Here is a 47503-nt window from a genome sequence, read left to right as displayed (position 1 = left end):
CTTAGACCTGAGCAACCTGACACAACCGGGCGTGACGGTGGAGATCACCGAAGATGCGAACAACGACGGCTTTATTAACAAAGCGGAGTTGGACGGCACGGTTGGCGTGAAAGTAGGATTACCGACAGCGGCGGTTGCCGGCGACCTGTTGGTGGTTACTGCCACAGGCAATGCGCAACAAAGTATCGAGCTGACCCAAGCCATGATCGATGCCAAGTCGGTAACCGTAGAGTTCAACCCGTTGCCGGACGGCAGCAAAATGGACGTGACTGCGAAAGTGACCGACAAAGCGGGTAATGCGTCTAACGTCGCAACCGACAGTGCGACCTTTGCATTGAGCGAACCGGGTGCGCCAGGCGTCACCATCAAACTGGATACAGACAATGACGGCTTTATCAACGCCAAAGAAAAAGGCAGTGCAACCACCACCGATGTGGAGATTAAAATCTCAGCGGATGCGAAAGACGGGGATGTGATCACTGTTACTGACCAGGCGGGCAACGTGTTGGCGACCTACACCGTAGGTCAAAACGGGGTGACCGCGGGCAGCACACAAACCACGCAAGCGAGCTTACCGGCAGACGGTGAAACCTTGAAAGTGACTGCTTCGGTTAAAGATGCGGCGGGCAATCCGGGGGCATCGGGCAGCGACAGTGCGAAGATGGACACCACCGTGTTTGAAGGCTTAGCGGTTGAAATCACCGAAGATGCCAACAACGACGGCTACATCAGTGCAGCGGAACTGCAAGGTGCGGTCGATGTGCGGGTGACCCTACCGAAAGGGGCGGCCGTGGGTGATGTGCTGACGGTGACCGGCTCAGGCAACGTGGATCAAAACTTCACGTTGACCCAAGCGCAACTGGATCAAGGCTATATTGACGTGGCGTTTGGTACGGCGCCGGTGAACAACACCGACTTCAAAGCGACAGCGACGATTAAAGACACGGCGGGCAACACGGCCGGTCCGGTAGAAGATAAGGCGAAAGTGTTGCTGCAAGCCAGTGGCGCACCGACGGTCACGATCACCGAAGATGCGAACAATGACGGCTTAATCAGCAAAGCGGAGCTGGAAGGTGAGATTGGGGTGTCAATCACCCTACCGGCGGGAGCCAAAGCAGGGGATACGTTGTTGGTGAGTGCCAATGGCACTGTATTAACCCCAATCATGTTAACGGCGGCAGACATCAGCAAAGGCAGCGTGTCTGTACCGGGTATTGTGAGCCCAGGAGAAGGCAACACCTTAACTGTTACGGCACAAGTGAAAGATGCGGCGGGCAACCTGAGTCCGGAAGGTAAAGACAGTGCGGTTATTGATACGACGGCACCGAATGCACCAGCTGTGAAGATTCTCGATGGTGGGGATGAATTACTTAACAGTAGTGAAGTAGCTGCGGGTGTTAAAGCAGAGATCAGCTTGGCTGATACGGGCGCTGTCAAAGGTGATGTGTTGAACGTTGACACGAATGGCGATGGTGTGATCGATCGAACAATTACACTGACAGAGGAACAGATCACTGCAGGTAAAGTTATCGTTGACGTGCCAGCGGCGCAAGTGCCTGCTAACGGTATCTTAACGGTTAAAGCGAGTATCACTGATATAGCTGGCAATCCTGGTCAGACTGGTAGTGATACCAGTGTGGTAGATACCACAGCACCGACGATTGATATCCAAGCCATTGCGGGCGAAAGCCAAAATCCGTTGGGTACCGATGCGGATAGCTATGCGACCATCAACATCAAAGATAAGTCAGATGGTTTTGCGGTTAGCGGCGTGACCAATGCTGAAGACGGTCAAGTGGTGACAGTCAAAGTGTATGATGGCACAACAGAAGTGTCCAGCATCACGACAACGGTTACCAATGGTACATGGAGTGCGAACGTTCCAGCGGGTGCGACGTGGATTGCGGACACCAAAGTGTATAAATTCGAAGCGACGGTTGCCGACAAAGCGGGCAATACGAATAGCGATGAAGACCTAACCAAAGCGACGGATTTGGTGGCGCCGGATAACAGCACCACGACGTTAAAAATTGACAGCATCACTACAGACAACATTCTGAATGCAGCGGAAGCCAAAACCAATATTAATGTGACCGGTACGGTTAGTGGAGATGAGTTCAAAGCTGGTGATACGGTGACCTTGACGGTGAACGGTAAAGACTTTAGCGGAGAAGTCGATAAAGACGGAAAATTCACGATTGCGGTTCCGGGCAGTGATTTAGCTGCAGATGACGATACAACGGTAGCGGGTAAAGTTGAAGTTACCGATGCTGCAGGTAATACGGGTACAGCAACGGCAACCCAAAAATATGGGGTTGATATCACGGCACCGACGATTGATATCCAAACGATTGCGGGTGAAAGCCAATCACCGTTGACGACGGATGCGGATAACTATGCGACCATCAATCTGAAAGACAAAACGGACGGCTTTAAAGTCTCAGGTACTACTGATGCGGAAGACGGACAAGTTGTCACGATTAAAGTCAATAACGGTACAGCGGATGTAGCCAGCTTTACGGCGACGGTAACGGGCGGTATCTGGAGTGCAGATGTTCCGGCCAATGAGAGCTGGGTGACTGACGGTACAGTTTACAGCTTCACAGCATCAGTAGCGGACAAAGCGGGCAATACGGCGACAGATACCGATAAGACAGCAGCGACGGATATCACCCCGCCGAACAAGGATACGACGACCCTGACCATCACCAGCGTGGCTGGTGATGATGTGGTTAACAAGACGGAATCGACAGCGGCAGAAGTGCCGGTGGTGGGTAAAGTCACGGGTGAATTTAAGGTGGATGATATTGTCACCTTGAAAGTGAATAATGTTGAGTATACTGGCAAGGTTACTGCTGACGGTAGTTTCACCATTAATGTGAAGGGGGCTGACCTATTGGCGGATGGCGATAAAGTGGTGGATGCGAGTATCACCACTACTGACGCAGCGGGCAATAGCGGTACGATTGAAACAACGCATCAATATAAAGTGGATACCAGCGTTGCCATTGACATCAACCAAATTGCCGGTGAAAACCAAGTGACTGAAGGAACAGATGGTTATGCGACCATCAATCTGAAAGACAAAACGGACAGCTTTAAAGTCTCAGGTACGACGGATGCGGAAGACGGACAAGTTGTCACGATTAAAGTCAATAACGGTACAGCGGATGTAGCCAGCTTTACGGCGACGGTAACGGGCGGTACCTGGAGTGCAGATGTTCCAGCCAATGAGAGTTGGGTGACTGACGGTACAGTTTACAGCTTCACAGCATCAGTAGCGGACAAAGCGGGCAATACGGCGACAGACACTGATAAGACAGCAGCGACGGATATCACCCCACCGAACAAGGACACGACGACTTTGACCATCACCAGCGTGGCCGGTGATGATGTGGTCAACAAAACGGAGTCCACATCGACAGAAGTGCCGGTAGTGGGTAAAGTTACGGGTGAGTTTAAGGTGGATGATATCGTCACCTTGAAAGTGAATAATGTTGACTATACTGGCAAGGTTGCTGCTGACGGTAGCTTCACCATTAATGTGAAGGGGGCTGACTTATTGGCGGATGGGGATAAAATGGTGGATGCGAGTATCACCACTACTGACGCAGCGGGCAATAGCGGTACGATTGAAACAACGCATCAATATAAAGTGGATACCAGCGTTGCCATTGACATCAACCAAATTGCCGGTGAAAACCAAGTGGCTGAAGGAACAGATGGTTATGCGACCATCAACCAGAAAGACAAAACGGACGGCTTTAAAGTCTCGGGTACGACGGATGCGGAAGACGGTCAGATAGTCACGGTGACGGTTACCGCAGAAGGTAGCACCACTGTATTGGGAAGCTTTACTGCAACGGTTGCAACGGGAGCTTGGAGCGTCGATGTACCGAAGGCTGCAGCTTGGATTACTGACGGTACGGTTTACAGCTTCACAGCATCGGTTAGTGATAAAGCCGGTAATACTGCTACTGATATCGATAAGACAGTAGCAACTGATTTGACGGCACCGACGATTGATATCCAAACCATTGCTAACGAAAGCCAAGCGCCGTTGGCGACGGATGCGGATGGTTATGCGACCATCAACATCAAAGATAAGGCGGATGGTTTTGCGGTCAGTGGCGTGACGACTGCGGAAGTTGGTCAGACAGTGACGGTAACGGTGTTGAAAGACGGCGTTGCTGTTGATGGTGTGAACTTGACTGCAACGGTAACAGCGACAGGTTCTTGGAGCGCAGCGGTGCCGGCCAATGCGGACTGGATTGTTGATAAAGCGGTTTACAGCTTTGTGGCGACGGTAGCGGATAAAGCGGGTAATACGGCGTCTGATACTGACGTAACCAAAGCGACGGATTTGGTGGCGCCGGATAACAGCACTACGACGTTAACGATAGACAGCATCACTGCAGACAACGTTCTGAATGCAGCGGAAGCCAAAACCAGCATCAACGTTACCGGTACGGTTAGTGGAAATGAGTTCAAAGCGGGCGACAAAGTGACCTTGACGGTGAACGGCAAAGACTTTACCGGCACCGTGGATGCCAACGGTAAATTCAGTATTGCAGTTCCGGGCAGTGATTTAGCTGCAGATAACGATACAACGGTAGCTGGTAAAGTTGAAGTTACCGATGCTGCAGGTAATGTGGGTACAGCAACGGCAAACCGAGAATATGGGATTGATATTACAGCACCGACGATTGATATTAATCATATTGCCGGTGAAAGCCAAGTAACTGAAGGTACAGATAACTATGCCGTGATTACTAAAGCTGATGCACAGGCAGGCTTTGTGATTTCAGGCGTGACTACCGGTGTTGAAGATGGTCAGAAAGTCAGTATCTACATTCTGGATGCTAATGGTTCAGTTGCGCTACAAAGCTACGTTGGGGTAGCAACGGTTACTGGCAACAAATGGAGCTATTCTGTGGGGGCTAATCAAATTCCTGGTGGTGCAGCTTACACCATTAAGGCTGAAGTCTCCGATGTGGCTGGTAACTTGGACTCGGATACGGATAAAACGGCAGTTCCGCCACCGACACTGGCTGCATCAGCAGTGGCCGTTTCAGAAGAAGGTCTGACTAATGTGAGTGCATTGCCTGATAATCTGGGACTTGCCGGTGCTGATACCACTAATTTTGCCAAAGCATCCGGTACGATGGCGGTTACTGATGCAACTTCTGTGGTATTCTCCGCGACGGGGCAACCAACAACTTTGGGTGGAACAGCAGTAACTTGGACAGGTACAGGTACGCAAACTTTAACGGCGAAAGACAGTAGCGGTGCAACGGTGTTGACAGCGACCATTGATAACCATGGTGACTATGTCGTAACCCTGAACAGTGCAATTAAACATCCGGTTAATGGCACAACACCAGCGACCTCCGAAGATGCCGTCAATGTGGTGCTGAAAGCAACTGCAACGGGTGCCGGTGGTAGTACTACAGCAGACTTGACCGTGTCGATTGAAGACGATAGTCCGACATCCGGTAAAACGATTAACTTGTCTTCTGGGTTGCCACAACAGGACACTAACTTGATCTTTGTGGTTGACTTAACAACAACCATGGATGAACGTGATGTGAACACACCAGACACAAGAATAGAAATGGCCAAGACAGCTTTATCGGCTTTATTGGATGTTTATGCTGGTATGGGTAACGTTAAGGTAACATTAATTGGTTATCGTGATAAGTACGCTGAAACCTTGCAAACATGGACAGATGCGTCAACCATGAAAACCAAGTGGATGACAGTAGGTAGTGCTGGCTTGGATACCTTTGATGTTAGTACAAGTACAGGTTTAACGGGTTATACAGCGATTCCTGCTGAAACCAGTACAGCGTGGAGTAAGGCGGGTAAAATCACGAGCAGTACTAATCCGATTAAGAATGTGGCTTATGTCTTTACCGATGGGGATGTGACGGGTGATTCGTTGACAAGTACACAGGTCAATACTTGGGTCAACTTCTTGAAGACAAATTCTATTACGTCAAATGCCTATGCGGTAGGTACAGAGACGGCAAGCATAAATCTTACAGAGATGGGCAAGCTCGCCTACGATGGTGCTACATCAACCGATACAAATGCGGTTCGGGTACCGAACATGAATGACTTGAAAGGTGTCTTATTGGCCTCAGCAACACCACCGATTTCTGGCAGCTTATTAGATCCAACGCCGGATGTAGATGGTAATGCGATGATTTCTGCAGGGGCTGATGGCTTTGGTTCTGTGACCAGCATTGTGGTGGATGGTAAAACCTATACTTATAATAAGGATACGGATACGCCTTCGGCTAATACGTCGTCGATAGCAAGCTTTAATAATATCACCAAGGCTTGGACCATCACCTACACCACAGGTGCGGTGCTAACGGTTGATATGGATGATGCGACCTACAGCTATAAGATAGGGACTAATACGCCAGCAGCTGGCGATAAGTTTAGCTTTACTATGGCAGATAAAGACGGTGATAAAGGAACTAACACCTTCTCCTTCTTTAAAAACAAGATTGATATCAACTCGATTGCGGGTGAAGATCAAGGCACGACGGATAAAGATCTGTATGCCACCATTTCAGCAGCGGATATTGCGGCTGGCGTGGCTGTGAAAGGCATAACGTATGATATTCCATCAGGTAAAGCGGTTACCATCACAGTGAAAGATGCGTCCGAGGCAACGGTTGGTACACTCAGTGCAACGGTGGCCAGCGATGGTACATGGTCAGCAACAGCTCCGGCTAATGCGACATGGCTGAAAGCAAATACCTACTACTCCTTCACCGCATCGGTGACGGATTCTAGTGGTACTGCATACACAGATAAGGATGTGGTCAACTATGCTGCTCAGGTTAAATCTGTTGACTCAGTAACAGTAACTGAAGGTGCTTATCTGGAACATTTAGTTACCCTATCGGCAGGCAGTATGCCTACAACAGCAACGGTTAAGTTGACAGCAGGATCGGCTACATTAGATGCTGATTTATTGCAAGGTGCCAGCTCAGGTACGGTTCAAGTGCAGTACAGCTTGGATGGCGGTATCAAATGGACGACGCAGTCTGTTGCTGTTACCTCTGGAGTGGCTCAATTTGATGTGGCTGTACCGGCGTATGCTTCAAGCTTCTTGGTTAGTACGAAGAGCGTAGCAGATACCTTGAATGAAGGCGCAGAGACCTATACGGTGAGTGTCACCACGGGATCTGCGACTCAGTCAGGCACAGGTACGATTAATAATCTACCAGCTACTCAAACTTTGGAAGGCAATGCGGTTACTGAAGGTGGGTTGCTTGATCTGCGCCGGGCTGATAATGGTATGGATAATACTACTGGTACCAAGTCAGACACAGATGGAAAAACCAATAACTGGTTGAACGAGTTTGTTGTGACAACGGATATAGCAAATAGCGGTGGGGTAACGATTAGAACTGAACCGGGCTTAGGCTTTACTGAAACTAATTCACCATTAACCGGAGGATTATTTACCGGTACTAATCCGACCGGTATGTTGGCCGTCTTTTCTGACTATGAAAACCCAGCATTGGGCATCACTAGCACGCAGTATCAGCAAAATGCTGCAGAAGGTGGACAATTGCGCAAGCTGATGCTGGTAAAAGAGGAGGCAGTTCGTGTTGTACAAGGTGAAACATTAGAACTGAACTTTGATGCCAAAACCATTAATGCTGATAAGGCTAATGCGATCAATGTCCAATTTGTGCTGTTAGACTCTACCGGCAAGACTGTTAGTCAAACTGGCTGGTATAGCACCGATGGACAGTCTGTTAGTTACTATGATGGTATGGGTACGGTTAGTAAAGTATTAGGCAAAGAAGATGGTGCAACAGTGATTGGCACCGATTGGGGTATGCAATCAGCTAAGTTTGATACCAGCACTTTGGCAACTGGAGACTATCAGTTGGGCATTAATTACTCAACTAACCAGGTCGCTCTTCAAGTTTCAACAGCGGATAGACCGAGTGATCCAGCTGCACGGGATTTGTTAATTGATCGTATCGCTTTGTCTGATGCAACTATTACAGGTACTGATAATGCAGAAATGCTGATCGGTTTTGATAATAGTGGTGCTACCAAGCTGGCGACGAAGATCTATGCTCAAGGAGGGGATGACTTTATCAGTATCAGCAACACCATGATTGAAAAAATTGATGGTGGTGCGGGTAAAGATACCTTACAGTTATCGGCTCCTGGTTTAACCCTTGATCTGACTCAACAACCACAAGATGTGATTAAAAATATTGAAGTGGTTGATTTGAGCGCCAGTGGCAATCAGACCTTGAAATTGACCTATCAAGATCTGTTGGATATGTCAGGCAACGGATCTTTGCAAGTGGATGGTAAAGCGGGCGATGGAGTACAAATATCGAATGGTGCAGTAGCGGTGACCGCCACTACCCAAGAGATTCACGGTATTACCTACAATGCTTATAACTTGGGTGGTAGCAGTGAAGCGGACTTGTTGGTGCAACAAGGTGTCACAGTCAGCTTTGTGTTATAATCCATAAAACTGAGTAATATCAAAGGGTGTTTAATTTCGGTTAAACACCCTTTTGTTTTCTCTGTTTTTTCGACTGCCTACTGGCTTAAACATAAAAAACCGCAGTGTGTTTCCCCACTGCGGTTTTGTTTTTTGACGTTATAGTGCTTAAAGTGCGGTTGGATTAGACAATTTCACCCCACAAATCATATTCATCTGCATTATGGATCACCGCTTGCACAATATCACCGACCTTGACCGCACTTTGGTTTGGATTGTCTAAATAGACTACGCCGTCGATCTCTGGCGCATCTGCCATTGAGCGACCGATGATGCCGTCATCATCAATTTCATCAATAATGACTGCCAATGTTTTGCCGATTTTTTGTTGCAGCCGTTGCGCGGAGATCTGTTGTTGCAGCTGCATAAAGCGGTGGAAACGTTGTTCTTTAACCTCTTCCGGCACTTGATTGTCCATTTCGGTAGCAACCGCACCATCAACCGGGCTGAATTTGAAGCAACCGACACGATCCAGCTGTGCCTCTTGTAGGAAATCCAATAACAGTTGAAAATCCTGTTCTGTTTCGCCCGGAAAGCCGACAATAAAGGTGGAGCGTAGGGTTAATTCCGGGCAAATTTGTCGCCATTGTTTAATCCGTTCCAAAGTGCGGTCAATCGCACCGGGGCGTTTCATTGCTTTCAGAATTTTCGGGCTGGCATGTTGCAACGGAATATCCAAATACGGCAAAATTTTACCTTCTGCCATTAAGGGAATCAGTTTATCCACATGCGGATAAGGATACACATAGTGCAGTCGCACCCAAATATTCAATTTTGCCAGCTGTTCGCAGAGTGACAGTAAGTCGTTGCGAATTGGCATGCCGTTCCAAAAGGCGGTTTTGCTTTTGTCAGCTTTGGTTTTATCAAGGGTGTAAGCAGAAGTATCTTGCGACACCACCAACAACTCTTTCACTCCTGCATCTGCCAACCGTTTTGCCTCGTCCAGCACATTGCCGATCGGGCGGCTGTCTAAATCGCCGCGCATCGACGGAATGATACAGAAGGTGCAGCGGTGGTCGCAGCCTTCGGAAATTTTGAGGTAGGCGTAGTGTTTTGGGGTCAGTTTTATCCCTTGTTTCGGCACCAAGTTGATATATGGGTTGTATTCGGGTTTGGGTACATATTGATGCACTTGTTTCAACACGGTTTCATAACTGTGCGGGCCGCTCACTTCCAGTACTTTCGGGTGCACTTGGCGGATCTGATCTTCTTTGGCGCCTAAGCAGCCGGTGACGATCACTTTACCGTTTTCAGCCAGCGCTTCGCCAATGGCTTCCAGTGATTCTTGCACAGCGCTGTCGATGAAACCGCAAGTGTTGACGATCACCAGATCGGCATTTTCATAACTCGGCACAATGTTGTAACCGTCGGTGCGCAGTTCGGTGAGGATTCGTTCGGAATCGACCAGATTTTTGGGGCAGCCTAAGCTTAAAAAGCCGATATTGGGTGTGGTACTCATATCATTTCTCAACATTTCAATAATAAATAACAGGAATAAAATCGGGGCGATTGTATAGAATTTGAGGTAAAAAGGCTAGGAACTGTTGATCTTTGCAGCGCTTTTTGATCACAAAGTGCGGTTTTGGGGAAAAAGAGGTCTCAAAATATAAACAAATATCAACAGCCGCGACTAGCCATATATGAAAAAATTAACATTTTTATAAAAAAAGTTGAGTGATTAGCAGATATTTTGCACTTAAGGATTAATATTTGGTGCGTTTTAGGCTATATTAGACAGGATAATTTTAGCATTTTTATTACAAATTGTTAAAAATGCAAATGGTGTTTTAAAATGCTTTTCTTTTTAATTACTTATTATAAATTCTGGGGAATTCGGTGATTTAGCGCCGATTTCAAGTGTTTTTTAATCAACAAAAGGGAATTACCATGTCCGATATGGTTAAAAATGACGTGGATACAGTGGAAACCAACGATTGGTTGTTGGCGATTGACTCCGTTATCCGTGAAGAGGGCGCAGAGCGTGCTCAATTTATTATCGAACAATTAATGCAGCGTGCCAGAGCAAACAGTGTCGCTCTGCCAACCGGTATCAGCACCGACTACGTTAATACCATTCCAACCAGCGAAGAACCGAATTACCCTGGCAATTTGGATTTAGAACGTAGAATCCGTGGCGCTATTCGCTGGAATGCGATGATGATGGTGTTGCGTGCCTCGAAAAAAGATTTGGAATTGGGCGGCCATATGGCGTCGTTCCAATCTTCCGCTACGATTTATGAAGTGTGCTTTAATCACTTTTTCAAAGCCGCGACAGAGAAAAACGGTGGCGATTTGGTGTTCTTCCAAGGGCATATTTCGCCGGGAATTTACTCCCGTGCCTTCCTTGAAGGCCGCTTAACGGCAGAGCAGTTGGATAATTTCCGCCAAGAAGTGCATGGCAAAGGCATCTCCTCTTATCCGCACCCGAAATTGATGCCTGAATTCTGGCAGTTCCCGACGGTGTCGATGGGATTGGGTCCGATCAACTCGATTTATCAAGCGCGCTTCCTGAAATATCTACACAATCGTGGTCTGAAAGATACCGCCGATCAAACGGTTTATGCCTTCTTGGGTGACGGCGAAATGGATGAAGTGGAATCGCGTGGTGCGCTTTCATTTGCAGCGCGTGAGAAGCTGGATAATCTGGTGTTTGTGATCAACTGTAACTTACAGCGGCTTGATGGTCCGGTGACCGGCAACGGCAAAATTATCCAAGAGTTGGAAAGTCTGTTTATCGGCGCCGGCTGGGAAGTGATCAAAGTGATTTGGGGTCGCCGTTGGGATCGCTTATTGCAACGTGACACCACCGGCAAATTGTTGCAATTGATGATGGAAGTGGTTGACGGCGATTATCAAACCTTTAAATCTAAAGACGGGGCTTACGTGCGTAAACACTTCTTTGGTCGCTATCCTGAAACGGAAGCGTTGGTTGCGGATATGACCGATGATGAAATCTGGGCGTTGAATCGTGGTGGTCATGACCCGATCAAAGTCTTTGCGGCATTTAACAAAGCCAAACAGGTGCAAGGCAAACCAGTGGTGCTGTTGGTTAAAACCATCAAGGGCTACGGCATGGGCGATGCGGCAGAAGGCAAAAATATTGCCCACCAAGTCAAGAAAATGGATATGTCCGGCGTGCGTCATGTGCGTGACCAATTCTCGATTGATCTCAGTGACGAAGAAGTAGAAAAACTGCCGTATATTACCTTCGAAAAAGATTCCGAAGAGTATAAATATCTGCACGAGCACCGTAAAGCGTTGCAAGGCTATGTACCGACACGCTCACCACGTTTCACTACCGAGCTGGAAGTGCCGGAATTGGAAGAGTTTGCGCAACTGTTTGAAGCGCAATCCCGTCCGATTTCTACTACCATGGCGTTTGTCCGTTCCTTAAATGTATTGTTGAAAAACAAATCAGTCGGTAAACACATTGTGCCGATTTTAGCCGATGAAGCCCGCACTTTCGGGATGGAAGGGTTGTTCCGTCAAATCGGAATCTACAATCCACACGGTCAAAACTATACCCCACAAGACAGAGAGCAAGTGGCTTACTACCGTGAAGCGATTGACGGTCAAGTCTTGCAGGAAGGGATTAATGAATTGGGGGCTACTTCTTCTTGGTTGGCGGCAGCAACGTCTTACAGCACCAACAATGTGCCGATGATTCCGTTCTTTGTTTACTACTCAATGTTTGGTTTCCAACGGGTTGGTGATCTGATGTGGGCAGCAGGCGATCAACAAGCGCGCGGTTTTATGATCGGCGGAACTTCCGGTCGTACCACCTTGAACGGTGAAGGTTTGCAGCATGAAGACGGCCACAGCCATATTCAGTCGCTGACCATTCCGAACTGTATTTCTTACGATCCGGCATTTGCCTATGAAGTTGCTGTGATTATGCAAGATGGCGTACGTCGTATGTATGGTCCTGAGCAAGAAAATATTTACTACTACATCACTACCTTAAACGAAACTTACGATCAACCGGCAATGCCGAAAGGGGCAGAAGAAGGCATTCGTAAGGGCTTGTATAAGTTTGAAACCGTTACCGGTCAAGGCAAAGGCAAAGTGCAGTTGTTGGGGTCCGGCGCAATTTTACGTTATGTTCGTGAAGCGGCGAAACTGTTGGCAGATGAATATGGCGTGACTTCCGATGTTTACAGCGTGACCTCATTCACCGAAGTTGCGCGTGAAGGCGCAGATGCCGATCGTTGGAATCTGTTGCACCCGACACAAACCGCTCGTGTGCCTTATATCGCACAGGTGATGAACGATGCGCCTGCAATTGCAGCAACTGATTACATGAAACTGTTTGCAGAACAAGTGCGTCCGTTTATTCCGGCGCAAAGCTACCGTGTATTGGGTACCGACGGTTTCGGGCGTTCCGATAGCCGTGAAAACTTGCGTGAACATTTCGAAGTGAATGCACAATATATTGTTGTGGCGGCATTGACCGAATTAGCAAAACAAGGTGTGGTTGATAACCAAGCGGTAGCCGATGCCATTAACAAATACGGCATTGATGCAGACAAAATCAATCCACTGTATGCTTAATTGTCATTAGAGAAAGGAAATAGCATGTCTAAACAAATTCAAGTGCCGGATATCGGCAGCGATGAAGTGACAGTTACCGAAATTATGGTAAAAGTAGGCGATAGCGTTGAAGTTGAGCAGAGCTTGATCAATGTGGAAGGCGACAAGGCCTCCATGGAAGTGCCTTCACCGGAAAGCGGGGTCGTCAAAGAAATTTTAGTTAAAGTGGGCGACAAAGTATCGACCGGTTCAGCGATGATGGTGTTTGAAAGTGCGGTTGCAACTGCGGAAGCTAAAGTTGAAGCTAAACCTGAAACTGTACCAAGCGCTCCTGCGGGGCAAAGTGCGGTTGTTGATGTCAGCGTGCCGGATATCGGTGGCGATGAAGTCAATGTCACCGAAATCATGGTGAAAGTCGGCGACAGCGTCAGTGAAGAGCAATCACTGTTGACAGTTGAAGGTGACAAAGCTTCGATGGAAGTGCCAGCACCGTTTGCCGGTGTAGTGAAAGAAATTTTAGTGGTTGCCGGGGACAAAGTTTCTACCGGGTCACTGATTATGCGCTTTGAAACGGCAGCCGCCGCTTCTGCTGCTGCACCAGCACAGGCTGAAGCCGCTGCACCGACTGCCAGTGCAGCACCATCAATCGTTGATGTGAATGTGCCGGATATCGGTGGCGACGAAGTCAACGTCACTGAAATTATGGTCAATGTTGGTGACAGCATCAGCGAAGAGCAATCGTTAATCACCGTCGAAGGGGACAAAGCCTCGATGGAAGTGCCTGCGCCGTTTGCTGGCGTGTTGAAAGAGATCTTGATCAAGGTTGGGGACAAAGTCTCTACCGGCAGTTTGATTATGCGTTTTGAAGTCGCGGGCGCGGCACCGGCTCAAGCGGCAGCACCACAAGCTGCCACAACAGCTAAAGCAGAATCAGCACCATCGACTAGCGCAGCAGCGCCACAAACAGTAAGTACACAGCAAGAGGTGACAGCAAGTGCGGTCTTTGCCCATGCAACCCCGGTGGTGCGCCGTTTAGCACGTGAGTTCGGTGTTAATCTGGATAAGGTTAAAGGCACCGGTCGCAAAGGACGCATTCTGAAAGAAGACGTGCAAGCCTATGTTAAAAATGCCATCAAATTGGTGGAATCCGGTGCAGTTGCGGCGACAGCAGGTGCTGCACCGTCCGGAGCCGGTTTGGGCTTGTTGCCTTGGCCAAAAGTAGATTTCAGCAAATTTGGCGAAGTGGAAGAAGTGGAACTGGGTCGTATCCAGAAGATTTCCGGCGCTAATCTGCATCGTAACTGGGTGATGATTCCGCATGTCACTCAATGGGACAAAGCCGACATCACCGATTTGGAAGCGTTCCGTAAAGAACAAAACGTGCTGGCAGAGAAACAGAAACTGGATGTGAAAATCACGCCGTTGGTATTCATCATGAAAGCCGTTGCCAAAGCGTTGGAAGCTTATCCACGTTTCAATAGCTCAATTTCAGAAGATGCACAACGTCTGACCTTGAAAAAATACATCAATATCGGTGTGGCGGTGGATACACCGAACGGTTTAGTGGTGCCGGTGTTCCGTGATGTAAACAAAAAAGGTATTATTGAACTGTCGCGTGAATTGGCCGAGATCTCGAAAAAAGCTCGCGCAGGCAAGCTGACGGCATCGGATATGCAAGGTGGCTGTTTCACCATTTCCAGCCTTGGCGGCATTGGTGGTACACACTTTACGCCGATCGTGAATGCACCTGAAGTAGCAATTCTGGGTGTGTCTAAATCGGAAATGACGCCGGTTTGGAACGGCAAAGAGTTTAGCCCACGTTTGATGTTGCCACTGTCGCTTTCTTATGATCACCGTGTGATTGACGGAGCGGACGGCGCCAGATTTGTGACCTTCATCAATGGGGTACTGTCGGATCTACGCCGCTTGGTCATGTAATGACGTAATGCCTCTCCGTTAATGCGGAGAGGCTCGGAACAGAAATTGAAAGTGCGGTTTCGCATAAAGCCAAATTTAAGAGGTTATTATGAGTAAAGAGATTAAAACACAGGTTGTGGTTTTGGGTGCGGGTCCGGCGGGTTACTCCGCAGCGTTTCGTTGCGCCGATTTGGGATTGGAAACCGTAATTGTTGAGCGTTTTTCAACCTTGGGTGGCGTTTGTCTGAACGTAGGGTGCATTCCGTCGAAAGCCTTGCTGCACGTAGCAAAAGTGATTGAAGAGGCCAAAGCGTTGGCACAACACGGTATCGTGTTTGGTGAGCCAAGCACTGATGTGGATAAAATTCGTGGTTGGAAAGAGAAAGTCATCAACCAATTGACCGGCGGTTTGGCTGGCATGGCCAAGATGCGCAAGGTGCAAGTGGTGAACGGCTACGGCAAATTTTCCGGCGCCAACTCCTTGATCGTGGCTGGAGAAGATGGTGATGTCACGATTAAATTCGACAATGCGATTATTGCGGCGGGTTCACGTCCGATTCAATTGCCGTTTATTCCGCATGAAGATCCACGCATTTGGGACTCAACCGATGCGCTGAAATTAACCTCAGTACCGGAAAATCTATTGATTATGGGCGGTGGTATCATCGGTTTGGAAATGGGTACGGTATATCACGCATTGGGTTCAAAAATTGATGTGGTTGAAATGTTTGACCAGGTGATCCCGGCGGCAGACAAAGACATCGTCAAAATTTATACCAAACGCATTGAGAAAAAATTCAATCTGCTGCTGGAAACCAAAGTGACCGCAGTGGAAGCCAAAGCCGATGGCATTTATGTGTCGATGGAAGGCAAAGCAGCCAATGAAACCCGCCGTTATGATGCGGTGTTGGTGGCAATCGGGCGTACCCCGAACGGTAAATTGATCGATGCCGGTGTTGCCGGAGTGGAAGTGGATGAACGTGGTTTTATCCGCACCGACAAGCAAATGCGTACCAACGTGGATCATATTTTTGCGATTGGTGACGTGGTCGGTCAACCGATGTTGGCGCACAAAGGCGTGCATGAAGGTCATGTTGCGGCAGAAGTCATCGCCGGTAAAAAACACTATTTCGATCCGAAAGTGATCCCATCTATTGCTTACACTGAGCCGGAAGTCGCATGGGTCGGCAAAACCGAGAAAGAGTGTAAGGCGGAAGGCATCAACTACGAAACCGCACTTTTCCCTTGGGCAGCTTCTGGACGTGCGATCGCTTCCGACTGTGCAGACGGTATGACTAAACTGATTTTCGACAAAGATTCGCACCGTGTGATCGGCGGTGCAATCGTCGGTACTAACGGTGGTGAGCTATTAGGCGAAATTGGTTTAGCAATCGAAATGGGTTGTGATGCGGAAGATTTGGCACTGACCATCCATGCGCACCCGACCTTGCACGAATCTGTCGGTTTGGCGGCAGAAGTGTTCGAAGGAACCATCACCGATTTACCGAATGCGAAAGCGAAGAAGAAAAAATAGTTCTCAAATGAACTGAATCAAGCCGTAGCGAATTTCTCTACGGCTTTTTTATGCTCAGCAATACACCGGCAAGAATGGCGAGCGCAACCCAAAGGGTTAAATAACGTTCAAATAGTACCATGAGCGTGTTCCTCGTTAGCGCGGATAAATTGCTTCACCGTCTTCTTTGTAGAAAACAGCTGGCAAGGCAACAGGCAGAATATCTAACACCGCTTCGGACGGACGGCACAGTTTACAGCCTTTTTCGGTGATCACAATCGGCCGGTTAATCAAAATCGGTTGTTGCAGCATAGCCGCAATAATCTGCTCATCGCTGATATTATCGTTATCTAACCCCAAGTCGTGATATGGCGCAACGTTACGACGCAACAATTGCTGCGGGCCGATGGCCATTTTTGCCAGTAAATCGCGCAGGGTGGTTTCATCGGGCGGATTTTCCAAGTAGTGAATCACTGTCGGTTCAATACCGCAGTGGCGGATCAAGGCTAATACATTGCGTGAAGTACCACATTGCGGGTTGTGATAGATGGTTATAGCGGACATAGTCATTTCCTATTATTTCAATATTTATTGAAATGTTAATGCAAAAAAGTGCGGTTAGCGTATCGCTAAACCGCACTTTTCAGATTATTGACAAAGATATTTGCTGAGGCAAAGTAGGGGCGGATTGCATCCGCCCGTTTGCGAAGTGCGGCATAAGTACTTAATTAATAAATGAAAAATTTAAAGTGCGTTCGGGCGGATATATAATCCGCACCTACTTTTACAATATTAATTGTGTATTTTAACCTTTGTCAGCAGTCTAAAAAGTGCGGTTAGCGTATCGCTAAACCGCACTTTTGTATTTATTAAAGCCCCTATTTCTGACCTTTCCAAGCGTTACGATCAATATCCAGTTCTGGGAACTGATCTGGGTTAAACACTGGATCTTCGATGCCTTGTTTCAATTGATTACGGTAATCGGTGAGCAGGCGCATCACTTGTGGGAACAACATAATTAATGCCAATAGATTGAACAGTGCCAACACCCCCATCAGTGGATCGGAGAAGAAGAATACTGCGGTGGCTCCCGGAGCAGTTGCGCCTAAGAACAGAATGACAATAACGGCTAAACGGAGCAACAGAATCGGTAACTTCTCTTTTTTGCCGTAGAACAAGAAGCTCATGGCATTCTCACCGAGGTAGTAGTTATAGATTACTGAGCTGAATGAGAACAGCAAAATAGAGAAGGTGAGCAGGTATTGCGACCAGTTGCCTAAGTGGTGTACTAATGACTGTTGGGTCAGTACCACACCGTCAATTTCTGCACCCGGTACATAGACATCACCCAATAAAATAATGAAGGCAGTACAGCTACAGATAATAATCGTGTCAATAAACACTGATAATGACTGCGCAATCCCTTGTGTGACCGGGTGTTTAACATCAGCGGTTGCCGCGACGTTCGGGGCAGACCCCAAACCGGCTTCATTGGAGAACAGACCACGACGCATTCCTTGAGCTATGGCGACCCCCATACCACCGCCGACCACAGAATCTAATCCGAAAGCACTTTTAACAATAGTGGTGATCACGGCTGGCAACTCAGTGATATTCATTACGATAACAATGATTGCCATCGCCATATATAACAGTGCCATTACCGGGATGATGACATCAGATGCTTGTGAAATACGTTTGATACCGCCAAAGATAATCAAGCCGCCAAGTAATGCAAGCAAAATACCGGTATAGATTCGCTCGATTCCAAGGCTATCCAGCATGGCACCGGCAACGGTGTTACCTTGGAAGGCATTAAAGCCGATTGAGAATGAAACAATCAGACAGATTGAGTATACGATCGCCATCCAACGGTATTTTTCGCCTAATCCGTGTACGATAAAGCGCGCAGAGCCGCCACGGAAATGGCCATCGTGGGTTTTGTGTTTATATAGTTGTGCGAGGGTACATTCGACGATACTGGTGACCATGCCGATTAAAGCAACTACCCACATCCAAAACACGGCTCCCGGCCCACCTAAAGAAATGGCAACAGCGACGCCGGCGATATTACCACCACCGACACGTCCGCCAATCGACACCAACAGTGCTTGACGTCCGGTAATACTTGTACTGTTAGCATTGGTTTTGTCTTGGCGCAGTGATTTAAACATCCGTCCGAAATAGCGAAACTGTGCCCAGCCGCTGATGATACTGAAGAGCAAGCCGAAAATGATTAACATTGGAATCAGCGCCCAGCCCCAAGTGAGGTTGCCGATCAAATCAAAAAATGCTTGAATGTATTCCATTGAATACCTCCGAATAAGATAATTAATTATTTATTATGATTTAACAGAAAATCCGCTGTAGTATATCGGTAAAAAACAATTTTGCTTAGTGAATATTCTGTTTTTTGTGATATTTGTTTGATAAATTTCAATCGAAAAAGCAAAGTGCGGTCTCACAGCGAGACTTCGCCGCGTAGATCGGTTGTCATTTTCTGCCGTACTTGCTCAATTGTTAACGTTTGGCTTAACAGAAAATGTAGCTTTGCCAATGCCGCTTCGACCGTCATATCATGCCCGCTGATCACACCGACTTGCTCCAACGCATTGCCGGTGGCGTAGCCCCCCATATTGACTTTACCGGCAAAACACTGGGTCAGATTCAATACGATAATACCTTTCTGATAAGCACTGTGCAGCAAATCCAGAATTTCTGGGTTATCTGGTGCGTTGCCGATACCAAAGGTTAATAAAATCAGCGCATTGACCGGCTGCTGCAAAATATTGCGGATAACATCAGGGGAAATCCCCGGATACAGCATCACAATCCCAATCGGCTGCGGCGTAATATTGTGCAGTTTAAATTCCCCTCTGGCACTGACATTTAGCGCTGCATAATTGATAGCAATATTGATCCCCGCCTCGACCAACACCGGATAGTTGGGGGAGGAGAATGCATCAAACCCATCTGCATGGCTTTTGGTCGAACGGTTGCCACGAAACAGCTTATTGTTAAAAAATAAGCAAACTTCACGAATAGGGTAGTGGGCGACCAGATACAGTGCATTCAACAAATTGGTTAAGCCGTCGGAACGCAGCCCGGAAATCGGAATTTGCGAGCCGGTGACGATCACCGGTTTGCTTAGATTCTCCAGCATGAATGACAGTGCAGAGGCGGTGTAAGCCATGGTGTCGGTGCCGTGTAGAATAATAAAGGCATCATAATGGTGATAATGTTTTTTGATATCATCGGCAATTTGCTGCCAATGCTGCGGTGTCATATTGGCGGAATCTATCAGTTCATCGTATTCGTGTACGATAAAGTGCGGTATTTCGGCGCGTTGCAGCTCAGGCAGGCTGTTTAAATAAGAAGACATAAATCCCGGTTGTGGCACATAACCGCACTTTGACGGTTTCATACCGATTGTGCCGCCGGTGTAGGCAATGTAAACAGATTTTTTTTGCATAATAATCGCTGGATAAGTAGGGTCTGTTGATGTTTGTCTAAAATATAAATAAATATCAACAGCCCCTAGTGAACAATAGGCGAATTATAACGTTTTTATATGCTAAAAAGTAGCTTCGCGATTGCTCGGAATCAGATTTATCTTTGCTGATTTTGACGGCGATAGTTCAATTTATGATAAAGATCTCATTTTTTAACGATTTCACTTGTTATGATTGAAATGAAGTATTACTCTATGCGTATTGAAGTCAATCTTCTTTAAATTTGTGGTATATGGAGTTGAAATGTCAAAACTAAATAAAGAAAAAATATTGGCTATGCTTGAACAGGGGTTAATTGCCTCTTGCCAGCCGGTAGACGATGGTCCGATGGACTCACCGGAGATTGTGGCAGCGATGGCTCAGGCATCAGTAATAGGGGGGGCCGCGGGATTGCGTATTGAGGGGATCGACAACTTAAAAGCGACTCGTGCAAAAGTTGATGTGCCGATTATCGGTATTGTAAAGCGTGATCTGGACGATAGCCCGGTTCGTATTAGCCCGTTTTTACAGGATATTGATGATTTGGCAGCGGCTGGCGCGGATATTATTGCTTTTGACGGCACGGATCGTATTCGTCCGGTGGCGCGTGATGTGATTATTGCTCGGATTAAAGCATTGGGCTGCCTTTCAATGGCGGATTGCTCCAATTTTGAAGAAGGTATGTACTGTCAAAATCTTGGTGTAGATTTGATCGGTAGTACCATGTCCGGTTATACCGGTGGGGAAATTCCGTCAGAACCGGACGTCAAACTGGTGCGGGATTTGAAAGCTGCCGGCTGTCGCGTGATGGCAGAAGGGCGTTATAACTCGCCGGAAATGGCGGCAATGGCAATTGAAAACGGTGCTTATTCGGTCACGGTCGGCTCGGCGCTAACTCGTTTGGAGCATATTGTTGGTTGGTTTGTTGATAAAATTAATGCCGTTAAAAATAAATAGGAATCTGTTAACATGAAGTGTTGTTTAGCGATTGATATTGGTGGAACCAAAATAGCCAGTGCGTTGATTACCGGCAAAATTATCGAACAACGCCAACAAATTAGAACGCCACAGGATGAAGCCGCAAGTGGTATGAGGCAGGCACTGGCCGATATTATACAGCAACAGCAAGGCATGTTTGACTCGGTTGCGGTTGCCTCAACAGGCATCATCAATAAAGGTATCTTGACCGCACTTAACCCGAAAAATCTAGGCGGCTTGGCGGAATTCCCATTGCTGGATACGATTGCTGAGTATACGGCTGCGCCGATCGGTTTGTTGAATGACGTGCAGGCAGCAGCCTATGCGGAATATCACTTATTGACGAAAAAAGTTGAGAATTTTGTTTTTATCACCGTTTCAACCGGTGTTGGCGGTGGCATTATTCTGAATGGAAAGTTGCAAATAGGTCCGAACGGCATTGCCGGTCATATCGGGCATACGCTGGCGGATCCAAACGGCCCTATTTGTGGCTGCGGACGACAAGGTTGTGTCGAAGCGATTGCAGCCGGGCGGGCAATTGAAGCTGCCGCAGCGAAGTGGGATGATCCTTGTGAACCGGCAGAAGTATTCGCCCGTTTTCGTCAAGGCGTACCACAAGCGGTTGAAGTGGTGCAACGCTCAGCGAGAGCGATTGCCAATTTGATCGCCGATTTAGTGATCGCGAATGATATTCAGCGAGTAGTGTTGGGTGGCAGTGTCGGTTTAGCGGAAGGCTATTTGCCGTTGGTGAACCGTTATTTGCAGCAGCTACCGCACTTTTATCAAACCGCAGTGGTGCCAGCGGCTTGCGGATCAGATGCCGGCTTACTGGGAGCGGCACTTTGGTGGCAGAATGAATTAGCTATAAAACAAAAAAATCGTAAAAATTTCAATAAAAGATAAGGGATTGCGCATATGATTTTAGGAGATTTGAATAAAGATAACGGCACATTGGGCTTGTCACCGGTGATCGCTGAAGTTTGCGAATATTTAAAAGGCTTAGACTTACAAGCACTAACCTTGGGCAGACACGAGATTAATGATGATATTTTCATGAATGTGATGGAGTTTGAAACCGCAGCGGCAGACAGCAAAAAATCGGAATTGCATCATCGTTATTTAGATGTGCAGTTATTGATTTCCGGAGCGGAGCTGATTGAATTTGGTGTCGGAAACCCTGATTTGAGCGACTACGAAGCCTATCAGGACGAAGATGATTACCAATTAACGGCACAACCAATCGCATATAAAAATAGCGTATTGCTTGCGCCGAACATGTTTGCGATTTTCTTTCCGTATGAAGCGCACAAACCGGGTTGTCATTTGGGCGGGCAGAGTGTTAAAGTGAAGAAATTGGTCGTTAAGATCCCATATTCACTACTATAAATTATCGAGGAACACATTATGAATCAAGGTGGAAAAATTTTAGATACGATCGGTGCTTTACAAAGCAGCCTAACTAAAACGGAAAAGCGGATTGCAGCAGCCATTTTGACCTCTCCCGATTTGCTCAACCAATGTTCATTATCGGAAGTTGCTGCGAAATTGGATGTCGGCGAAGCGACATTCATCCGTTTTTGCCGTACTTTAGGGTTCAAAGGCTATACCGATTTCAAACTGGATCTCGCCATTGAATTGGCAACGCAGAATAAAGAAAATGGTTCACTGTTGGACACCGATATTGCCGGAGAAGACGGGCCGGCAGAGATTGCGCTAAAACTGCAAAGCGTGTTGTCGAATGTAATTTCAGAAACCATTAATCTATTGGATTTTGATGAATTAGAAAGAGTGGTGGACAGCATTCGTCAATCCAGACGGATTTTCGTATTTGGTGTGGGCTCGTCCGGTTTAACGGCGGAAGATGCCAAACATAAATTCTTGCGAATCGGGTTGCAGGTGGATGCCTTAACCAATAACCACTTTATGTATATGCAGGCTTCATTGCTGAATAGCAACGATATTGTTATTGGTATTAGTCATTCGGGTTATTCGGTTGAAACAACCCAAGCCCTGAAAATTGCCAGATCCAACGGGGCAAAAACCGTAGCGATCACCCACAATTTACGCTCGCCGATTACTGAAGTTGCCGATTATGTGTTGATCAACGGTAATCGCCAAGGACAGCTGCAAGGGGATTCGATCGGTACCAAAATTTCTCAATTATTCGTGATGGATTTGATCTACGCGCTGCTAGTGCAGGCAGAACCGGATAATTCCATGAGTAAAAAGCAAAAAACGCTTAACGTTATTCTCGAACAACGTATCAAATAATTTTATTAATCCTTCAGGAGATTTCATGAAAAGTTTAAAAGGTATTTTTAGTGCATTATTGGTGTCTTTCAATGCGGACGGCACAATTAATGAAAAAGGCTTGCGCCAAATCGTTCGTCACAATATTGATAAAATGAAAGTGGACGGGCTATATGTTGGTGGCAGCACCGGTGAGAATTTTATGCTCTCAACCGACGAGAAAAAAGAGATTTTCCGCATTGCCAAAGACGAAGCCAAAGATCAAATTGCACTGATCGCTCAAGTGGGCAGTGTGAACTTGAAAGAAGCTGTGGAATTGGGTCAATACGCCACCGAATTAGGTTATGACTGTTTGTCTGCGGTGACACCGTTCTACTACAAATTCAGCTTCCCGGAAATCAAACACTTCTATAACACCATCATTGAAGCCACCGGCAACCGTATGATTGTGTATTCAATTCCGTTCTTGACCGGGGTAAACATCGGTGTGGCGCAATTCGGTGAACTGTATGAAAATGAGAAAATCATTGGCGTGAAATTCACCGCAGGCGATTTCTATCTGTTGGAACGCTTGAAAAAAGCTTATCCGAACCACTTGATCTGGGCGGGCTTCGACGAAATGATGTTGCCGGCGGCGGTATTGGGCATCGACGGCGCAATCGGCAGTACCTTCAACGTCAACGGTATTCGCGCACGTCAAATTTATGAAAAAGCGCAAGCCGGACAAATTCAGGAAGCATTGGAAATCCAACATGTTACTAACGATTTGATCGAAGGAATTTTAGGCAACGGTTTATATTTGACCATCAAAGAGTTGTTGAAACTTGAAGGGGTGGATGCAGGTTATTGCCGCGAGCCGATGACCAAAGAATTAACTGAAGCACAAATTGCCGTTGCAAAAGAGTTGAAAGCGAAATATCTTTAATACCGTACTTTTATTCAGCCCAATAGAGGTTGCTGAATATTGGATAGGAAAAGATGAACCCAGTGCGGTTCATCTTTTTGTTTTTTACTTGAACCTTTTTTAAACCTTAGGAGTTGCTATGTTTAAAACACTACAAAAGATCGGCAAAGCCTTTATGCTGCCGATTGCGATTTTGCCTGCTGCCGGTCTGTTGTTGGGGATTGGTGGTGCACTCTCCAATCAAACCACCATATTAGCTTACCCGGTTCTGGATAATGCGTTGCTGCAAAGCATTTTTCAGGTGATGGCAGCGGCAGGTACGGTAGTATTTGCCAATTTAGCACTGTTGTTATGTATCGGATTGGCAATTGGATTGGCTAACCGTGATAAAGGCACGGCGGCGCTGGCAGCGGTGGTCGGCTATCTGATTATGGTTGGAACAATCAGTGCGTTGCTGAAAATTTTCACGCCGGATGCCACGGGTATTGATACCGGCGTGATCGGGGCATTATTGATGGGATTGGCGGTAGTTTGGCTACACAACCGCTACCATAATATTCAATTGCCACAAATGCTCGGCTTCTTTGGTGGCTCGCGCTTCGTACCGATCGTGACGGCTTTTGTTGCGATTTTTGTCGGATTATTCTTCTTTTTAGTTTGGCCGACATTTCAAGGCTGGTTGGTCAGTGCCGGAGAAAGTATTGCCAAGATGGGCGCCATCGGCACCTTCTTCTACGGTTTCTTAATGCGCTTGTCCGGTGCAATCGGCTTGCACCATATGATCTATCCGCTGTTTTGGTACACTGAACTGGGTGGTGTGGAGCAAGTGGCAGGAAGTGCGGTTGCCGGCGCGCAAAAAATCTTCTTCGCTCAATTGGCCGATCCGAATCATCAGGGCTTGTTTACTGAGGGAACACGCTTCTTTGCCGGACGTTTTGATACTATGATGTTTGGTTTGCCGGCGGCTTGTCTGGCCATGTATCACTGTGTACCGAAAGCCCGACGTAAACTATTCGGCGGGTTATTCTTAGGTGTTGCTTTAACCTCATTTTTGACCGGTATCACTGAACCGATTGAATTTATGTTCTTATTCGTCGCACCTTGGCTCTATGTGATCCACGCTTTCTTTGACGGCGTATCATTCTATATTGCCGATATTCTCAATATTTCGATTGGTAATACTTTCTCCGGCGGTTTTATCGACTTCTTACTGTTTGGTATTTTGCAAGGTGATGCCAAAACCAACTGGATCCGAGTGGTGTTAGTCGGTGTGCCTTGGGCGATGTTGTACTATTTCACGTTCCGTTTCTTGATTATGAAATTTAACGTGATGACACCGGGGCGTGATGACGACAGCCAAACGGAAGAGAACCAAAGTGCGGTTTCTGCCAATAGTAATCTGCATACCAACGCCGTGAAAATCATTACCGCCCTTGGTGAAAAAGAGAATATCGAACATGTCGATGCTTGCATCACCCGTTTACGCGTGGCATTGAAAGATGTGAAAAAAGTCGATAAATCAACCCTGAAAAAAATTGGCGCGATTGATGTATTGGAAGTCGGCGGCGGTATTCAAGCGATTTTTGGCGCCAAAGCGGTATTGTATAAAAGCGAAGTCAATCAGATCTTAGGGTTGGAAGATTAAGTTTCCAAAACATACTCTAGTCTGCGATCATAAAAAAACCTTGTGCTTGAAAACACAAGGTTTTTCTCAATATGAAATCAGGTTAAGCAAATGGATCGCGCAGGATCATGGTTTCAACGCGATCCGGACCGGTGGAAAGAATATCAACCGGTACGCCGGTCACTTCTTCAATGCGTTTGATATAATCGCGTGCAGTTTGCGGCAGCTGGTTGACATCGGTGACACCGAAAGTGTTTTCTGACCAACCCGGTAAGGTTTCGTAGATTGGCTCGACATTTTCCCAGTTTTCAGCTGCTGTCGGGGCATATTCGACAATTGAGCCGTCCGGCATTTTGTAGGCTACACAAATTTTCAGTTCATCAAAACCGTCCAACACATCCAGTTTAGTCATGCAGAAACCGGAAATCGAGTTGAGTTGAATCGCACGGCGCACCGCAACCGCATCGAACCAACCGCAACGACGCGGGCGACCGGTAACTGCGCCAAACTCATTGCCTTTTTTAGCAATTTCCGCACCGATTTCATCAAATAATTCAGTAGTGAATGGGCCGCCACCGACACGGGTACAGTAAGCTTTGATGATGCCCAATACATAATCCAAATGACGCGGCCCATAACCGGCACCGGTGGCAACGCCGCCAGCAGTCGTGTTGGAGCTGGTGACATATGGATAGGTGCCGTGGTCGATGTCCAGCATGGTGCCTTGTGCACCTTCGAACAAGATATTGTCGCCGTTTAAGCGGGCTTTATCTAAAATGGTCGGAATGTCGGCAACCATCGCAGTGATAATATCGGCAACTGCAAAAATCTCGGCTAAGGTTTTATCGTAATCAACGGCGTCAACCTTATAATAATTCACCAATTGGAAGTTGTAGTATTCCAGAATATTTTTCAGTTTCTCGGCAAAGGCTTCACGATTGAATAGATCACCGACCCGCAAGCCACGACGTGCTACTTTGTCTTCATAAGCCGGTCCGATGCCGCGTCCGGTGGTGCCGATGGCTTTTTTGCCCAACGCCGCTTCACGCGCATGATCCATGGCAACGTGGTAAGGCAGAATCAGCGGACACGCTTCGGAAATCAGCAAACGTTCACGCACATTGACGCCACGGCTTTCCAATTCACCCATCTCTTGCATCAAGGCCGCAGGGGAAAGCACTACGCCGTTGCCAATCAAACAAGTGACGTTATCGCGTAAAATACCCGACGGAATCAAACGTAACACCGTTTTTTCTCCGTTGATAATCAAGGTGTGACCGGCATTGTGACCGCCTTGATAACGCACCACATATTTTACCCGATCCGTCAATAAATCAACGATTTTGCCTTTTCCTTCATCGCCCCATTGAGCGCCAAGGATAACAACACTTTTCCCCATAATAGTTTACCTTTTAAGATTTGAAGATGGATATTCGCAACAGTTTACTTTACTCTTTTCCAAGCCTCACTACAATCCACAATCAAAGTGCGGTGTTATAGGGCTTTGGAAACATTGCGGGCGGATAGTGAGTCCGCCCGCTGGCTTTCGTTATTAATTTTCCGGTGTTTGCATATAACGGAAGAAATCGCTGCCCGGTTTGAGAATCATCATATTACCTGAATTTTTGAAGCTTTTTTCGTAGGCTTTCAAGCTACGTACAAAGCTGAAAAATTCCGGTTCATTGCGAAACGCATCAGCATACACTTTGGCTGCGGTGGCATCGCCGCTACCGCGTAGCTCTTGGGCGGTTTTGCTGGCGGTTGCCAAGATTACCGTGACTTTGCGATCGACATCAGCTTGGATAAACGCTGATTTTTCGCGACCCTGTGAACGATGTTCCCGCGCAACGGCGTCCCGTTCGGCACGCATCCGTTGGTAAATCGAAGAAGAAACCTCTTGTGGCAGGTTGATTTGTTTAACCCGCACGTCAACTACCTGAATACCTAAATCCGACGAGCTGTCGGCACCGGTGTTCAACGCGTTTAATGCACCGGTCATCAACTCGCCACGCGTGCCGGAAACAATGTCTTTAATGGTTCTTGAACCGATTTCGGAACGCAAGCGGTCATTGACTTTACGACGCAGTAAGTTGTCGGCATAGGTGTAATCGCCACCGCCGGTACTGGTATAAAAACGACCAAAATCGCTGATCCGCCATTTCACATAAGAATCCACCAGCAAGTCTTTTTTCTCCACCGTGACGAAGCGATCAGCTTGTCCGTCTAAGGTTTGGATTCTGGCATCTAAAATTTTCACATTATCAATAAACGGAATTTTAAAATGAATGCCTGGTGCATAGATTGAGACTTTGTTGTCGCTGTCACGCAAGACTTTGCTGAAACGCAACATGATACCGCGCGAGCCTTCGTTAATCACTACCACGCTGGAATATACAATCGCTGCCACCAGAATAATGACAGGAACTAAAAACTTACGCATTATTCAAATCTCCCTTGACGAGTGCTGTTTTGGTTGCGTTCTTGTTGTTGTGAACCGTTATAGCTGTTGTCATTGCTGCTTGAGGTCGTCGGTGCAGGTGTGAGAGCGGCTGCTCGGTTTGCTGCGTTACCCAACGTGGTATTGCTATTCGCCCCTTTTGCTTGTGGTGCATCAGTTTTCTCGACCGCACTTTCAGCGGCTTTCTTTTGATTTAGCATTTGTTCTAACGGTAACACGGTCAGGTTGCTGCCGTTGTTAGAATCCAACATCATTTTCGGGGTTTCAGCCATAATATTTTCCATGGCTTGAATATATAACCGCTCTTTCAACAAATCCGGTGAGGCTTTGTATTCCGGCAGCAATTGCTGGAAGCGTTCCACTTCCCCTTGTGCGTCCAATACAACCTGTTCTTTGTAGGCGGTTGCTTGTTCGATAATCCGTTGTGCGTCCCCGCGCGCAATCGGTTCGGCTTCACGGGCATAGGCTTCTGCCTGACGGATAAAACGCTGTTCGTCTTCTTGTGCTTTGATCGCATCGTCAAATGCGTCTTTGACTTGCTCCGGCGGACGTGCGGACTGGAAGTTGACGTCGATCACCTCTAAGCCCATATCATAAGGCTTGATGATGTTTTCCAAATAACGCCAAGTGTCTTCACGCACCACAGAACGACCGGTGGTTAAGATGTCATCCATGCTCATGTGACCGATCACATAGCGCAGCGCACTGTCGGTGGCTTGTGACAAACTGTTGTTGGCATTGGTAACACTGAACAGGTATTTTTCCGGATTATTGACCCGATATTGTACCGTCATTTCCACCACAACCATATTTTCATCTTGGGTCAGCATGCTGCCTTGGGTTTTCAGTTCACTGATTCGCTCGACATTGACCGGCACGACTTGATCGATAAACGTCGGCTTCCAGTTCAAGCCGGGCTGCACAATCGAGTTGAATTCGCCGAAACGCAATACTACACCGCGTTCCGCCTCTTTGATGGTATAAAAACCACTGACCCCCCAAACAATAGTGCCAATTACTGCGGCGATCGGTAATAATTTGCTTAGCCCGTTAAATGGTGTGCCGTTATTGCCGGATTTGCGCCCATTGCCGCCACCCATTTTTTTCAATAAATTACCAAATAGTTCTTCTAAATCAGGCGGTCCTTGTTGTTTATTGCGCTGCTGGCTTTGTTGTTTGTCCGGTTCAGGTGTGCCGGAATCAGGATTGTTTTGCCAGCCTTGATCTTGCTCAGGTTTTTTTGAGCCTGATTGCCCTGGTTTACCCCAAGGGTCTTGCTCCGAATTATGGTTGTTATCAGAACCATTCCACGACATAGTATCAATATCTCCGTCCAGCTAACATCAAACCGTAAAGCAAGCGGTGCGGCAACACGCTTGTAAAAGCTTATTTGTCACTGGATTTTGTTATAAATAGAATATAAAGGTATTAACTACCGCATTAATTAAGCGTTGTTCGGCACAGTCGCAATTTTAACAAACTGCTAACCAAACAGCTTTGATTGTATCTATTTAACCTCTGGATTACCAGCCTTTTTCCGTGATTTTAGCTGAGCGCAGCTTGATGACTAAGCTTGGTTTAGCGTATTCGGTCGAATGGTTTTGGCACTGTTGAAAAGTGCGGTTCAGTCGCGCCAGCACAGATGGGCGGGAATAATTTGGTTGGCGATCGGTTTCTGCTCGAGCAGACTGAGAATGGCTTGAAAGAGCGCATTGGCGATTTTTTCATGATCTTGGCGAATAGAGTGAATTTTAAACGGCAAGCAGTTTAATAATTCATAATCATCAAAGGTTGCCAGGTGCAGCTGTTGTGAGCTGAGTTGATCCAACAGTTGATGCTCGTTTAAAAAACGGAGTACGCCGACCAGCAAACCGTAGGAAGCAACAAAAATTGCCTGCGGCAAGCGCCCTAAGCGCTGTAATAACTGCTGCATCATGATATAGCCCGATTCGGAGTGGTAATCCCGATGGCTGATCCAGTCGTTTTGCAGGGCTAACCCTGCCTGTTGCAGACCGCACTTGAAGCCTTGCAAACGGGCTTCACTCGGGGTGAGTTGCAGCAGTCCGCCAAGGTAATAAAACTCTTTGAGCTGGTATTTATTGATCATTTGCGCCACCATGGCGGCAACCGCACTTTTATCATCCGTGATGATATAGGGGATTTGTGGTGCATCGGCAATAAAGCGATCCAGTTGAATTGTTGGAATGGTGTTCAAATAGGGGTAGTGCTTACGTTTTTGACAAACCGGGGTGGTGATCAAAATATCAATTTGACGTTCCAGCAGGTTTTCAATTGCTTTCGCTTCTAAGTGCGGTTCTTCATCGGAGCAACTAATAAGCAACTGTAAACCGTGGTTACGACACAAACGTTCTAACATCTGACTGGTTTGTGCAAAGCCAAAATTCGAAAAATCGGGAATCACCAAGCCGATAGTATTGGTGCGTTGCGCTTGCAGCGCTTTGGCATAGATGTTGGCACGATAGTGGTTTTTCTCCGCAATTTGTAGAATCTTTTGCCGTGTTTCCTCTTTAATCCGAAACTCATCGGCGCGTCCGTTTAAGACCATACTAACGGTGGTTTTGGAGACGCCGCTCAGCTCGGCAATATCATTTAGCGTACAACGTTTTGTTTTAGCGATCATGGTTAATTATTGGAATAAGATACGGTTTTGTAGGGGCAGATTGAATCTGCCCAAGGTTATAAAAGCGCAGTTTGGGCGTATGCCCTTACGCAGTTTATTCAGTGCGATATTCAATCGGCGCTAACACCGCACTTTCAATTTCCAATCGGCATGAACTTTGTAACATATTTTGTCGATTTTTAATAAAAAAGCGCGATGTTAGGGCTTTTTCACCATCGTTTAAGAATATTTCAATCACTGAGCGATCAATAAAAATCTCTACCTGTTGTAAATCTGCAATGACACAGTAACGCTGTTCGCCCAAGCTCAACATACTTTCGGTTTGCTCACTGGCGCTGCGATCAAGACAGAACTCGCCGTTTTCATAGCTTATGGTTAAATGTTGTCCTTGTGGATTATCAAACAGTCGTAGGCTGAAATCAGCATTGTGTGGATTAAATTTCAGATAACGGCGATCCAAATCCGCCAGCGTCGTCGTGTGTTGCAACGAAAGTGCGGTCAGATTTTGCGGGTAATACTGTGCGAGCGGCGTTTGATAAATTCGGTTATTTTTCAAGCTTAAACGGCGCGGCATGGTCAAAGCGGAATGCCAAGCATATTCGTCGCTCGGATATTGTAGATCCGGCAGCCCGATCCAGCCAATCATCACTGCACTTTCGCTGTTGTCCAGGCCGGCAAAGGTTTGTGGTGCATAAAAATCGAAGCCGTAATCCAGTTCACCAAATTGTTCCACTTCAAATTGTAAATCGTTCAACTTACCGACTACATAAGTGGAGTGATAGTTGTTTTGAAATTGCTGCGTTTCCCGTTTTTTACCTTGCGGCGACCAGATAAACAGATCTTTGTTGCCGATTTTTAGCAAATCGGGACATTCCCACATAAAAATATCCTGATTGTCGAAATCGGATAACTGTAGTTCGCCCAGCAGTTGTGGCGGGGTGTTGATGTTTTCCATTTCAAACACAATTGCTGTACCACTCAAATTGTCGCGTTGCGCACCGCAAATAAACCGCACTTTGCCGTCTTGTGTGAAATACGGCTTCGGATCGCGCACATGTTCACTGTAACCGGCGGGGGAGCAGGTGACGAGGGGATATTTATCCAACAGCTTACCGTCGTTGCTGAACACGGCGATATTTTGATACGGAATTCGAGTGTTATCGCTGCTGCGACGGGTATTGCCGGTGTAAAACGCCGCAATACAATCGCCCAATGGCAGGGCGCCGCCGGAGTAACAACCGTGTGATTCAAACATTTCCGTCGGAATTAAGGTATCGGCGAGGGTAAACTGTTGGAAATCCGGCGTGGTATAATGCAACCAGTGTTTCATGCCGTGCATGGCGCCGTAGGGATACCATTGGTAGAAAATATGGTATTTTTCACCGTCGAATACCAACCCGTTTGGATCATTGATTAAGCCGAACGGTGCGACCAAATGGTAATCAGGACGGAAATCCTGATCCGTCGCAACCTGCGCCGCCACCGCATCGAGTTCACCCGCTTTGGCGGCAAGCAGACTTTTGTATTTTCCCTGATTGAAGATCAACATTGGATTCCCCCGTTTTGTTAACTAAGCGGACTGCGCCAAATAATCTGCTAATTGTTGTTGATTCGGCAGCGCCGCCATTGCGCCTTTGGCGGTGGTTGCCAGTGCGCCGCAGGCATTGGCTTGGTGGATAATCGGCACCAGATTTTCCCACGCTTGCCAGTTTGCGGTTTGTGATAACCCGGCAAGCAGTCCACCGACAAAGGCATCACCGGCACCGGTGGTGTCTACGGCTTGCACCGCTTTGCCACTGATTAGTTGCTGTTCGCCGTTCAGATGTACCAAAGCGCCTTTTTTGCCCATGGTGACGATAATCAATTTTTGCGGGTAGTAGTCGGTGATGGTTTTTAAGGCTTGCTCTAAGGTATCAGTTTCGGTGAGCAGGGTCAGCTCTTCTTCCGAGAATTTTAATACATCCGCCAATTCGACCGCCTGCATCACAGTCATACGCATAATGTCTTGGTTTTGCCACAGCGATTCGCGCAAATTTGGGTCGAACGACACCATGCCGCCGATCTGCTTGATTTGCTGCATGGCGGTCAAGGTTGCTTGTTGTGAAGGATTGTTCAACAGCGCAATCGAGCAGCAATGCAGCCACTCGCCACGATTGAATTGCGGCAGGTCATCAGTTTGCAGAAACTGATCGGCACTAGGATTGACCATAAAAGTGAAACTGCGCTCGCCGTCGTCATCAAGATCGACCACCACGGTCGAAGTGCGGTTTTGTGGGTCAAGCAACATGAAATCGGTGTTTACATTTTCTTGATTTAACACGTTTTTCATAAAAATCCCGAGCGGATCTTGACCGACACGTCCGATAAATGCGGTTCTGCCGCCCAAACGAGCAATGGCAACAGCAACATTCGCAGGGGCGCCACCAGCGGCTTTTAAATAATGTTGTTCACCGTCAGGAATCAAATCCACAACAGCATCGCCTAATACCCAAACTTTTTGTTTCATGCCAACCACCTTTATTTCTATTGTTACGCAAGAAAATACCATGCTCAAAATTTTAGCTAAAACGGTTTAGTCTGGCAATCAAAGTGCGGTTTTTCTTGAGAATAGGGTCGGGAAATGTGATCTGGATCTAAAAAATGCGGTTAAGTTGGTGATAACCGCACTTGTGCTGCTTCAATTAAAACGTCTTTTCAAAAATCAGATTGACATTCTTCTGTGTATAGGAATACATCGACGGCAGGTTGCTGTCTTGTTTTTTCCAGTTGAAATGCAGTTTCGGCGTGATGCCCCAAATGTGCCAATCGCGTTTCCACAGGGTTAAATTGACGCTGTAAATCTTATCATTGCGCACTTTACCGAGCGGAATCATCTCGCCCAATTTGGCTTGATCTTTGTAGTTGCGCTGGGCATAAGAAAAGCCCAAACGTGAGGAAACGCCCCCTTGCCACTCTTGCCCCCAACCGAGCCGCAGGGTGCGGGTGTTGTTGCTGTATTGCAACAAGCGTGTTTTTTCACGGTTATAATCGCCACCAAAATAGAAAAATTGGCGTGGGCTGCGCAGCCACAGCAGGGTGGCGGAAGCCAGTTGCGTATGTCCATTGAGATTTTGGCTGTCGTAATAGCGCTGTTCGGCGTGTTCCAGTGCGGTTGAAATCTGCCAATTGGCGTTCAGCCAGCGACGATATTCGCCGCGCACGCCGTTCGCCCATTTATACGACTGGTTGCCGTACCAACGTTTTTCATAAAATGGCAAAATAGACACACTTTGCACCGCACTTTTGTGGGTATAACCGAGATAAGTGCGGTTATAAATATCATCGTAGTCATGGTTATCCCAAAAATTCTTGCCGAATAGCTCTGTGCCGACATGCAAATAGTGTGCGCCAGTCAGGTTGAAATCACGCTCTAGACTGAACGAGTAGGCAATGCCGTGTGCAGACTGCGGCAACATGTTGTCGCCTTTGACAAAACCAGTGTTCTCGATTTCTCGAGTAGCGGCGGTGTTATTAACATTGCTGTCACGCAAGTAATAAGCACTGAAACTGCTTTGCCAGCCACTACGTTGTTGCAAGGTATCGAGATAGGCATCAATCAGCCTCACCACCGGCGCAGGCACGCCGACCGCACTTTTGGCTTTTTCAAACTGATCGTGCGCCGCATTGTCTTGGCGATCGTGAAACAGGCTTTTTGCCAATTCAATCCGCACCGGATTGAGATCCGGATTGACCGCGAGAATCTCACGAAAACGGCTAATCGCCAGCGGATAATCTTGCGCCAGTTGTGCTAACGTAGCTTCGGCAAAACGAACGAGAATAGGATCATGTTGCGCAAAAGTGCGGTAAATCGGCAACAATTCATTGATTAATTCCACATTGCGTTGTTGCAGTGCTAAATTTAACCAATCTTGGGTTAATTGCGGATTTGCCAACAACTGCGCACGGCTAACTTGTAAGGGCTGTACCGCACTTGGTGTTGAATCGTCCACGGTTTTCAATGGCGTAGTCGGCAGGGCGATATTTTGAATACTGTCGGGGGTTGTTGCTTGATTCACGCTGACGGCGGTTTCGGCAATCGCACTTGCTGCATAAAGTGCGGTTAGGCTTGTTACTAAAAGAGATCTTTTCATGCTTTTTCTTAAAAAAAGAGGCGCAGGTGCGCCTAGTGGTGGAAGGAGATATTATTGCTTCGTACCGTTAAATACGGCTTGAAGTTTGCCATCGTAACCACTGCCCTTTAAACTGACTTTGCCAGCGATTTCTTGTGCGTGTAATCCCATAAATTTGCCATCATAACTTCCTTCTAGTGAAGTATCATAGGCTTGTCCTTTGGCTGTTCCGTTAAATGATAAATAACCGTCAGTATCAGTAATATTACTTTGTTCTAAATTGATAACATAGGTTGCATTATCCGCAGAAATAATGTTACCGGAAATTGTTTTGTTATCGAAATTGGCAGTTATATTCATTTTAGAAGCGACGCTATAAATATAAGCCTTTCCCTGATAGTTGGCTTCACCGCTTAAATTTTCCAACTCTTTCGCATTAGTTGCGCGCCCAGAATACATATATAGCCAACTATTGCTGTTATATTCTCCGTCGCTTCTTCCGCTGGCATGAACTACCGCAATACCTGAATCTTCTAGATCATTGTAATAAATGGTATAAGATGCAGCGATTGGTGCTTCTTTTCCATTGATAGATATATTTTGGTTCACGTCAGAGTTGTCGTATCCGCTACCTTTCCCTTGGGCAGGAATATATTGATTAAGATTAACGGCTTTTTGTAGATCATTGACCAGTTTTTCATTTTGATTAACTTCTTGCACAACTGCATAGGCTGCCAATGGTGTTTTTTCCAGTTCACGCTGGCGGGCTTCTTCAGCTTTACGAGCTTCTTCGGCTTTGCGAGCTTCTTCAGCTAAACGAGCTTCTTCAGCTAAACGGGCTTCTTCAGCTAAACGGGCTTCTTCAACTAAACGAGCTTCTTCAGCTAAACGGGCTTCTTCAGCTAAACGGGCTTCTTCAGCTAAACGAGCCTCTTCAGCTAAACGAGCCTCTTCAGCTAAACGAGCCTCTTCAGCTAAACGAGCCTCTTCAGCTAAACGAGCTTCTTCGGCTTTACGAGCTTCTTCGGCTTTACGGGCTTCTTCGGCTTTACGAGCTTCTTCAGCTTCTTCAGCTTTGCGAGCTTCTTCAGCTTTGCGAGCTTCTTCAGCTTTGCGAGCTTCTTCAGCTAAACGAGCTTCTTCAGCTAAACGAGCTTCTTCAGCTAAACGAGCTTCTTCAGCTAAACGAGCTTCTTCAGCTAAACGGGCTTCTTCAGCTAAACGAGCCTCTTCAGCTAAACGAGCTTCTTCGGCTTTGCGAGCTTCTTCGGCTTTGCGAGTTTCTTCGGCTTTGCGAGTTTCTTCGGCTTTGCGAGTTTCTTCCGCTTTTTTTGCCGCATCAGTGGTTGTGTTATCGGTTGCTGGTGTAGTTGTTGTGGCGGTATTTGTGTTGTTTGGTGTTGAACCCCCTCCACCTGATGAACCACAGGCAATGGCTCCGAGGGAGATTAAAATGGCAAGTGCGGTTGTTTTGATTGTCGGTTTCATCATTGCATTCCTTGTTGGTTATTTATGAGATAAAAATGAAGTATTAATGCGCTTTTCGCTCCAAATTGACGAAAAAATCATTAAACTTTCTTAGTTTAAAAAAAAAAAAAAAAAAACAAGGCTTTAGCGATTTTTATACGAAAATTTTGATCTTTATCACGTTTATTTTAAAAATGGAGTAAAATTTCAAAACAAGAGGGGCAAAGAAAAAATAAAAACGCGCTATCGGCAAGAGGGCGGATAGCGCGTTGAAAGTCGGAGATTGTGTGGAGTTAATAAATCACGTTGTTGTGATAACGCGACAGAATCGCCTGGATATGATCCATTTTTTCTTTGCTTGGCGGCAATACGTCTTCCAATTCGTATTTTTCGCCCATCGCTTCCCATTTGTGTTGTCCCAAGCGGTGATACGGCAGCAGTTCGATTTTTTCGATATTGTGCATGTCTTTGATAAATTCGCCGAGCAGGGTGACGGAGTGATCGTCGTCAGTGTAGCCCGGCACCACCACATAACGAATCCAGGTGCGTTGATTACGCTTTTGCAGATAACGGGCGAATTCCAGCGTACGTTTATTCGGCACGCCGATCAAATTTTGGTGAATTTTATCATCCAGTTGTTTCAAATCCAGCAGCACCAAATCCGTGACATCGAGTAATTCGTCAATCACTTCGTCATAACGCCGTACAAAGCCGTTGGTGTCTAGGCAGGTGTGAATGCCTTGTTCTTTACAGGCACGAAACCAGTCACGCACAAATTCCGCCTGCAAAATCGCTTCGCCGCCGGACGCAGTTACGCCACCGCCGGATGCATTCATAAAATGGCGGTAAGTGACCACTTCTTTCATCAGTTCTTCAACGGTGATCTCCTTGCCACCGTCCAAATCCCAAGTGTCACGGTTGTGGCAATATTGACAACGCATTAAACAGCCTTGTAAAAACAGAATAAAACGGATTCCCGGCCCGTCCACCGTGCCACAGGATTCAAAAGAGTGAATGCGTGCTTTAATCGTCATAGCCATTCCAAAAGAGAGTAAAAGTGCGGTCAATTTTACCTGAAACAAGTGCACTTTGCGATAGAAAGTCGTAATAGAGCCAGGTTAAGTCTATTTTGGTAGATATTAGACTCAGTCAACTTTTCAAGCAGAGGTGATACTTGACTGCCTTGGTGAAAGGAGGCATTATGCAAATATTGTTAATACTTATGGTGGGAGAAGCACAATGGAACAACAATTGACACCAGAATATTTGGAATATCTAAAAAAAGAAGCCGCTTTAGGTGATAAGGATTTTACCGAAGGAAAAGAATTTTCCAGTGAAGAGGTTTATCGCGGGGTGAAAGATGTTTTATACAATGCAGTATTAAAATATGAACAAAATGTCGCCTGAGTACACGATTAGTTATTCTGCGAGAGCAAAACAGAATCTTGAAAATATTGCATTAGGAATCTACGAATTTACATTAAATTTGACCACCGCAGACAACGTTATTAACCGGATTCGTAGCGGGATAGATAATCTTAATATGTTTCCTGAACGTGGTTCTCAGGGTGTTATAGAAGGAACTCGTGAAATATATCTCGGTGGATATCGTATAGTTTATCGAATTGAGGAAAGTGTTATTAGGATTATTACGATAATTCACTGTTCTCGGCTTTATCCATAAATTTTACTTATAAACTTCAAAAGTTAAGAAACCCTGTCATTTGATCTGACCCCAAAAAGTTGGACTGTGTACTTCTAAGATGAAACACCAATAAACGTTACTGGTATTCTATAAAAGCCAGCAAAAAGCCCCACCAAATGGCAGGGCTTGTACGCAGGATAAAATTCGTATTACATCGCTTGAGTAAAGGTACGAGTAATCACGTCTTTTTGTTGCTCTTTGGTCAGTGAGTTGAAACGTACCGCATAGCCGGAAACACGGATAGTCAATTGCGGATATTTTTCCGGATTTTCCATGGCGTCTAACAACATTTCACGGTTCATCACGTTGACGTTCAAGTGCTGGCCGCCTTCGATGGTGGCTTCGTGGTGGAAGTAACCGTCCATTAAGCCAGCCAAGTTGCGTTTTTGCGCTTCGTAATCTTTACCTAACGCATTCGGAACGATAGAGAAGGTGTAAGAGATCCCGTCTTTAGCATAAGCAAATGGCAGTTTGGCAACCGATGTCAGGGAAGCAACCGCACCTTTTTGGTCACGACCATGCATTGGGTTCGCTCCTGGTCCGAATGGCGCACCGGCACGACGACCGTCCGGGGTGTTACCGGTCTTTTTGCCATAAACCACGTTGGAGGTGATGGTCAATACCGATTGGGTTGGTACAGCGTTACGATAGGTTTTCAGTTTTTGAATTTTCTTCATGAAACGTTCAACTAAATCACAAGCGATGTCATCCACTCGGCTGTCATTGTTACCGAATTGCGGATATTCACCTTCGATTTCAAAGTCAACCGCAATACCGTCTTCATCACGAATCGGTTTTACTTTGGCATATTTAATCGCAGACAGGGAATCCGCCGCGACAGACAGACCGGCAATACCGCAAGCCATGGTGCGGTAAACATCGCGATCATGTAACGCCATTAATGAGGCTTCATAGCTGTATTTATCGTGCATGTAGTGAATGATGTTCAGCGAGGTGACATATTGGGTTGCCAACCAGTCCATAAAGCTGTCTAAACGGGTCATCACATCATCGTAATCCAAGTATTCACTGGTAACTTTGTCGGTTTTCGGGCCGACTTGCATTTTCAGTTTTTCATCGATACCACCATTGATTGCATATAACATGGTTTTCGCCAAGTTTGCACGCGCACCGAAGAATTGCATTTGTTTGCCGACGATCATTGGGCTGACGCAGCAGGCAATTGCGTAGTCATCGCTATTGAAGTCCGGACGCATTAAATCGTCGTTTTCGTATTGCACGGAAGAGGTGTCGATTGACACTTTGGCGCAATAACGTTTGAAACCGTCCGGCAATTTTTCAGACCACAAAATGGTCATGTTTGGTTCCGGGGATGGCCCCATGGTGTACAGCGTGTTCAAGAAACGGAAGCTGTTTTTGGTAACCAAAGTACGACCGTCCAAGCCCATACCGGCTAAAGATTCGGTTGCCCAAATCGGGTCGCCGGAGAACAGTTGATCGTATTCAGGTGTACGCAGGAAACGCACCATGCGCAGTTTCATCACTAAGTGGTCGATCAACTCTTGTGCTTCTTGCTCGGTAATTTTGCCGGCTTTCAGGTCACGCTCGATGTAGATGTCTAAGAAAGAAGAGACACGACCAAAGGACATTGCCGCACCGTTTTGTGATTTTACCGCCGCTAAATAGCCGAAGTAAGTCCACTGCACCGCTTCGCGCGCATTGGTTGCCGGGCCGGAAATGTCGTAGCCGTAGCTGGCCGCCATTTGTTTGATTTGACCTAAAGCACGGTGCTGTTCTGCGATTTCTTCACGCAATTGGATGGTCATTTCCAAGTCTTCGCCTCTTTCTAAGCGACCTTGTAATGAACCGAATTGTTTGAATTTGTCCGCCATTAAGAAATCAATACCGTATAACGCAACACGGCGGTAGTCACCGATAATACGGCCACGGCCATAGGCATCAGGCAAACCGGTTAACACCCCGGATTTACGGCAGCGCAGGATATCCGGAGTATACACATCGAATACGCCCTGGTTATGGGTTTTACGGTATTCAGTGAAGATTTTTTTCACTTGCGGATCTAATTGGCGGCCGTAAACTTGGCAAGAACCTTCGACCATTTTGATGCCGCCGAATGGAATGATTGCACGTTTTAATGGCGCATCGGTTTGTAACCCGACGATCTTTTCCAGGTCTTGTTGGATATAACCGGCATCATGGGAAGTGATGGTTGAGATGATAGAGGTGTCAAAATCGTACGGCTCGTGGGTTTTGTTTTCCACTTTGATGCCGTCCATGACTTTTTCCCACAGAGTGTCGGTGGCAGGCGTTGCACCGGCGAGAAACGCTTCGTCGCCTTCGTATGGGGTGTAGTTCAGTTGGATAAAATCACGCACATCAACAGTTTGCTGCCAATTGCCGTCTTTAAAGTCAGCCCAAGCTTGTTGTTGAAGTTCAGTTAGTTGTGTCATATCGATACATTCCTTATTTAACAATAAATTAAAATCATTATATCGCCAGAACCGCACTTGCTGCCGATATGCCTAAACAGATGATCAGTGGTGTTCGCGATTCAAATACCACTGCATTAAGGCGATGCAAACCGCACCACCCACAATATTCCCGAGTGTTACCGGGATTAAATTTTTAATAATAAAATGTGCCATATCCAAATCGGCATACTGCGCTGCATTAATACCAAGGCTTTGCCAAAATTCAGGACTGCTGTAATGTGCTGTTAAAATACCCATCGGAATCATGAACATATTGGCAACACAGTGTTCAAAGCCGGAGGCAACAAACATTGAAATCGGCAGAATTGCTGCCAGCGTTTTATCGGTCAGAGTTTTGCCGGCATACGCCATCCATACCGCAATACACACCATAATGTTACAAAAAATACCCAAGCTGAACGCTTCTACCCAAGTGTGATGAATTTTGTGCTGGGCAGTGTTTAAAATCACCAAGCCCCATTGTCCGTTGGCTGCCATGGTTTGCCCGCCAAACCAAACCAACGCTACGATAAACAAGCTGCCGATAAAGTTGCCGCTATACACAGCTGCCCAGTTCTTTAACATTTGATAGGTGCTGATTTTGTTTTCCACGCGCGCTAAAATTGTCATGGTGGACGAAGTAAATAGCTCGTTGCCGCACACAATCACCATAATAATGCCCAATGAGAACACAATCCCACCGACAAATTTGCTCATGCCCCAAGCCACATCAGCCGCACCGGTCTGGGTGGTTGCGTAAAAGACAAAGGCGATCGCAATAAATGCGCCAGCCGGAATGGCCGACATAAAAGACAGAAACTGATTTTTCTGGGCTTTATATGCGCCGGCATTGACGGCAACCGTCGTGATTTGTGCCGGATTCAGCATCGTAGTGGAATTGTTGGCATCTGTGCTCATGTTTAAATCTTTATCCTTCAGCCTGAGAATCAATCTAAGCATTAAAACCTAAAAATTTTTTTAAGATTTATTATTTTTTTTTAGCATTATAATTTTTTGTTGATATACAAACAAATCATTTTAAGATGCTGTGTTATGTTATCTCACAAAATGTGATGTAGATCAATTTAGCCTGTTAACACTTGGTTAAGATGTTATTTAACGGTTAAAATATTGTTTTTGAATTTAACGAGAAGCGCAATAAAAGATCAAATTTGGTTTATTTGTCGATAGATTTAGCGATTCGGAAATAGAATAGGAAATGTAGTGTCATTAATATATCGTCTTTTTATTGATTATTTCCAATTATCAGACAAATAAATGCTGCCTGAGCATACTGCGATTTTTACGCAATAGCAACTTGCCAAAAACGGCTAACTTCATTATTCTTGCTGAAATTTGTGTGTAGAAAACAGGGGAAACATGATGGCAGATCAGAAAGTACAAGAGACGATTTTTAGCAAGATTATCCGGCGCGAAATTGCTGCGGATATTGTGTATCAGGACGAGCTGGTCACTGCTTTTCGTGATATTTCGCCACAGGCGCCGACGCATATTTTGATTATCCCGAACAAACTGATTCCGACGGTTAATGCGGTGTCGGAGGAAGATGAACAGGCGTTGGGGCGTTTATTTGTGGTGGCGGCTAAGCTTGCAGCGCAGCAGGGTATTGCCGAAGACGGTTATCGCTTGATTGTCAATTGCAACCAGCATGGTGGACAAGAGGTTTTTCATTTACATATGCATTTGCTGGGCGGGGAAAAATTAGGGGCTATGTTATCTAAATAAAAATGTTATCTAAATAAAAATGTTATCTAAATAAATGCAAATTAAATCAAAGTGCGGTCTTATTCAATACAAGGATATAAAATGAAACGGTTTTTAAGTTTGTTGGTTTGCAGCATGCTGCTTGTCGCCTGTTCTAGCGCACCACCGCGCTATTTGGCGGATAGCCAGCCGATTGTCAATATTGATTCGGCAGTTGCAGCAGTAACCAACATCAATGCCGGTAGCCAACAAGTGACACTGACAAACTTGAGCCGGCAATTGCTGGCGTTGCAATATCAGATCACTTGGTATGACCAAGACGGCGTGACCCAGCTCAGCAACTGGGCGCAATTACCGCCATGGACAAAAATAGTGCTGCAAGGCGGGCAGGCGGAACGTATTTTGTTGCAAAAGCCGACCCAAACCAGCACCAATTATCGTATTTATATTAAAGGCGCAGAATAATCGTTATGTTATTAGCGGATATTTTACAAGCCGAATTTTGGCAGGGCGAAGTGGTTAGCTGCAAACCCTTGGGCGGCTTAAGCGGTGACAGTTATTGCGTCACGGTACAGCATAAAAAATCCCGTAAGCAGCGGTTTTTATTACGGCTGCAAACTGAGACGTCGCAACGTCTTGGCTCAATGCGCCAGCTTGAAGGTGATATATTGTTTAACTTACAAGCATTGCCGTTCGTGCCAAAAGTCTTTTATCAAGGCGAGGATTTTTTGGTGTTGAAATGGATTAGCGGGCGAGTGTTGGGCAAATGGCACAATGAAACGTTAAGCGCATTAGCGCAGCGTTTGCAAAGTTTGCATCATTATTCTGTACTGCACGGGAGCAAACTCGGCGTGTTGCCGCAGTTGGATCTGATCCAGCAAATTTTCTTTTTATTGCAGCAACTGCCTGCGGAGCAGCAAGGCAATTGGCTGCTGATGCTAGATAAACTCACGCCATTTCAAGAAAATGAGATTCAAGTGGTGGCGCACCACGATCTACATTTGCAAAATTTAGTGAACAGTCAAAACAGCGGTTTGAGTATTATCGACTGGGAATATGCCGCCTTGTCCAATCCGGCGTTGGAGCTGGCATTTTTCTTTGCCAGCAATAACTTAACAGAAAAACAGCAGCGCTATTTTTTAGCACAATATTTGAAAAACAATAGCTTGATCAGCGAAGACCGCACTTTCACGCAATCGATTGCCAGCTATTTTCCTTGGGTAAAATTGCTTAATCAATTGTGGCTGAAGGTTCAGCAAACGACAGCGCTCGACACAGAGGCAGGAGCATTGCGATGACAACATTATTAATCGATTTACAGGCTTATGAATTGACCGCCGAAGAGGTGGAATTGCTACAACATCCGTTGGTGGCGGGGTTAATTTTGTTCAGTCGTAATTTTCATGATCGCCGACAATTGCAAGCCTTGATCCAAGCCGTGCGGCAACGGGTGAAAAAACCGCTGTTGATTACGGTTGATCAAGAGGGCGGACGCGTGCAGCGTTTTCGCGAGGGCTTCAGCCGATTACCGGCGATGCAGTCCTTTGCCTTGCTGGAAACAGATCCCCAGCAACAACGACAGTTGGCACAAGAGGCCGGTTGGCTGATGGCGGCGGAAATGACAGCGCTGGATATTGATCTGAGCTTTGCGCCGGTGCTGGATCTGGGGCATCAAAGCAAAGCGATTGGCGATCGCAGTTTTGGCGAAGATGTAAACTCGGTGGTGGCGTTGGCAGAAGCATTTATCGACGGTATGGCGCAAGCCGGAATGGCAGCAACCGGCAAACATTTTCCGGGACACGGGCATGTGATTGCCGATTCTCATCTGGAAACGCCAATCGATAATCGTCCGAAAGAAACGATTTTTGCCGAAGATGTGCAACCGTTTGCTCGTTTGATCAATGCCGGAAAATTACAGGCAGTGATGCCGGCGCATGTGATTTACAGCCAATGCGACAGTCAGCCGGCGAGCGGTTCGGCGTATTGGTTGCAAACAGTATTACGCCAACAGTTAGCTTTTGACGGTGCGATTTTCTCTGATGATCTCGGTATGAAAGGTGCCGGTTTTATGGGGGATTTTGTCGAGCGCTGTCAAGCTTCGCTGCAAGCCGGTTGTGATTTGTTACTGTTGTGTAATGAGCGTGAGGGCGTGATTAAGGTGCTGGATAATTTGCAGCATCAAGCAACAGCGGCGAGCCAAGTGCGGTTACACCAGCTATTCAAGCGAAAAACGATTGATTGGAATGCATTGCAGGCGAGCAGTCGCTGGGTTGATGCTAACCGCACTTTGGATCGACTCCAGCTGCAGTGGCTTGAATTCAAACATGTCTAATTTGTTATCTTGTCGACATTTTCAACAGCAGCAATGCGGTTCTTGCCAATGGCTTGAGTTGCCTTATGCACAACAATTGGCACGCAAACAGCAGCACCTGCAACGGCAGTTGGCGGCATTTGATTTGCGTGTAACACAATGGCTTGAGCCGTTTTGCTCCGAGTTAAGCCAATTTCGCAATAAAGCCAAAATGGTGGTCAGTGGCAGTGTCGAGCGCCCGATTTTAGGCATTGCCAACGATCCGAATGATCCGCAAAGTGCGGTTGATTTATGTGATTGCCCACTTTATCCGTCACGTTTTCAGGCGCTGTTTCCGGTATTGAAAGATTTTATCGCCCGAGCTGGTCTAGTGCCGTATAACCTACAAAAGCGCAAAGGTGAATTGAAATATATTTTGCTGACCGAGAGCCGTTACAGTGAAAAACTGATGTTGCGGTTTGTGCTGCGCAGTGAGGTAAAACTGCCGTTAATTCGGCGTGAATTAGATGGTTTATTACAGCGATTGCCTCAATTGGCAGTAGTCTCGTTGAATATTCAGCCGCAGCACGCCGCGATTTTAGAGGGCGAACAGGAAATTTTTCTGACCGAGCAACAGGTGTTGGAAGAACGGTTTAACGGTATTCCGCTGTTCATCCGCCCACAAGGATTTTTTCAAACGAATCCGCAAGTGGCGAGCACACTTTATTATCAAGCGCAGGATTGGCTGCGTACACTGTCGATTTCAAACTTTTGGGATCTTTTTTGTGGTGTCGGTGGTTTTGGATTGCATTGTTTAGCAGCGTTGCGGCAAGCGCAGCCGGATAAGATTATTTCATTGATCGGCATTGAAATTTCTGCCTCAGCCATTGCCAGCGCCCGTTTATCACTTGAACAATCGGGTTTAAGTCCGGCAGAGCAAAGTGCGGTCAGTTTTCAGTCGCTTGATTCCGCTACCTTTGCCATTGCCGACGAGAGCCGGCAAAAACCGCACTTGGTGATTGTCAACCCACCACGACGTGGCATCGGCAGCGAACTAGCCGATTTTTTAAATGATTTTGCCCCAGACTATATTTTATATTCCAGCTGTAATGCCGTGAGTATGGGCAAGGATTTGCTACAGCTCAGTGATTACCAGATCAGTAAAATACGCTTGTTCGATATGTTCCCACATACCCATCATTATGAAGTTTTGTTGTTGTTACAACACAAAGCGTTGACCTCTACTTTGCCCATTTCCGCATAGCCGACCGCACTTTGCATAAGATGATTTAAGGTGTTACAGCATTATCAATAACCACAGTGACGTTAGCAGATCGAGTATAAGGATCGGCTTTTACGGTGTCGATTCTCTTCGTTTCAAGAACAATTTTTTGCGGTGGCACCGCTTTCATATTTTCTTCCGGTAATATGCATTGTAATGCAAAATCTCGGATATAGCCCTGATTGACTTGTTTGGTATAGGTTTCGATGGTTTGCTGTGATAAGCCCGTCGGGCTAGATAACATAAGAAGGGTCATCAAACCGATTAGGAATGTATTTTGTAGCATTTGATGATTACTCATTTATGTTTTCCATAAGAAATATGCTCAGCAAGAGGTTGTCACGTTTGAATTTTGAGATACCGATTTAGTCGCCTGATAATCAGCACTAAAAGCACAAAATGTGGTCTGCTGAATGAAACAGGGAAGAGAAAAAACGAAAGTGTGTACCTATGCTAAATAGATTCTATGCCAAATCGATTGATTTGCTTGGTAGAGATCGTTTGCCCTTGTTTGCACTAGTCGTATTACACTCTGATTAAATTATTTTCGCATTAAAACATTTTTTTACATAAATTGCAATAATTGTGCAGCCTCAAGGTTGGTTGAGATTTTTTAATGGGATTTTCAGTGGAATAAATTGGTGAGATAGTAGTAATGTAAAGAGGAAGGAGGCTATTAAGTTTAATAGCCGGATTTTGTTCTCCGCCTTGTATTGACGAAAACAGTCTATAGCTCAAATTATAAACAAGCATCAACAGACTCTAGTAGCGTTGCAGTTTCTCTTTAACGTATTCGATACCGCGATCTAGATAGGCAATATTTTCTTGTTGTAATAGATAGCGTTTTGCCGGCAAGCCACCACCAAAACCGGTGAGAGCACTATTTTTTGCCAGAATACGGTGGCATGGAATGATGATACTGATTGGATTGCGTCCGACTGCACCGCCTACGGCGCGCACCGCTTTCGGATTGCCGATTTGTTGTGCCAGTTCGCCGTAGCTGCTGAACTGTCCATAAGGAATTGCCAATAAGGCTTGCCAAACCTGTTGCTGAAACGGTGTGCCTTGCGGTGCCAGTGGAATGTCAGAAAAGTGCTCTTTTTCGCCGTTGAAATAACGGTCTAACGCCATCTTAGTGGCAAACAGAACCGGTTGCGTGTCGGATTGTTGCCAAGCCGCTTGAATCGGGTGCTGTTCTTTTTCAAATTCAATACCAATTAAAGCATTATTTTTCACCAATAATAACAGTTTGCCGACAGGGGAAGGGTGAAAACAGTAGTAAATTGTATTGGTGTTTGTCATATTAACCTCAAAAAAATGGCACAGTCTGCGTTGTACAGATTGTGCCATTATTTCCTGTTTTATCGCAGATTAAAAGCGGTAATTCAGGGTCAGACCGTAAATATCGGCTTTCGATTTAGAATTAAAGGTGGCTTTGACATTGCTTTCATTTTCAGTAAAGGTGTTGTCGCTGGCAATGAGGTGGGCGTAGCCGACATCCACTGACAGATCCGGCGTGAAGCGGTAGGTGGCGCCCAAACTTAGCCAAGTGCGGTCAGCATCCGGAATGGAAATAGAGTGGTAGCCTTTTTGTACCGGGCTTTCGTCA

The 47503-nt window shown here is 46.4% G+C and carries 35 protein-coding genes (1 of these 35 only partly in view); 17 read left to right on the top strand and 18 right to left on the bottom strand.

The annotated features are described in order from the left end of the window. Positions 1 to 37 precede the first annotated feature (37 nt). Entirely contained in the window at positions 38 to 8518 is an 8481-nt protein-coding gene (locus tag EDC16_RS01285) for an Ig-like domain-containing protein (protein ID WP_208857758.1), read from the top strand. Between the two features lie 163 nt (positions 8519 to 8681). Here the strand turns inward: EDC16_RS01285 and rimO are convergent, their stop codons facing one another. After that, positions 8682 to 10016, bottom strand: a complete 1335-nt coding sequence (gene rimO / locus EDC16_RS01280) for a 30S ribosomal protein S12 methylthiotransferase RimO (RefSeq protein ID WP_132964597.1) — start codon at positions 10014 to 10016, stop codon at positions 8682 to 8684. A 428-nt stretch (positions 10017 to 10444) separates the two neighbouring features. Between rimO and aceE the strand changes: the two genes are divergently transcribed. From aceE to lpdA, 3 genes are all read left to right on the top strand, one after another. Then, positions 10445 to 13108 carry a pyruvate dehydrogenase (acetyl-transferring), homodimeric type gene (gene aceE, locus EDC16_RS01275; RefSeq protein WP_132964595.1) on the top strand — a complete coding sequence of 888 codons (2664 nt, stop codon included), beginning with the start codon at positions 10445 to 10447 and terminating at the stop codon, positions 13106 to 13108. Between the two features lie 24 nt (positions 13109 to 13132). After that, positions 13133 to 15025, top strand: a complete 1893-nt coding sequence (gene aceF, locus EDC16_RS01270) for a pyruvate dehydrogenase complex dihydrolipoyllysine-residue acetyltransferase (protein ID WP_132964593.1) — start codon at positions 13133 to 13135, stop codon at positions 15023 to 15025. 88 nt (positions 15026 to 15113) lie between these two features. Beyond that, positions 15114 to 16538, top strand: coding sequence for a dihydrolipoyl dehydrogenase (gene lpdA / locus EDC16_RS01265; protein WP_132964591.1), 1425 nt, complete (start codon positions 15114 to 15116; stop codon positions 16536 to 16538). Between the two features lie 135 nt (positions 16539 to 16673). Here the strand turns inward: lpdA and arsC are convergent, their stop codons facing one another. The 3 genes from arsC to ansA form a co-directional block, all read right to left on the bottom strand. Then, positions 16674 to 17081 carry an arsenate reductase (glutaredoxin) gene (gene arsC / locus EDC16_RS01260; protein ID WP_132964589.1) on the bottom strand — a complete coding sequence of 136 codons (408 nt, stop codon included), beginning with the start codon at positions 17079 to 17081 and terminating at the stop codon, positions 16674 to 16676. A gap of 314 nt (positions 17082 to 17395) precedes the next feature. After that, positions 17396 to 18826: an alanine/glycine:cation symporter family protein gene (locus EDC16_RS01255; protein ID WP_132964587.1), complete on the bottom strand. Its 1431-nt coding sequence runs from the start codon at positions 18824 to 18826 to the stop codon at positions 17396 to 17398. 152 nt (positions 18827 to 18978) lie between these two features. Then, entirely contained in the window at positions 18979 to 19989 is a 1011-nt protein-coding gene (gene ansA, locus EDC16_RS01250) for an asparaginase (RefSeq protein WP_132964584.1), read from the bottom strand. Positions 19990 to 20272: 283 nt separating this feature from the next. On the opposite strand from ansA, the gene EDC16_RS01245 reads away from it, so the two are divergent. From EDC16_RS01245 to EDC16_RS01220, 6 genes are all read left to right on the top strand, one after another. Beyond that, positions 20273 to 20965: an N-acetylmannosamine-6-phosphate 2-epimerase gene (locus EDC16_RS01245; RefSeq protein WP_132964582.1), complete on the top strand. Its 693-nt coding sequence runs from the start codon at positions 20273 to 20275 to the stop codon at positions 20963 to 20965. Between the two features lie 12 nt (positions 20966 to 20977). Beyond that, positions 20978 to 21889, top strand: a complete 912-nt coding sequence (locus EDC16_RS01240) for an N-acetylmannosamine kinase (RefSeq protein ID WP_132964580.1) — start codon at positions 20978 to 20980, stop codon at positions 21887 to 21889. Between the two features lie 12 nt (positions 21890 to 21901). Then, on the top strand, positions 21902 to 22372 hold the full coding sequence (gene nanQ / locus EDC16_RS01235; RefSeq protein ID WP_132964577.1) for an N-acetylneuraminate anomerase: 471 nt from the start codon (positions 21902 to 21904) through the stop codon (positions 22370 to 22372). Between the two features lie 18 nt (positions 22373 to 22390). Next, entirely contained in the window at positions 22391 to 23257 is an 867-nt protein-coding gene (locus tag EDC16_RS01230; RefSeq protein ID WP_132964575.1) for a MurR/RpiR family transcriptional regulator, read from the top strand. 25 nt (positions 23258 to 23282) lie between these two features. After that, positions 23283 to 24161, top strand: a complete 879-nt coding sequence (nanA, locus tag EDC16_RS01225) for an N-acetylneuraminate lyase (RefSeq protein WP_132964573.1) — start codon at positions 23283 to 23285, stop codon at positions 24159 to 24161. Positions 24162 to 24279: 118 nt separating this feature from the next. Continuing rightward, on the top strand, positions 24280 to 25785 hold the full coding sequence (locus tag EDC16_RS01220) for a PTS transporter subunit EIIC (RefSeq protein WP_132964571.1): 1506 nt from the start codon (positions 24280 to 24282) through the stop codon (positions 25783 to 25785). Between the two features lie 82 nt (positions 25786 to 25867). Here the strand turns inward: EDC16_RS01220 and purA are convergent, their stop codons facing one another. The 9 genes from purA to pflA all read right to left on the bottom strand — a co-directional run bounded on the left by purA (position 25868) and on the right by pflA (position 37473). Beyond that, positions 25868 to 27163 carry an adenylosuccinate synthase gene (gene purA / locus EDC16_RS01215; protein WP_132964569.1) on the bottom strand — a complete coding sequence of 432 codons (1296 nt, stop codon included), beginning with the start codon at positions 27161 to 27163 and terminating at the stop codon, positions 25868 to 25870. A gap of 153 nt (positions 27164 to 27316) precedes the next feature. After that, positions 27317 to 28204: a protease modulator HflC gene (gene hflC, locus EDC16_RS01210; RefSeq protein ID WP_132964568.1), complete on the bottom strand. Its 888-nt coding sequence runs from the start codon at positions 28202 to 28204 to the stop codon at positions 27317 to 27319. Continuing rightward, on the bottom strand, positions 28204 to 29538 hold the full coding sequence (gene hflK / locus EDC16_RS01205; protein WP_132964566.1) for an FtsH protease activity modulator HflK: 1335 nt from the start codon (positions 29536 to 29538) through the stop codon (positions 28204 to 28206). The genes hflC and hflK overlap by 1 nt, the downstream gene beginning before the upstream one ends. Before the next feature lie 308 nt (positions 29539 to 29846). Continuing rightward, complete coding sequence (locus tag EDC16_RS01200) at positions 29847 to 30863, bottom strand: substrate-binding domain-containing protein (RefSeq protein WP_132964563.1); 1017 nt, start codon at positions 30861 to 30863, stop codon at positions 29847 to 29849. A 94-nt stretch (positions 30864 to 30957) separates the two neighbouring features. Continuing rightward, positions 30958 to 32412 carry a glycoside hydrolase family 32 protein gene (locus EDC16_RS01195; RefSeq protein WP_132964561.1) on the bottom strand — a complete coding sequence of 485 codons (1455 nt, stop codon included), beginning with the start codon at positions 32410 to 32412 and terminating at the stop codon, positions 30958 to 30960. Positions 32413 to 32433: 21 nt separating this feature from the next. Further along, positions 32434 to 33369 carry an aminoimidazole riboside kinase gene (locus tag EDC16_RS01190; protein WP_132964559.1) on the bottom strand — a complete coding sequence of 312 codons (936 nt, stop codon included), beginning with the start codon at positions 33367 to 33369 and terminating at the stop codon, positions 32434 to 32436. A 175-nt stretch (positions 33370 to 33544) separates the two neighbouring features. Next, the gene (locus EDC16_RS01185) at positions 33545 to 34993 is read right to left on the bottom strand and encodes a surface lipoprotein assembly modifier (RefSeq protein WP_132964557.1); all 1449 of its coding nucleotides are present in this window, start codon (positions 34991 to 34993) and stop codon (positions 33545 to 33547) included. A gap of 51 nt (positions 34994 to 35044) precedes the next feature. Beyond that, positions 35045 to 36463 carry a factor H binding protein domain-containing protein gene (locus EDC16_RS12640; RefSeq protein WP_165894177.1) on the bottom strand — a complete coding sequence of 473 codons (1419 nt, stop codon included), beginning with the start codon at positions 36461 to 36463 and terminating at the stop codon, positions 35045 to 35047. Positions 36464 to 36732: 269 nt separating this feature from the next. After that, a complete protein-coding gene (gene pflA, locus EDC16_RS01175) occupies positions 36733 to 37473 on the bottom strand; it encodes a pyruvate formate lyase 1-activating protein (RefSeq protein ID WP_132964555.1) in 741 nt (246 codons plus the stop codon). A gap of 205 nt (positions 37474 to 37678) precedes the next feature. On the opposite strand from pflA, the gene EDC16_RS12635 reads away from it, so the two are divergent. Next, the gene (locus tag EDC16_RS12635) at positions 37679 to 37846 is read left to right on the top strand and encodes a hypothetical protein (protein ID WP_157330445.1); all 168 of its coding nucleotides are present in this window, start codon (positions 37679 to 37681) and stop codon (positions 37844 to 37846) included. Beyond that, complete coding sequence (locus EDC16_RS12915) at positions 37827 to 38123, top strand: type II toxin-antitoxin system RelE/ParE family toxin (protein ID WP_132964553.1); 297 nt, start codon at positions 37827 to 37829, stop codon at positions 38121 to 38123. The genes EDC16_RS12635 and EDC16_RS12915 overlap by 20 nt, the downstream gene beginning before the upstream one ends. A gap of 170 nt (positions 38124 to 38293) precedes the next feature. Here EDC16_RS12915 and pflB read toward each other — a convergent pair whose 3' ends face one another. Further along, positions 38294 to 40576: a formate C-acetyltransferase gene (gene pflB, locus EDC16_RS01165; RefSeq protein ID WP_132964551.1), complete on the bottom strand. Its 2283-nt coding sequence runs from the start codon at positions 40574 to 40576 to the stop codon at positions 38294 to 38296. Between the two features lie 84 nt (positions 40577 to 40660). After that, positions 40661 to 41485 carry a formate transporter FocA gene (focA, locus tag EDC16_RS01160; protein ID WP_416069072.1) on the bottom strand — a complete coding sequence of 275 codons (825 nt, stop codon included), beginning with the start codon at positions 41483 to 41485 and terminating at the stop codon, positions 40661 to 40663. A gap of 495 nt (positions 41486 to 41980) precedes the next feature. On the opposite strand from focA, the gene hinT reads away from it, so the two are divergent. The 5 genes from hinT (at position 41981) to rlmC (ending at position 45876) form a co-directional block, all read left to right on the top strand. After that, positions 41981 to 42343 (top strand): purine nucleoside phosphoramidase, encoded by a 363-nt coding sequence (gene hinT, locus EDC16_RS01155; RefSeq protein ID WP_132964547.1) that lies wholly within the window; start codon positions 41981 to 41983, stop codon positions 42341 to 42343. 81 nt (positions 42344 to 42424) lie between these two features. Further along, positions 42425 to 42787: a YcfL family putative periplasmic lipoprotein gene (locus EDC16_RS01150; protein ID WP_132964545.1), complete on the top strand. Its 363-nt coding sequence runs from the start codon at positions 42425 to 42427 to the stop codon at positions 42785 to 42787. 5 nt (positions 42788 to 42792) lie between these two features. After that, entirely contained in the window at positions 42793 to 43620 is an 828-nt protein-coding gene (locus EDC16_RS01145) for a phosphotransferase (RefSeq protein WP_132964543.1), read from the top strand. Then, on the top strand, positions 43617 to 44654 hold the full coding sequence (nagZ, locus tag EDC16_RS01140) for a beta-N-acetylhexosaminidase (protein ID WP_132964541.1): 1038 nt from the start codon (positions 43617 to 43619) through the stop codon (positions 44652 to 44654). The genes EDC16_RS01145 and nagZ overlap by 4 nt, the downstream gene beginning before the upstream one ends. A gap of 1 nt (position 44655) precedes the next feature. Next, positions 44656 to 45876 (top strand): 23S rRNA (uracil(747)-C(5))-methyltransferase RlmC, encoded by a 1221-nt coding sequence (rlmC, locus tag EDC16_RS01135; protein WP_132964784.1) that lies wholly within the window; start codon positions 44656 to 44658, stop codon positions 45874 to 45876. A 25-nt stretch (positions 45877 to 45901) separates the two neighbouring features. Here rlmC and EDC16_RS01130 read toward each other — a convergent pair whose 3' ends face one another. The 3 genes from EDC16_RS01130 to EDC16_RS01120 all read right to left on the bottom strand — a co-directional run. After that, positions 45902 to 46195: a hypothetical protein gene (locus EDC16_RS01130; protein WP_132964539.1), complete on the bottom strand. Its 294-nt coding sequence runs from the start codon at positions 46193 to 46195 to the stop codon at positions 45902 to 45904. 461 nt (positions 46196 to 46656) lie between these two features. After that, positions 46657 to 47196 carry a methylated-DNA--[protein]-cysteine S-methyltransferase gene (locus tag EDC16_RS01125; RefSeq protein WP_132964537.1) on the bottom strand — a complete coding sequence of 180 codons (540 nt, stop codon included), beginning with the start codon at positions 47194 to 47196 and terminating at the stop codon, positions 46657 to 46659. A 69-nt stretch (positions 47197 to 47265) separates the two neighbouring features. Further along, on the bottom strand, positions 47266 to 47503 hold the end of the coding sequence (locus tag EDC16_RS01120; RefSeq protein WP_132964535.1) for a porin. 1091 nt of this gene lie beyond the right edge of the window; the window shows 238 of its 1329 coding nt (coding positions 1092–1329); its start codon lies off the right edge, out of view; its stop codon occupies positions 47266 to 47268.

The sequence above is a fragment of the Testudinibacter aquarius genome, assembly GCF_004342725.1.
GTDB lineage: Bacteria > Pseudomonadota > Gammaproteobacteria > Enterobacterales > Pasteurellaceae > Chelonobacter > Chelonobacter aquarius.
The sequence above is the reverse complement of the archived record's forward strand: the minus strand, read 5'-3'. Positions and strand labels throughout refer to the sequence as shown.

Coding starts and splice junctions, on each gene's coding strand:
- rimO (WP_132964597.1), bottom strand. CDS start 10,016: ATGAGTACCACACCCAATATCGGCTTTTTAAGCTTAGGCTGCCCCAAA.
- aceE (WP_132964595.1), top strand. CDS start 10,445: ATGTCCGATATGGTTAAAAATGACGTGGATACAGTGGAAACCAACGAT.
- aceF (WP_132964593.1), top strand. CDS start 13,133: ATGTCTAAACAAATTCAAGTGCCGGATATCGGCAGCGATGAAGTGACA.
- lpdA (WP_132964591.1), top strand. CDS start 15,114: ATGAGTAAAGAGATTAAAACACAGGTTGTGGTTTTGGGTGCGGGTCCG.
- arsC (WP_132964589.1), bottom strand. CDS start 17,081: ATGTCCGCTATAACCATCTATCACAACCCGCAATGTGGTACTTCACGC.
- EDC16_RS01255 (WP_132964587.1), bottom strand. CDS start 18,826: ATGGAATACATTCAAGCATTTTTTGATTTGATCGGCAACCTCACTTGG.
- ansA (WP_132964584.1), bottom strand. CDS start 19,989: ATGCAAAAAAAATCTGTTTACATTGCCTACACCGGCGGCACAATCGGT.
- EDC16_RS01245 (WP_132964582.1), top strand. CDS start 20,273: ATGTCAAAACTAAATAAAGAAAAAATATTGGCTATGCTTGAACAGGGG.
- EDC16_RS01240 (WP_132964580.1), top strand. CDS start 20,978: ATGAAGTGTTGTTTAGCGATTGATATTGGTGGAACCAAAATAGCCAGT.
- nanQ (WP_132964577.1), top strand. CDS start 21,902: ATGATTTTAGGAGATTTGAATAAAGATAACGGCACATTGGGCTTGTCA.
- EDC16_RS01230 (WP_132964575.1), top strand. CDS start 22,391: ATGAATCAAGGTGGAAAAATTTTAGATACGATCGGTGCTTTACAAAGC.
- nanA (WP_132964573.1), top strand. CDS start 23,283: ATGAAAAGTTTAAAAGGTATTTTTAGTGCATTATTGGTGTCTTTCAAT.
- EDC16_RS01220 (WP_132964571.1), top strand. CDS start 24,280: ATGTTTAAAACACTACAAAAGATCGGCAAAGCCTTTATGCTGCCGATT.
- purA (WP_132964569.1), bottom strand. CDS start 27,163: ATGGGGAAAAGTGTTGTTATCCTTGGCGCTCAATGGGGCGATGAAGGA.
- hflC (WP_132964568.1), bottom strand. CDS start 28,204: ATGCGTAAGTTTTTAGTTCCTGTCATTATTCTGGTGGCAGCGATTGTA.
- hflK (WP_132964566.1), bottom strand. CDS start 29,538: ATGTCGTGGAATGGTTCTGATAACAACCATAATTCGGAGCAAGACCCT.
- EDC16_RS01200 (WP_132964563.1), bottom strand. CDS start 30,863: ATGATCGCTAAAACAAAACGTTGTACGCTAAATGATATTGCCGAGCTG.
- EDC16_RS01195 (WP_132964561.1), bottom strand. CDS start 32,412: ATGTTGATCTTCAATCAGGGAAAATACAAAAGTCTGCTTGCCGCCAAA.
- EDC16_RS01190 (WP_132964559.1), bottom strand. CDS start 33,369: ATGAAACAAAAAGTTTGGGTATTAGGCGATGCTGTTGTGGATTTGATT.
- EDC16_RS01185 (WP_132964557.1), bottom strand. CDS start 34,993: ATGAAAAGATCTCTTTTAGTAACAAGCCTAACCGCACTTTATGCAGCA.
- EDC16_RS12640 (WP_165894177.1), bottom strand. CDS start 36,463: ATGATGAAACCGACAATCAAAACAACCGCACTTGCCATTTTAATCTCC.
- pflA (WP_132964555.1), bottom strand. CDS start 37,473: ATGACGATTAAAGCACGCATTCACTCTTTTGAATCCTGTGGCACGGTG.
- EDC16_RS12635 (WP_157330445.1), top strand. CDS start 37,679: ATGGAACAACAATTGACACCAGAATATTTGGAATATCTAAAAAAAGAA.
- EDC16_RS12915 (WP_132964553.1), top strand. CDS start 37,827: ATGAACAAAATGTCGCCTGAGTACACGATTAGTTATTCTGCGAGAGCA.
- pflB (WP_132964551.1), bottom strand. CDS start 40,576: ATGACACAACTAACTGAACTTCAACAACAAGCTTGGGCTGACTTTAAA.
- focA (WP_416069072.1), bottom strand. CDS start 41,485: ATGCTGAATCCGGCACAAATCACGACGGTTGCCGTCAATGCCGGCGCA.
- hinT (WP_132964547.1), top strand. CDS start 41,981: ATGGCAGATCAGAAAGTACAAGAGACGATTTTTAGCAAGATTATCCGG.
- EDC16_RS01150 (WP_132964545.1), top strand. CDS start 42,425: ATGAAACGGTTTTTAAGTTTGTTGGTTTGCAGCATGCTGCTTGTCGCC.
- EDC16_RS01145 (WP_132964543.1), top strand. CDS start 42,793: ATGTTATTAGCGGATATTTTACAAGCCGAATTTTGGCAGGGCGAAGTG.
- nagZ (WP_132964541.1), top strand. CDS start 43,617: ATGACAACATTATTAATCGATTTACAGGCTTATGAATTGACCGCCGAA.
- EDC16_RS01130 (WP_132964539.1), bottom strand. CDS start 46,195: ATGAGTAATCATCAAATGCTACAAAATACATTCCTAATCGGTTTGATG.
- EDC16_RS01125 (WP_132964537.1), bottom strand. CDS start 47,196: ATGACAAACACCAATACAATTTACTACTGTTTTCACCCTTCCCCTGTC.